This is a genomic window from Nitrospirota bacterium, assembly GCA_040757595.1.
In the GTDB taxonomy this organism is placed as follows: domain Bacteria; phylum Nitrospirota; class Nitrospiria; order Nitrospirales; family Nitrospiraceae; genus JBFLWP01.
The window spans coordinates 7,501-65,171 of the sequence record JBFLWP010000013.1; the positions used below are offsets into that span (position 1 = coordinate 7,501).

Consider the following 57,671-nt stretch of genomic DNA (forward strand, 5'->3'; position numbering starts at 1 on the left):
GAATGTCATTCCTTTCTTTGAGCGTTTCGGGTTCCTCTCTGCAAAGAAGCGACGCGATTTTTCCAAGTTCAAAGAGCTGGCCGAGTTGATGCGCGAGGGGAAGCACCTCACGCAGCAAGGGGTCGAACAGATCCTTCGGATTCGGGAAGCGATGAACGACGGAGGAAAGCGCCGATACAACGATGCGGAGATCCTGAGCCGGTTCCAGAATCCTCAGAGACCATATGCCAGACCCGGGGGATAACCTTCCGGGAAGAGATGGCCCGATCTGCATGGCGACATGCAGAGCGCGACAGAAATGATCGCGCCCTTACCGCCACGGTGAGTGGTAACAGAATGAACGGTCCTAAGGTAGCGAAATTCCTTGTCGGGTAAGTTCCGACCTGCATGAATGGCGTAACGACTGGAGCGCTGTCTCGGGGAGTGACTCAGCGAATTTGTTGTTCCGGTGAAGAAGCCGGGTGCCCGCAACTAGACGGAAAGACCCTGTGCACCTTTACTACAACTTGACATTGGGTGTTGGACGAGTCTGTGTAGGATAGGTGGGAGGCTGTGAAGCGGGGCTGCTAGGTCCCGTGGAGCCGACGTTGAAATACCACCCTGACTTTTCTGATATTCTAACCCGGCCCTGTCAACCAGGGCGGAGACAGTGTCTGGTGGGTAGTTTGACTGGGGCGGTCGCCTCCCAAAAAGTAACGGAGGCGCCCAAAGGTTCCCTCAGGCTGGTCGGTAATCAGCCGTCGAGTGTAAAGGCAGAAGGGAGCTTGACTGCGAGAGCGACAGCTCGAGCAGAGACGAAAGTCGGGCTTAGTGATCCGGTGGTTCTGTGTGGAAGGGCCATCGCTCAACGGATAAAAGGTACGCCGGGGATAACAGGCTGATCTCCCCCAAGAGTTCACATCGACGGGGAGGTTTGGCACCTCGATGTCGACTCATCGCATCCTGGGGCTGAAGCTGGTCCCAAGGGTCGGGCTGTTCGCCCGTTAAAGCGGTACGAGAGTTGGGTTCAGAACGTCGTGAGACAGTTCGGTCCCTATCTGTTGTGGGCGGAGGAGATTTGAGAGGGGCTTTCTCTAGTACGAGAGGACTGAGAAGGACGGACCTCTAGTGTGCCGGTTGTCGCGCCAGCGGCAGTGCCGGGTAGCTATGTCCGGTAGGGATAACCGCTGAAAGCATCTAAGCGGGAAGCCTGCCTCGAGATGAGATCTCCCGGAGGGTAACCTCCCTAAAGGCCACTCGTAGACGACGAGTTTGATAGGCTGGGTGTGGAAGGGCTGAGAGGCCTGAAGCTAACCAGTACTAATCGGCCGTGCGGCTTAACTTACTACTGTGCTCCTGACAGACATGGTCTTCATATACAAGAGCAAATGGCATATGGCCTGTGGCGTATGGCCGGAATAATCGGGCCATCAGCTATAAGCCATCAGCCATAAGCTCTTGAACGAGATTCCCGGTGGCCTTGCCGGAGGGGTCACACCCGTTCCCATCCCGAACACGGAAGTTAAGCCCTCCAGGGCCCATGATACTGCAGCTGTGAGGCTGTGGGAAAGTAGGACGCTGCCGGGATATTTTAGAAAGGCCCGCTGATCGCAAGGTCAGCGGGCTTTTTGTTTTTCGGCAGAACGCGGGCTGGCGGCCCCTGTCTGCTGCTCGCTAACTCCCGGTGCCCTCGCCTCCGCGATTCGCGACCACGGGCCCGCCATCCCGCTTCAAGCCCTATACAGAACAAAGCATCGCCCTTGCCCCTTGCGGGAGAGGCGGGGTGAGGGGTGATCTGCACGGCAGCATTGGAGGAGAGAGTAGCCGGTCGCGATTTGCTGTCGCATGGTGACCGGCTTTCGGAGTGAGCACGGGCACTTACTAGGTTCAGAAGTTATTAATCCGAGCATAAATGTTTGACATGGTCAGTTCTTTCCGCTATCCATTCCGCCATGAAGAGCCGGGACATGCGCGCGCTTGCTGTTTCGGCCCAGGAGACTCTCCGTCTGAGGGTCGTCCGGGTTGTGCAGGCGGGGATGTCCCAGGCCGAAGCGGCGCGAGTCTTTGGGGTCTCCCGCCAGTCGGTCAACGCCTGGGAGCACCGGCGGCGCGAGGGGGCCTGCGGGCGGTAAGGTCGCGGCCGCGGGGCCGGCCACGAATCTTGGAACTGAAGCCGTACCAGGCGGCGATCACGGTTCGGCTGATCACCGACCGTTGCCCAGACCAGCTCAAGTTGCCGTTTGTGTTGTGGACCCGCGAGGCGGTACAGGACTTGATCGCTCGCCGGTTCGGCGTCCGCCCTTCTGTGTGGACCGTGGGGAGGTATCTGCGGCGGTGGGGCTTCACCCCCCAGAAACCCTTGCGCCGAGCCTACGAGCAGAACCCAGCGGCCGTGTGCCGCTGGCTCAAGAAGCCGTATCCAGCCATCCGAGCACTGGCACAACGGGAGCGCGCGACGATCTTCTGGGGCGACGAGACGGGGATGCGTTCCGACCACCAGGCCGGCCGCTCCTGGGGCCGACGCGGGCAGACGCCCGTGATCCCCGGAACGGGCCAGCGCTTTCGGTGCAACATGATCTCGGCGATTACCAGCCGAGGGAAACTGGCCTTCATGGTCTTCAAGGGCCGCTTCACGGCCGCGGGGTGTGTGACGTTTCTGCGGCGGTTGATCCGTCATGCCAGGCGGAAGGTATTCGTGATCGTCGACGCGCATCCAGTCCATCAGGCGGCTGCCGTGGACGGGTGGGTGGCGCGGCACCGGCGGCAGATTCGCCTGTTCTTCCTGCCCGGGTACAGCCCCGAGCTCAACCCGGACGAGTACCTCAACCACGACGTCAAGACCAATGCGGTGGGACGGACCCGTCCTCGGCACCCGGGAGAGCTGATGGCCAACGTCCGGCGCTTCATGTGGAGTACCCAGCGGCAACCGGAGAAGGTCCGCCGCTACTTTCGGCATCCGCACGTTCGCTACGCGGCGACCGGAACTGTCAAACATTTCTGCTCCCGGTAATAAATGGTTCGCCCGCCTCACGGAATATGGCCGGGCCGCCAGCGCAGGCCCATGTCGAGGATGCGCTGCAGGATGGTCTGGTAGGAAATGCCGGCCCGCGCCGCCGACTCGGCAAAGTCCTCGTCGTGCGCGATCTGGGCGTTGGGGTTGGCTTCCAGGACGTAGAGCTTTCCGGTCGGATCGAGCCGCAGATCAATGCGCGCGTAGCCGCTCAGCCCCAGGATGCGGTAGATGCGCTTCGCGAGCCGCTGGATCTCCCCCGTCAGGCCGTTGGGCAGGTCCTTCGCCGGCCCGGAGGTGATCCCGTACTTGGTCTGGTACTTGTGGCTCCACTTGACCCGCTCGGTGGCGATGCGCCGGCACTCCTCGGGCATCCTGTCCATGTTCAGCTCCCAGACCGGCAAGACCTGCAACTGCCGGTTCCCCAGGACGCCCACGTAGAGCTCGCGGCCTTCGATGTACCGTTCCACGAGCGCGCCGGTCCCCACGCTGTTGTGGATGAAGCTGACCCGCTCCTTGAGCTTCTCGTCGTCCTCCACGATCGAGGCCTGGGAGATGCCCAATGACGCTTCCTCGGAGACCGACTTTACGATCAGGGGAAAGCCCAGGCGCTTGGGCCGCTTGACCGTCTCGCCTAGGGGACACAGGAAGAAATCAGGGCTGGGGATGCGGTGATAGGAGAGGATCTTCTTCGTCAGGCTCTTGTCGCGGGACAGCATGAGGCCGCGGGGATTGCAGCCGGTGTAGGGGATCTTCAGGAGCTCGAGGTACGAGATGACGTTCTGATCGTAGATCGCCACCCCGTCGAACTCCTCCAGGAGGTTGAAGGCGATGTCCGGCTTCCACTCGTCCACGGCCTGCCGGACCACGCGGAGGTCGCTGCGCAGACCCAGGGGCCGCACCTCGTGCCCCATGTCACGGAGCGTGGTCACGACGTCATACTCCGTCTTCCACTCGGCGGTCTTGAGGTCCACGCCCTCCCCGGGCTTCTCCGGCGGGATCAGGTCTTCGTGCATGAGCACCAGGACGCGGAGCGGCTTCATAGGGCGACCCGGTGGCGACCGCTGTGCAGGTAGTTCATCGTTTGCACGGTGAGGAGGATCGTGAAGTCCAGCTTCGCTTGATCTTCCGGCACGGCCAGCCGCAAGTTCAGCTCCCGGCAGCGGGAGATCATGGCTTCCAGGACTTGGTCGATCGTGTACTGGTACTCGCCGGTCCAGTCCGCCACCTTCCGGCGGACTTCCCTCCGGAAGCGGCTCAGAAAGCTCGCCGCCGTCTTGTTGGCCTTGAACTCTGGCGCGTCCGAGAACAGCCGCCGGAGGTCCAGGTCGTAAAAGGTCGGATGCGCCAGCCCGTAATGCTCCCGCTTGGCCTTGTAATGCTGCCGGAGCGTCTTCTGCAGGCTGGGGAGGGGATCCACGGGCGGCTGCGGGGGAACCAGCGGGGGGCGGCCGGCGATCTCGCGCATCAGCGCGTCCACATACTCCAGCTTCTTGAGCGCCGGCCAGCCCGCGTACCGCTCCCGCCAGGTGGACCCGGGGGTGAGCCAGACCGCGAAGGTCTCGGCGAAGTCTTCGTCCGGGTGGCTCTGGGCGTACCACAGGTCGAGGTGGAGGACGAAGCTCTTGCTGTAAGGCTTCGGGGCATAATAGTCGGGGTAGGGTTTGGAGGACTTCCCGAAGAGCTGCTGCCGCCCCCGTCGCCGCCGCAGGCGGTAGGCGTTCTCGATCGCATGGCCGGTCTCGTGCCGGAGGATTTGCAGGCACCATTCGGGCGTGCCCCCCTCCACTTCCAGCATCTGGTTGAGCTCCAGCTTGGCCAGGCGAGGGTGGACCAGGTAGAAGGGGATGGCGATCCCCGGCACCCCGTCCGGGGTGAACCATTCATCCGCCAGCCAGAAGTGCGGGCGAAATTGCAGGTGCTGAGCCTCCAGCTCCTGGGCGAGCTGCCGGAGGTGTGGCTCGACGGGGCTGTCCTCGATGGCAAGCGGCAGGTCGCACAGGCGCACGTCCAGGAGCCGCTCGTCCGGCCAGGTCGCCCAGTCCTCGGGCAGGCCGGAACTGGCCGCAGCCGGTGGCTCGCCCCCGCTCGGGACGCTCTTTTCGGTCGGCTTGTCCGCCAACGTGGTCCCCTTCTCCAGACGCTACACGTGTAGCACTCTAAGTATAGCACCGTCCAACGATTTCGCGTGACGTTGACATGGCTTCCCGCGCACAGTAGCCTGTCATGTACTCTTTCCGGGTGGAACGAGGCGGGACGCAGTGATGGGGGCTCTGGCCATGGCTGACAAAAAGATCATCGCGGTGGTGGGGGCAACGGGGATGCAGGGCGGCGGGTTGGTCCGCGCGATCCTGGGTGACAAGGGCGGACCGTTCGCCGCGCGGGCGCTGACGCGGAGCGTCGGCTCAGACAAGGCCAAAGCCCTGGCCGAATTGGGCGCCGAGGTGGCCGCTGCCGATCTGGACGACGTCGAGAGTCTCAAACGGGCCTTCGCCGGGGGCTCCGGCGCGTTCTGCGTCACCAACTTCTGGGAGCACTTCTCGCCGGAGAAGGAAATCGCCCAGGCCAAAAACATGGCCCTTGCGGCCAAGGCCGCCGGGCTCTCGCACGTCGTCTGGTCCACGCTGGAGGACACGCGGAAGTGGGTCCCGCTGAGCGACACCCGCATGCCGACCCTCATGGGCAAGTACAAAGTCCCGCACTTCGACGGCAAGGGCGAGGCCGACCAGGCGTTCCGGGACCTCGGCGTGCCGACGACCTTCCTGCTCACCTCGTTCTACTGGGACAACCTGATCATGTTCGGCATGGGGCCCAAGAAGGGGCCGGACGGCGTCCTGGCCATCACCATGCCCATGGGCGACAAGAAGCTCCCGGGAATCGCCGCCGAGGACATCGGGAAGTGTGCGCTGACCGTCTTCAAGCGGGGCCAGGAGTTCGTCGGCAAGACGGTCGGCCTTGCCGCCGAGCACGTGACCGGCGCCCAGATGGCCGCGTCGCTCAGCAGGGCGCTCGGGAAAGAGGTTCGGTACACCGACGTGCCGCCGGAGGTCTATCGCTCGTTCGAGTTCCCCGGGGCCGAGGACATCGGCAACATGTTCCAGTTCAAGCGCGACTTCAACGACGCCTTCTGCGGGGCGCGCAATCCCGCCGTCGCCCGGTCCCTCTATCCTGCCATCCAGACCTTTGACGCATGGCTCGCCCGGAACAAGTCCCGCATCCCGCTCGGGTAAAATGGTGAAAGGCGAGGGCTCCCGCGAGTCGGGCAGGGAAAGCCCGTACAGCCCTGGGCTTGTCCGCCGGAGACCTCTCTGCTAGCATAGGCCCGTTGGCCGCTCGGACTCCTCTCGGAAGGTGCCAATGGCCCAAGCCCCTGCCTCCGCCTCCCGTTTCCTGTTCCGGCTTGCGATCCTCAGCCTGCCGGTGCTCTGGACCGTCTTCTCGCTTCAGCCTGTCCCGGCCGTTCTCTCCGAGGAGAAGGCTCGTTCGCTGCCGGTGGATCGGGGGGTTCGGCCCCCGCCGACGCCCGTGGACTGGACGACGGGCACCAGCAAATGGCAGGGACAGTGGGGGCGCCGAGAAACGCTCTTGTGTCCGGCCGGAGGCAGGCTCCAGTCCGTGTGGGGCACGGACGTTTACACGGACGATTCCTCCGTCTGCACCGCGGCGGTGCACGCGGGCCTGATCTCGGCGGCGGCGGGCGGCCCCGTAACCATCGAGGTCCGGCCCGACCAGTCCCGGTACGTGAGCAGCACCCGCAACGGCGTCACGACGCAGGATTGGCTCGACGTCTGGCCCAGCAGCTTCCTGTTCATCTGGGGACCAGCCCTGTCCGAGCCCGAGCCGGCCGTCCAGGCCACGGGGAGGATGAGCGCCGACTCGTGGCCGGGTCAGGTGGGCCGGGTCATGACGTTCCTCTGCCCGCCCAGATTCGAGCTCCACTCGGTCTACGGGACTGACACCTACGCCGACGATTCCTACATCTGCTCCGCCGGGATCCACGCCGGCGTGATCACGCAGGCGGCTGGGGGAATGGTGACGATCAAGCTGCTCCCAGGCCAGTCCTCCTACACCGGCAGCACGCGCCACGGCCTCACCAGCTTCAGCATCGGGTCGGGAAGACCCCAAAGCTTCATGTTCGTGGCGACTCCGTCCGGAACGCCGCCGCCGCCCGCGGCCGATTCCCCGTTCCTGGCGCCTCCGGGAAGTCCGCCCGGAGTCGCGGGCGGCGGCAGGCGGGTTCCTTCCCTTTTCTGACGACCGGGGGCCCGTCAGTGCCCCCGCTTTGGGTCTTCCCGGACGGCTCTGTCCGCCACCGGTCACGGCCGGGGCAACCACGTAGAGCCTGCCTCCGTACCTGCCGTGGAACGTCGCGGTTTCATTGCATTCGCTAGGGCTTTCCCCTAGAATTTGGGCTGGAATGGTCCTCCGAGGCGGTGTGCGTCGCCCCTCGGCGCTTGGAGCAGGACTTGATAGAGCAGGACCGGACAAGCGCGGCACAGGAGCCGGGCCACGGGGGCGGGCTCGTGTGGCTGGGGCAGAAGGCGATCGACGGGTACGAATACCTGACCGACCTGGCGGCCCTCGTCTTTCTCTCCGTCCGAGAGCTCGTCCTGCCGAGCCGGCAGGGGCGCGGGGAGGCCCTCCGCGTCATCACCCGCCAGGTCCTCTTCACCGGCGTGGACGCGCTGCCGATCGTCGGCGCGATCGCGCTCATGTTGGGCTTCATCATCATCACCCAGGCCGGCACCCAGTTGCCGAAGGTGGGTGCGGGCAACCTCGTGGGCACGATCATCGTCGTGGTAGTGATCCGGGAGTTGGGGCCGCTCGTGACGGCCGTGATCGTCGTGGGGCGCTCGGGAACGGCCATCACCACCGAGCTCGGCTACATGCGTGTCGGGCAGGAAGTGACCGCGTTGGAGCTGATGGGCATCCGGGTCATGCGGTTTCTCGTCATGCCTCGGCTGGTGGGGATGGTCCTCGCGATGATCTGCCTGACCGTCTATTTCGACGTGCTGGCCGTGCTGGGCGGGTTCGTGATGGCCAAGGTCAAGCTCACCGTGCCGTTCACCGTCTACGCCGAGGCCGTCACCCACGCGTTGACGCTGACGGATCTGGCCGTGACCCTCGCCAAAGGCGCGCTCTTCGGCACCGCGGTGGCGGCGATCTGCTGCCACCACGGCCTCTCGGTCCGGGCCTCCTACACTGAGGTTCCCCAGCAGACGACCAAGGCCATGATCAACTCCGTCACGCTCTGTCTGATCCTCGACATTCTGGTCACCGTGACCGCCTATTTCTGATGACGACCGCGATCGAACTGTCGGACGTGTCCGTGGGCTTGGCGGACCAGGAAGGCCAGGCCTCCTTGACCCTGGCCGTCGAGCCGGGGGAGTTCCTGGCCGTCGTGGGGCCGAACCGCTCCGGCAAGAGCTTGATCCTCAAGCTCTGCGCCGGCCTCGTCGAGCCGGAGGCGGGCACGGTCCGGATCCTCGGGTTGGACCTGGCCGGCCTCGACGAGGAGGCGCTGGCCGATCTGCGCCGCAGGGTGGGCGTCGTCCTGCAGCAGCCGGGCCTGCTCAGCAACATGACGGTCTATAACAACGTGGCGCTGCCACTCCGCTACCACCGGGGGCTGAAGGATCATGAGCTGGAGCCGCTCGTGATGGAGAAGCTCGACTGGCTGGGCCTGTCGGCCCTCCGGAACCGGTTCCCGGCCGAGTTGAACCAGGGAGAGGCCCGCTGCGCCGCCATCGCCCGGGCCCTGGTGTTGGACCCGGAGTTGTTGCTGCTCGACAGCCCCACGGACGGGCTGGACGCCGCCGAGCTCGGGGCCCTCGCCGGCTTCCTGACGGAGGCCAGGCGGGCGCGGTCGCTGACGGTCCTGGCGACGTTGCACGTGTTTTCGTCCCTCCTGCAGATCACGGACCGGGTCGCCCTGGTGCGCCACGGACGGGTCGAGTCGATCGGCCGCCACGGGGAGGTGCTGGCGCAGGCGGCCCCGGAGATGCGGGCCTATTTGGAAGCTGCACGGTCGCCTGACCGGGATTCACTAGCCGAAATGAGAGGTGTCCAATGAAGATGCACTATTCGCACCGGCTGTCGTCCGGACGCGTCGCCCAGATCGTCGGGGCGTTCCTCCTGGTTCCGTTGGCCGGGATCATCGTCGTCGGAATATTTATGGCCAAGGCCGAGCATCTGTTCGAGGACAAGTATCGGCTGCACGCGAGCCTCGGCAAATCCTACGGGCTCGAGCCGGGCGTGTCGGTCCTGATGAACGGCGTCCCGATCGGCAAGGTCCTGGCCGTGGAGTTCACCGGCGGGGGACAGATTGACGTGACGTTGCAGCTTCTGGGCCGGTACCGTGACCTGGTCCGGGAGGACTCCGTCGCTCAGGTCGGCAAGAGCGGCGTGATCATGGGGTCCACGGAGGTGGAGATCTCCATGGGCAGCCGGACCGCGAGGGTGCTGGCCGACGGGGACGTCATCAAGGCGCAGGCGCCGCAGGATTACCTGGCGATGCTCCAGGACGTGAAGGGGGAGTTCAGCCGGGAGGTCAAGCCGGTGCTGGAGTCGGTCCAACGCACCGTCCTGCGGGTGGAGGAGATTACCAAGGACGTGCAGCAGGTGGTCCAGACCGGGGGGCGGACGTTGACGACCGTCGAGCAGGCGACCAAGGAGCTGCCGGCGATCGTCGCGTCGGTGCGGCGGAGCGCGGCGACTGTCGAGCGGACGACGGCGACCCTGCCTGAAATCACGGGATCTGTCAAGAAGACGTTGGCCACGGCCGACGCAGCGGCGGCGGACGTCAAAGCCGCCACGGCCAAGCTGCCGGCCGTGATGGCGACGGCGCAGGAGGCGGTCAACAACATCAAGGTCACGACCGAAGCGATCAAGGGCGTCGGGAAGGACATGGCTCCGATGGTCCGGACCGCCCAAAAAACTTTGGAAGACGTCAATCTGATCGTGAGCGGCGCCAAGCGGACGTTTCCGGTCAGCACGATGGTCAAGAACGCGCCGCCCGAAGCGACGGGGCCACAGGGGAACGGCCTCCGCAGCCTCAGGGGAGATCAACTGAGCAAGTGAAGCCGTACGCGGGCAACCCCGGTCTTGGCTGGCTTCTGACCCTGCTGCTCGCCGCCGGCTGCGCCTCCGACGCCCAACCGGAGGCCGTGCCGCCGCTCGCGGCCAAGGCCCAGGCTCTGCACCGTCAGGGGCAGCGGGCACTGGAGCGCGACGAGCGCGAGCGGGCCAAGGCCCTGTTCGAGGAGGCCAGGCAGTTGGCCGAGAGCCTGGATGACCTGGCCGGGCTGGCCCACGCCCTCAACGACCTGGGCAGCGTCGCGGCGCTCGAAGGGAAGCCGACCGAGGCCATCGAGCTGCACAAACGGGCGCTGGTGCTGGCCGAGCAACTGCGGCGAGCCGACCTCCGCGTCGAATCGCTCACGCATCTGGGCACGGCCCGGCAGTTGGCCGGCCAACCGGACCAGGCCGCGGCGCTGTACGGCCAGGCGTTGGAGGCGGCCGGGCAGGCTGGCGATCGGCACAGCCAGGCGGTCTTGCTCAACAACCTGGGGTTGATCCAGCAACGGGCCGGAGACTTGGCGAAGGCCGAGGCCTCGTTCAAGCTGGCGCTGGAGATCAACCGCTCGATCAAGGATCAGCGGGCGGAATCCGCGAATCTGGCCAACCTGGCGTTGATCGCCGAAGAAACGAACCGCCTGGACGAGGCCAAGGCCCACTTCGAGCGGGCTTTGGAGTTGGACAAGGCGACGGAAAATCCTTCCGCGATCGCCGCCGATCTGGCCGGGCTGGCGCGGGTCGCGCAGCGGCAAGACCGGAAGGAAGCCGCGCTCGCCTACGCTCAGCGAGCCTATTGGAGCTTCCGCGCGATCGGGGACACCACGCGCGCAGTGGAGGAACTGATGCGGGCCCTGACACTGTCCCGTGAGCAGGGCCTTCGGGGTGACACGGCGCAGCTTGAGACCGAGCTCAAATCCCTTCGCGAAATGTCCAGCCAAGGCCGGCCTGGGTCGCAGCCGTAAGGGCCGTTCCGCTCTTTTTCCCAGTTCGCGATCTTTGCCCCCAGCACACCTCCGGGCCGCGCGGCACATGGCCTTGCAGGAAGAAGCATTGCTGCAGACTATTTCCCCAGTCATAGGCCAGGACTCTGACGCGGAAGGCTACAAGGCGCAACGTCGCAAGGCTGCCGGTTGGAGGGACTTTTGGCGGACCGGCCTCAATTTACCGGAAAGGGGAGGGGGCAAGTTGGATGGCGGCCGTAAGGCACACGGCATGCCGAGTGACTGCGGTTCCCAAATCTTGGCGAGGCAATTCTGGTCTTTTTGGATAGAAGACGCCTATCTTTTTGGATAGGAGACAGAATTGGGCCTCATCGTGGCTTCCGGTCTCCGGGGATCCCGTTTCAGAAATCCCCTGGGTGGATGAGCATTTCGAGGCGCTCGCCCTAGAGCTTCCGGAGGAATGAAAGCCGGTACTCCTTTTGCTGATTGGCATTGGCGTGTCGGTACGGCGGTCAAAGCAGTACACGCCGGTCTGCCTGGAAACATGGAACGGAAGGATGGTGTGCATTGCCCCTTCGCTTCTAAGTCCTTGTTTGATTGACTTTTTTCGGGGCAGAAACTATCCTGGGTTTCCCTTACACGGCGTGGAGCCCATGCATCCGATTTTCCCTGGCGTGATTCGCCATGATTTTCCCGGGACGAAAGTCTTCATTGCAACGTGCAGTTGGGCGTGGATTGCGGTCCTGGCCGGCGGGCCGGCCCTGGCCGAGCCGTTGAAGCCGGTCTCCGTCGTGGCGGAGGGACTGGCCCCGTTTGCGCGGGACATGTCGCTCGAAGAGGTGCGGAACCGCGCCAGGGATGACGCCCGCCGCAACGCGATCGAACAGGCCGTGGGGGTGTTCGTGAGAGGGACCACGGTGCTCCACAACTCGCAGATCACGGACGAGCTGATCGCTTCGGTGGCCCGCGGCGTCATCGAGGACGAACAGTGGCTGGATGAGCGGATCGAGGAGATCAAGCAGGACAGCAAGGACAAGAAAGACCGGAAGATCGGCCCGAGCATGGCGGTCTACCACACCAGGATCAAGGCGATGGTCCGGCCGGTTCGCGTCGAGCGGCGGGCTGGATTCGAGCTGCGCGCCTCTTTGAACAAGCAGGTGTTTCAAGAGGGTGAAGAGGCCCTCATCAAAGTCCGGTCCAGCCAGCCGGCCCACCTGCACCTGTTCAGCGTGACGCAGGATGGCGCGGTCACCCTGCTCCTGCCCAATCGTTTCTTGCCCCAGAACCAGATCGCGGCCGAACAGGAGGTCGTGTTCCCCAGCGAGGCCCTGCGGTCGCTCGGCATCCGGCTGCGCGTGATGCTGCCCAAGGGGTCGAGGAAGGTGGTTGAGTACATCAAGGTCATCGCGACCCGCAAGCCGATCGGGCTGGTGAAGGAGCAGTCTCCGGAGGGAGTCTTCCAGACCTTCGACGGGACGGAAGCCGCGATGATTCAGGACGTGGTGAAGCGTCTGGCTCTGCTGGAGGACGAGGATTGGACGGAAGCGACCTTGCCCTATGAGGTGCGGCAGTAGAAGGGGTGTCATGGCGTCGGTTATGCGGGCCCCGGTCGCGATCCTGGCGCTCGCCGGTGTGTTGCAGGCCGGCGTGCCTGCTTCGGCCCTGGCTCAAACCAGTGATCCCTTCGAGGAGATCAACCAGCGGTTCCAGCAACGGAAGCAGGCCGCCGGTGACGCTCTCCAGGCCCTTCACGACCAGTACCGGGACAAGCGCGCGGCCACTGAGGCGCAATGGCAGAGAAAGGAAGAGGAGATCGAAGCCCGTTGGCAGCAGATGAAGCGGGAGATCGAGCAGAAATGGGACCGTGCGGTCCGATCGACCAGGAAGGAATGGGTGGACTATTCGCCTGGCTACGATGCGCGCAGCATCGTAGATTTCGAGAAGGGAGTCGTGGAAGTGGCCGCGCTCGTGCCGGTGCCCAAGGGACAGGCCCTCAAGCCGGGGGAAGCCGCCGCGGCGGCCGGGGCGGAGATCGCCAAGCAGTTTGCGCGCGTCCTGTCCGAGCAGGGTCAGGCGGGCAGGCCGGTCATGGCCGGCCAGGTCGCGACCAAGGCCGGCAGGCCGGTCGGCCGGCAGAACGCGGAGGCCTTCATCCGGAAGGAAGTGCTGCCTTCCGCCATCGTGGACGGGAGCCCGGCGGAATCGCGTGACGGGCTGACGCGAGTCAAGGTCACGGCGACCGTGAAGATGACGCCGGACCACCTCAAGAAGCGGGCTCAGCAGTACCTGGACGTAGTCCGGGCCAACGCCAAGCGTCAGCGGCTCGATCCGAGGCTGGTCCTCGCCGTGATCCACACGGAGTCCTACTTCAACCCCAAGGCCCAGTCGCCGGTGCCGGCCTACGGGCTCATGCAGTTGGTGCCGCGGGCCGCGGCGCGAGACGCCTACAATTACCTGTATCAGGACGATCGGGTTCTCGATCCGGAATATCTGACCGATCCGGCGCACAACGTGGAGTTGGGTGCGGCCTATCTGCGGATTCTGATGAGCCAGATCTTTTCGGAGATTCCGGAGGGGGAGAAGCGGAACTACCTCGTCATTTGCGCCTACAACTGGGGGCCCGGCAACATCCGCAACAAGGTCGTCAGCCGTCACCGGGTCAGGGACCTCTCGGAAGCCCAACTGTTTTCGTTGCTGACGGAAAGCACGCCGGAGGAGACTCGGAATTATCTCAAGAGGGTCACGGAACGACGCGCGCTCTACGAGGAGCTGGTCGGACGCTGAGTCCGTGGCGCGGTGGTCGGGACAGACAGGGGAAGAAAGGGGGAGGGAACATGAAACGACGCCTGACGGGACAAGGGATCGTCATGCTAGGCCTCGGGCTGTTGCTGTGCGCGAGCGCGGCCTCGGCCCAATTGGCCGGTAGGGTGGGGGACGTGATCGAGTCGATGGGGACGACCGGCAGCATCGACTGGACCAAGGGGGTCGTGACGGCGACCGGCCTGGGGGCCCCTCCGGAGAACGCGGTCAACCGGGCCCAGGCCAGGGCCATGGCGGAGCGCGCCGCATTTCTGGTCGCCACCAGGAACCTGCTGGAGGTCGTCAAGGGCATCCGGGTGGACTCGGCCACGCTGGTGGAGAACTTCATCGTCACCAGCGACGTGATCAAGAGCGAGGTGAGCGGCTTCGTGCAGGGGGCCCAGATCATGAAGAAGCAGGTCAATCCGGACGGGTCGGTGGAGGTGCTGGTCGGCGTGAGGCTGACCGGAGATCTCCTCAACACGCTCATGCCCAGGGAGACCGGCGGGGGCGAGCCGATCCCGGTGCCGCCGACCATGGCGGTCCCGTCGGCCGCCTTCACGGGGCTTATCGTGGACGCCAGGGGAACCGGCGTCCGGCCCGCGATGGCGCCGAAGATCCGGAACGAGGAGGGGCGGGAGGTCTACGGGTCCGCCTTCGTGAACCGGCAGTATGCGGTCGAGCAGGGCATGGTGGGCTATCTCAAGGACGTCGGCGCGGCCCAGGGCAATCCGCGCGTGACCGACCGGCCGCTGCTCGTCAAGGCCGTCCGGACGGACGGCCCCAACAAGACGGATCTGGTCATCAGCAACAGCGACGCGCAGGTGCTGCACAGTATGAAGGAGCACCTCACCTTCCTGGAGAAGGCCCGCGTGATGGTGGTCTTGGACTGAGGTGAGCGCTCAGCAGCCAGCACTCAGCGGGAAGCTGATGGCTGAAAGCCGATCGCTGAAAGCGGTCACAGAAGGGAGATCAGCGATGAACAGGACGCACAAGAGTTGGCATGGGCTGGCGGCGGTGGTGGCGGCCGTGGCGTTCCTCGGACTCGCGGCTTGTGCCGAGGAGCGGGCCAAGCCCGAGGCGGCGCTGGACACCCCCGAGCACCATTATTCGACCGGGATCAGGCTGTTCGACAAGGACGACCACGACGGGGCGATGAAGGAGTTCGAGCGGGCGGTGGCGCTGGATCCGGACTTCGCTCCGGGCCACGCGGGCATCGGGCTCGTGCACGGCGCGAGGGGGAACTACGAGATCGCCTACGAGGAAATCGGCAAGGCCAGGGGCTTGCAGAAGGACGAGGAGATCGTGGCCCAGGTCATGAAGATCCGGGTGCTCGCGATGGAGCGGAAGGAAGGCTGGATCGAGGACGCCGAATCCGAGTTCAAGAGCGCGAGCAACCGGAACCCGAACAGCGCCGAGCTGCACTACTACATGGGCAAAGCCTACAGGGCCGCGTTCGAATTCGACAAGGCCGCCGACCGGTTCAAGACGGTCCTGGACCTGAACAAGGAATTCACGGGTGAGGCGAACAAGGAGTGGAAGCTGGTGCAGAAGATCCAGCGGGCCGCCCCCGGAACCAGGATCGGCAAGGAGATCGCCCTGATCGACCGGATCAGCCGGGCCGACGTGGCGGCCCTGTTCATCGAGGAGCTCGGGCTGGAGCGCCTGTACGAGAAGCGCGGCAAGACCTTCGACCCGTCGTTCAAGGCGCCTGGGCAAAAATTCGAGGCGGACAAGATCGTGGCGATGGAGCCGGCGACGGACATTGCGACCCATCCGCTCAAGGCTGACATCGACACCGTGGTCAAGCTGGGCGTGCGCGGGCTGGAGCCCTCGCCGGAACACAAGTTCGAGCCGAGCAAACCCATCACCAAGGCCGAGTACGCGATCATGCTGGAGGACATCATGATCCGCATCACGGGTGACGAGAAGCTGGCGACCCAGTACTTCGGCCAGAAGTCGCTCTTCCCGGACGTGCGGCCGGACGTCTACTACTTCAACGCGGCGATGATCCTGGCGAGCCGCGGCATCCTGGAGGCGGACAAGACGACCGGGGAGTTCGGTGCGGTCCAGCCCGTCTCCGGCGCCGACGCGCTGCTGGCGATCCGGATGTTCAAGGAAGCGCTGAAAATCTAGCAAAGGGGGAGAACGTGAGCAGGCCAAGATCAGGGCGGTGGCTCCGAATCCTGCTGGCGGGGTGGGCCCTCGTGGCCGTCGGCGGCGCACAGGCATTCGCTCAGGTGGTGCCGCTCGGCGACGCGGTTGAGCCGGCCGGCAACGGACGCATCAACTGGACGACCGGCTGGGTCTTCGCGACCGGCTTGGGGGCGCCGCCGGCCCACGCGGGGCCCGGGCAGGGGCGGGCCATGGCGGAGCGGGCGGCAAAGACGGTGGCGGTGCGGAATCTCCTGGAAGTCGTCAACGGCGTCCGCATCGACTCCGCCACGCTCGTGGAGAACTTCGTCGTCACCAACGACGTGATCAAGAGCCAGGTCAACGGGTTCGTCAGGGGCGCCCAGGTGGTCAAGACGGAGGTGCAGCCGGAGGGTGGGGTCGAGGTGACCGTGAAGGTCCCCCTCTGGGGGGTCGGCTCCTTGATCAGCTCTTTCATGGATGAGAAGAAGGTCGTTCCACAGGAGCTGCCGCCCGAATCGGCGACCGAAGAGGGGCCGACGGGGCTGGTCATCGACGCCCGAGGGTTGGGGCTCAAACCTGCCTGTTTCCCGGAGATCACGGACGACAAGGGGGCCCTGGTCTACGGTCCGGCGACCATCGATCGGCCCACGGCCGAGAAGGATGGGATGGTGCAGTACAAGACGCTGCCCAAAGGCGCGGACCTCTCGGCGATCTTCGGAGAGGGCACCTATGTCATCAGGCCGGTCCAGATGGGTGCGGGGCCGCGAGAAGGCCGTCGGCCGCTGAAGATCAAAGGGGTCGACAAGGCCGGGGCCTTGAAGGCGAACCTGTTGATCAGCAGCGACGACGCCAAGCGGATTCGCGAAGACCCGCAGTTGAAGTCCGCATTGGCCCGATCCAAGGTCGTCGTGGTGACCGATCCGTTGATCGGGGGGATGGAGGGGCGGGCGCCGACGCCGGATGGCTGGCTGGTGGCCGGTTTTTCCGCCCCGGTTGACTGAACGGACGAAGCGGAGAGGGGATCATGCGAAGCAGGGTTCTCTCATTTCTGGTGGTCATGTGCCTGGCGGTGGGACCGTCCGCGACCGGAGCGGGTCTCAGCGACGCCGTCGAGACCGTGGGGCCTGGCACCGTGAACTGGACGTCCGGCGTGGTGACCGCGACCGGCCTGGGGGCGCCGCCTGAGAGCGCCGTCAACCGGGCTCAGGCTCGGGCCATGGCGGAGCGCGCCGCCTACTCGGTGGCGGTTCGGAACCTCCTCGAGGCGGTGAAGGGCATCCAGGTGGACTCCATCTCGCTCGTCGAGAACTATATGGTCAAGAGCGAGGCGGTCAGGACCCGCGTGTCCGGTCTGGTCAAGGGCGCCCAAAAGATCAAGACCGAGCATCAGCCGGACGGGGGCGTGGAGGTGACCGTCGGAATTTCGCTCTCCGGCGAGCTGCTGGACGCGGTCATTCCCAAGGAGTTCGGCCGGCGCGGGACGACGGCGGTCCCTGCCCCCCAGGCACCGGTCGCGCCTCGACCGGCGCCGCCGGCCTCGTCCTCGACTCCGCCGCCGGCGCCCGCCGCTGTTCCTCCGGCTGCTCAACCGGAGCCGGCCCCTTCGACGGGCACAGGGCAGGCTCCTCCGGGCGAAACATACACGGGCCTGCTCGTGGATGCTCGCGGGCTGGGGCTCAAGCCGGCGCTGGCCCCGCGGCTCCTGGACGAGCAGGGGAAGGAACTCTATGCGGGGGAGGCCCTGGCCCGCGACCAGGCGGTGCAGGCCGGCGTGGCTGGCTATGCCAAGGACATGATCGCCGGCAGCCGGCAACAGCGGGTGACCGACAAGCCGCTCATCGTCAAGGGCGTGCGGGCGAGCGGGAACAAGGCGACGGACATCGTGCTTGACGGCGAGGGCGTCAAGGCCATCCAGCAGAGCGAGCCGAGCGCCCATTACCTCCGTCAGGCCCGCGTGGTGGTGGTCTATGACTAGCCAGCAGGTGAGGGGCGAGAAGCGAGGGGTGAGGGGTTCGAGGTTCTGGCCGCTTGCCTCGCGCCTCGTGCCCCTGGCCCTGTTTGCGTTAATCGGTTGCGCCGCGGGCGGAGGCGAAGGGGGGGGCGCGGTGATCGGCGCCAAGGAGCCGGCGTCGGTCAAGTATCGGGTCACCAGCACGCTCACGGACAGGCCCCCCAAGCTCGTCGCGATTCTTCCCTTCGAGAACCTCACCGACAAGACCGCCGAGGTGGAGGAGGAGACGCCCACGTACGTCATCCGGACGGCCTTCCTGAACCGCTTCGTGGTCAAGCAGTATCCCACCCAGCGGACGGCGGTGACGGACCGGCTGCTCCAGGAGAAGGGTTTCGTCAAGGCGGAGGAGATCGTCAAGCTTCCGCTGGCGAAGCTCGGAGAGATCACCAAGGCGGACACGGTGATCTACGGCCAGATCACGCACTTCAACCGGATCTATGCGGGCCTCTACGCCCAGATCGCGGTGGGGGCCAAGCTCAAGATGGTGGACGTCGCCTCCGGCGAAGTCCTGTGGGAGACGGGAGACGTGCAGCGCGTGCACTCGGGCGGCTTCGCGACCGATCCCTTGGGGATCGTCGTCACGCTGGCCGCCAACGCCATCGCCTTGCGCCACATCGAGGTGGTCCGGGCGTCGGAAGAGCTCTTCCGGGACCTGCTCGAGACCCTGCCCCGCATGAGCACCGGCGAGGCCGTCAAGCCACCGATCATCACGCTGTTGGTCAACGACTCTTCGACCCAGACCAAGAAGGCCGGCGATCAGATCAAAGTGGGCCTCCAGGGAGACCCCAACATGCTGGCGACGTTCGACATCGGCCAGTATCGGACCGGGATCGTCATGCAGGAGGAAAAGCCCGGCATCTACGTCGGGAGCTACACGGTCAAGCCCGGCGACAACGTGGACAACGCCATCGTGATGGGGCACCTGGCCGACCGGCAGGGGCTCCAGTCCGACTGGGAGGACGTGGTCGGGCCCGTGACGCTGGACACCATGCCCCCGGCCACGCCGCTGGGCCTGGCCACCCTGGGGCGGGACAAGACCGTGAGTCTCCGCTGGAAGGCCAACGTCGAGAAGGACCTGGCCGGGTACAAGCTCTACCGAAGCGCAACGGCGCTGACCGGGTTCGCGCCCCTGGCGACCGTGGAATCCCCCTCCTACCTGGACAGCAAGGAGCTCACGAACAAGCGGCAGTATTTTTACAAGATTTCCGCCTTCGACCGGGTCGGCAACGAAAGCCCGTTGTCGGACGCCACGGTCGGAGTGCCGGTCCCGCCAGGCCCCACGCCGGTCAGCGGGGTGATCGGCCTCAACACGACCTGGTTCGCCGGGGCGAGCCCTTACGTCCTGGAGGGGGACGTCACAGTCGCCCAGGGCGCCAAGCTGACGGTCGAGCCGGGCACGGTCGTCAAGTCCAAGGGGGGCGGCCTGATCGTACGGGGCAGCCTGGCGGCGGTCGGGACGGCCGAGCAGATGATCGTTTTCACCGCCGAGCAGGAGACGCCCGAGCGGGCCTGGCAGGGCATCCGGTTCGACCAGACCGGGGAGCAGGAGAGCGTCCTCGATCGGGTGCGGGTCGCCTGGGCCAAAGTGGGTGTCACCTGCATTGCCGCCTCGCCCAAGATCCGCGCCAGCGAGTTGACCGAGAACGGGACCGGCATCGTGACCCGGCATGCGTCGGCTCGCCCGGTGATCGAGGGAAGCCAGATCGTGCTGAATCGGGAGGACGGGATCTCGGTGCAGGACGCGTCGGCGCCGGTGATGGCGGCGAACCGCATCGCGCAGAACCGGCGGTATGGCGTCGCGATCACGAAGGCGCCAGGCCTGTCCATCCGGTCGAACGAGCTTCTGGACAATGGGGCCGTCCAGGTGTGGAACGCCAGCTCGACCGAGGCGGTCGAGGCGAGCGGCAACTGGTGGGGCACGGCGGACGGGGCGGCGGTCCTCGCCAAGGTGGACGGGGCCGTGCTGGTGAAGGATTACCTGGACGGGCCGCTCCCCGGCGGCAAGACGGTGGTGCTGGCCGCGTTGGAGTCGGAGCTCGGCGGGACGATTACATCGTCCGCCTTTCTCCTGGCGGCCAAGAGCCCCTACCTGGTCGTCAAGCCCCTGATCGTTGACAAGGGTGCGACCCTGTCCATCCAGGCCGGCGTGGTGGTCCGGTTCAAGGCCGGGGACACCAGCTTGGTCGTGCGGGATGGCGCGATCCAGGCCCTGGGCACGGAGAAGCGGCCCATCGTCCTGACCTCCGCCAACGCGTCCCCGCGCCCAGGGGACTATGCCAGCGCCATCCGGTTCGAAGGGAGCGGCCAGCAACCGAGTCTCCTCCGGCACGTGCGCATCGAGTATGCCCAGACCGCCCTGCAGGTCAAAGAGGGCAACCCGGAGATTTCCCACGCCTTCATCGCGCACAATCTTCAGAGCGCGCTGGAATGCAGCGGCAAGTCGGCGCCCAAGGTGACCCACTCCACGCTGACCGAGCACCCCAACAACGCCGCCGTGATTTGCAGCGGACGGGCGCAGCCGACCCTCTATCGCAACAACATCGTGAAGAACGCCTGGGCCGTGATCAACCACTCGTCGCTCCCACTGGAGGCGCGCGAAAACTGGTGGGGCGTGGCGCAGCCGGACGAGGGGTTGTTCCTCGGGTCGGTCGAGTTCAAGCCCAGTCTGAAGGAGCCGGACCCGGAGGCGGTCGTCCGGTAGTCCGCTCAGCTTCGGGCCGGTATAACAACCGAGCGGCCAAGCGCCGGACGGTGGAGGCGCTCCTCGCCCGTCGGCGCACGGCGCCCCCGCTCGTTCTCTCCTGCGGGCTGGTGACACGATGTCGGCCAGGTTGAAGGCAGCGCTCCATGAATGGCTCAAGCGGGAGCCCGTCGTTCGGGTCGTGCTTGGCGGGGGCCTGACGGTCCTCTTCATCGGGCTGTATGCCCTCAACACGTTCGAGTGGCTGGAGCTCCGGTCCTACGACCTTCGCTTCGCTCTCCTGCCGAGCCCGCCCCTCCAGACCCCCATCCTCCTCGTACGGATCGACGAGGAGACCGAGGCTCAGCTCAACGTCCGGTCCGCGGACGTCTCCCGCGCCATGTACGCCCAAGCGGTCCGGAATCTGGCCCAAGCCGGGGCGGCGATCATCGCCTTCGACGTGATCTTCTCGCGCCCGCGGAACCAGGAAGAGGACGCCGACTTCGCCCGGGCCATCGCCGAAGCGGGCAACGTGATCCTGGCCCGCTACATCGGGGAAAAGGGGCACAAGACGCCGCTCCCGATCCTTCGGGAGGCGGAGCGGGGAGAGGCGTTGATCAACGTGGAGTTGGACCGGGACGGGGTGCTGCGGAACATGCCGCTGGTGGGCCTGGACTATTCGGGCGAGGGGCCCGAGCCGGAGCCGGTGCTGGCGATGAGCCTGGAGGTCGCCCGCCAATACCTCGATCCCGGCGGCGAGCAGGAGCTCGAGCTGGGCGATCCCCTGGGCATCGGATCCCTGCGCATCCCGAACCCAGACGGGCGGATGCGGATCAACTACTACGGCCCTCCCGCGACCTTCCCCCGCATCTCGTTTTGGCGGGCGGTGAAGGGGGTGCTTGCGCCGGACGAAGTCAGGGGCAAGCTCGTCCTGATCGGGGCCTCGGCCCCTTCGCTGCACGACTATTACAAGACTCCCTTCGGCGAGCGCAAACAGATGACGCTGTCGGGGAAGTCCGAGGCCACGCAGGGCGTCCGCATGGACGGATTCGAGATCCACGCCAACGCCATCCAGACCATCCTGGACCGGAGCTTCATCTACCGGAGCAGGGACCAGTGGGGGCTGGTCCCCGGGTTGATGATCGGGATGGGGATCATCGGGACGATGCTGCTCATGAAGACCTGGAGCAAGTCCCTGCTGATTGAGGTGTTCCGGGTCGTGATCCTGGTCGGGATCGGCGCCGTGGCCTTCGGGCTGTTCTGGTGGTCCCGCTACTGGCTGGACATCGTGCCGCTCTATTCGCTGGTCGCGGCCCAGTACAGCGGCGCGGTCTCCTACCAGCGGTACATGGAGGGGCGGAAGCGCCGGGAGGTCCAGGCCATGTTCGGCCGGTACGTCTCCCAGCGGGTCGTGGAGCAACTGGTCAAGAACCCGGACATGGCCAACCCCAGCGGCCGCAAGGAGCGCCTGACGGTCTTCTTCTCGGACGTCCGCGGGTTTACCAGCATGTCGGAGAAGATGGAGCCGCAGGAGGTCCAGCAGTTGCTCAGCGAATACTTCACCGAGATGACCCGCATCCTTTTCAAGCACGGGGGCACGCTGGACAAGTTCATGGGCGATGCCGTGATGGCCTTCTTCGGCAACCCGGAGCCGCAGCCGGACCATGCCCTGCGGGCGGTCCTCATGGCCCTGGAGATGCAGGAAGCCATCGGCCGGCTCAACGAGAAGTGGGCGGCCGAGGGGAGGCGGACCATCGGGGTCGGGATGGGGATCAACTCGGGGGACGTCACGGTCGGGAACCTGGGCTCCAAGGACTTTCTGGACTATACCGTCATCGGCGACAACGTCAACCTGGCCTGCCGCCTAGAGCAGAACGCCAAGGCCGGCGAGATCATCATCACACAGGCGACCTACGACGAGGTCAAGCACGCGGTCGAGGTGGAGCCGATGGAGCCGGTGCGGGTCAAGGGCAAGAGCGAGCCGATTCCGATCTACCGGGTCGTCGGGCGGCAGAATGTGAACGCATGACTTGGTTTGAAAATAGGGAGTCTGGCAGGAAGGCCCGGCCTGCCAGCAAGTTCTGGCCAATGTTCATCCCTGTGCGGGTTCGCCACCGGCTCATGGGCAACTGCCCAGAAGCGGCTATTGTCACAACAGGAGGAACAAGCCATGCTGAAGAAGAGAACGACAATCGCGGTGTTAGCACTGCTGGCGCTGTTCGCGCTGGAAGGTGCTTCGGCATGGGCGGCTGCCGATCCGGAAGAAGGGGTCAAAGATTTGGCAGACAAGATCACGAAGAGCATGATCGAGAAGGGGACGCACAAGATTGCGATCGTGGAAGGAAAAGAAGAAGGTCCCATCTCATGACAGCGAAGGAAAAGGCTACCTTTCTCTCGTTCCCGTTGCAAGCGCAAGAGACAGGTAACGTTTGCGTGGAGCCTTCCAGTGCCCTGAGATCAGTTACTCGAAGAGGTCGCCGAGTGGCAAACGGAACTCCGGCAGGAGGGGTGTGGTAAGCGCGTCGTGGGCTTCCGTCGAGATCTCGGCGGTGCGGACGTACTGGTGGTCGGTGAGCCGAAACACTTTGACAGTCTCCAGTTCGGGGTCCACGATCCAGTATTCTGTGACGCCAAAGCGCTCGTACAGTTTGCGTTTGGTCACTTCGTCCTTCTTGCGGGTGGCGTCAGAGAGAATTTCGACCACGAGGTCCGGTGCTCCCTTAATGTTGGGTTCGGTAATGATGGAAGACCGTTCCGTAGAGATAAAGAGGACATCCGGCTGGACCACATCTTCATCGGAAAAAATAATGTCGCAGGGAGCATCGAACACCTCCCCGCATCGGTGTTCACGCACGAACGTGCCCAATGCGATGACGAGATTGCGAGAAATTCTTTGATGCTTGGTGCTCGGCGCAGGGGTCATGTAGTGATCTCCCTGGATCAGTTCGTGCCGTTTCCCGTCGTCGGAGAATAGGAGGTAGTCCTCGTAAGTCAGCTTCGTGGAGCGGGGTTGTGTGGACATAAGGACCTCAGCAGCTTATGTTACTGGGTGAGGGTTTCTTGCTCAACATGGGTATGACTGTAGTCGGCTCGGCTGGTCGTGTCAAGCTGCGAAACTGAGCCCTCCCCGGTATCGAGCAAGGAGTGGGGGAAACAGTGCATCGAACTGTCGCTCGAAGGTCGTCGGGCGGCTGGGCGGCACGGCCTGATCCGCCGGAGAGTGAGCGACAAACTGCTTGCCAGTGCGACGGGTGTATGGCAAAGTTTTCGTTGCTACTCATTGCGACGTAAGGGATAACGGAGGAACGGATGAGACGCATGGGCGTGAGTCGGACGATCGTCCTGGGGTGGTGTCTGTGTCTGGGCATGGCGGTCGCGGGTCCGGTCTGGGCCCAGAGCCAGACCGTCACGGCCGAGGGAGTGGCCGGCATCCAGGGAGGGAACAAGGGGGTCGCGCGGGACAACGCCATCCAGGACGCACTGCGGAAGGCGGTGGAGCAGGCGGTCGGGACCATGGTGGCGTCGGAGACCCTGGTCGAGAACTTCCAGGTCGTGCGGGACAACATCCTGAACAAGAGCCAGGGGTACGTCCAGAACTACAAGGTGGTCAAGGAGGATGCCGGCAAGGACCTCTACAGCGTCACGATCGCCGCGACGGTGTCGGTCGGCAACCTGAAGAACGACCTGGGGGCGCTAGGGCTCCTGATGGCCCGGGTCGGGAAACCGCGGACGCTGTTCATGATCGCCGAGCAGAACATCGGGCAGGAGGTGTACGTCTTCTGGTGGAGCTGGTTTGGAAGCGGCGGGGCGGCGTTCGCGGGCCAGACGGTGGACCAGGCGGTCTCCGAGACCGCGCTCAAGGAGGAGTTTCTCAACAAGGGCTTCAACGTCGTGGACATCTCCTCGGCTACCGGGAAGTTTCAGATTTCCAATGCCTACCGGGTCGCGGACTTGACCAACGACGGAGCCCGCGAGTTCGGCAAGAAGCTCAACGCGGAGCTCGTCATCAAAGGCAAGGCGCTGGCCAAGGAGGGGCCGCGCACGCCCGGCAGCTCGGTGGGCTCCTACCTGGCGGACATCACGCTCAGCGCAATCCGCGTGGACAACGGACAGGTCGTCGCCTCGGCCCGTGGAAACGCCGCGGCGCGCCACGTCGCCCAGCACGTCGGCGGGAACGAGGCGCTGGACAAGGCCGCCCGCAGCGTCTCCGACAAGCTGATCGAGCAGATCCTGGCCAGGTGGACCGGAGAAACGTCCGGCGGCCAACTCGTGCAGGTGACGATCCGGGGCCTGACGGGCATGAAGGACCTGGTCAAGGTCAAGGACTTCCTCCAGTCCCAGGTGCGAGGGGTCCAGAGCGTCATCCAGCGCAGCTTTGAGGGAGGGGTGGCGGTGCTGGAGGTGGATGCCAGGACCACGGCGCAGCAGATCGGCGACGAGCTGGCAACGAAGGACGTGCCGGGGCTCGATCTGGACGTGACCGGGGCGACGGCCAATACGCTGGACGTGGTGGCCACGCGCAAAGGCGCGGCATCTTCGAAGTAATGCGGGACATCGCCGACACTGCCGTGCGGGCCTAGATTGGAACCGGGCAGGTCTCCGTAAGAGCCGGTCGGCACCGGGTCCCCTGTCTGCACAATGACCGCGAACACGTAGCTTGAAAGGAGGCTGCAATGAAGACTCATGCACGAGTCGGGCTGCTGATGCTGGCGGTCCTGCTGGTCGCAGCCTGCGCCCCGACGCTGCCTCAGATCACCAGGAACCAGGCCAATCCGATCCGGACGGTGGCGGTGCTGCCGCTGGTCAACAACACGAACGACGTGGAGGGGCCGGCCTATGTGCGCGACCTGTTCGTGGCGGAGCTCGGGCAATTCTTTTACGTGGTCAAGCCGGTCAGCGAGGTGGATCAGCTCCTCAAGGACCGGATGGGGGTCACGCTCGGGGCGCAGCTCGACATGACGACCCCCCAGAAGCTCGGCGAGGTCCTGGGGGTGGACGGGGTCTTCTACGGGGCGCTGGAGGACTTCAGCGACAAGACCACCGGCATCTACAACGTGAGGCGGGTCCGCCTCCGGAGCAAGCTGGTCAATTGCAAGACCGGCCAGACGGTCTGGAAGAACGGCATCGGGGTCAAGCAGGGCACGCAGGCCGGCGGATCCGACGTGCTGTCCAGCATTCCGTACGTCGGGCTGGCGTTCCAGGCCGCGGGGGCCGTTTCGTCCCTGGCTTCCTCCATGTCGGACAAGGACGTGGAGCTGCCGCCTCTCTTCGGGGAGCAGGTCGAGGCGCCCTGGGTGGCGTTGCCCGAACAGTCCGGCAGCGTCGAGGCCAACATCATCGGGGGATTGGTGGGGAAGGTCGTCGAGAAGGCCATGAAATCGCCGTTGCACATGGAAGCTCTCACGACGGTGTCCATCGTGCTCAAAGGCTACTATTATCCGGGTGGGGCGGACTACCAGACCTACGGGACGATGCTGGTCGGCGGGCCGGCCGAGCCGCCCGCACCCGTGAAGCCGTGAATCCATCAGGAAGGAGGAGCCACGTCATGAAACAGCGAGTCATCACCGGATTCCTGATCCTGGGTGTCGTGACCCTGACCGGCTGTCAGGCCACGATGACCGGCCAAGTGAAAGAGGACGTCAGCGTGACCGGGCAAACGCAGAGGCTGGAAGCAGCCGGCGCGCAATACTCCGGGCCCCAGTATACGGTGGCCATTATCAAGTTTGCGAACAAGACGCCGTCGAAGGTGCTGGGGATCGGGGAGGCGGCCACGGACATCCTGCGCACGCAATTGAAATCGGCCGGGCTTGAGCCGATCGATGTCAGCCAGGAGGCGATGCAACAGCAGGAAGAACTGATCAAGCTGCAGCAGACCGGAGCCGTCAAGGCCGGGAAGAAGGATGCGGCGAGCGGCTTCGAGTCCATTGACTACCGGATCCAGGGCGCGATCACGGCCTACTCGGAGGTCGAGGAAGGCTCGGACATGGTCGTCTACCAGAAGAAATCCCAGGTGGCCAGGGTTCAGGTGGACTATTCGCTGATCGACGCGGCTTCCGGCAAGAGCCTGCTGGCCGAGTCCGGCATGGGCGAATACCGGAAAGAAACGGGCGGGGCGCTGGGCTTCGGCTCCAGATCCACCGCCGACGTGGGGCTGCGGGACGGGGCGCTGCGCGACGCCCTCTCCAAGGCCATGTCCAAGATGATCGAGAAGCTGAACTCCCAGCCCTTCACCGGCCGAATCCTGGTTATGGAAGGACAGACCGTCATCATCCGGGCTGGGGAGAAGTCCAAGCTGGCGCCGGGCACCAAGCTGGGGGTCTATCGGGCCGGGCAAGACCTGATCGATCCGGAAACCGGCCGGTCGCTCGGGAAGCGGGAGAAGCAGATCGGGGAGATCGTTCTAGCCAGCCACCAGAACGACCGGATCTCGGAGGCCAAGGTCTCGTCCGGGACCGGCTTCCAGGCCGGCGACATCGTCCGGCAGCTCAGATAAACAGCGGGACGTGAAACGTGAAATGTGAGGCGTGAGACGCAGGAAGAAAAAGGGTGAGGCGGAGGGGACACTCCTCACGCCTCACCCTGTACATCCTTACTTGATCGCGACGGCCTTGACTTCCTTGTAGATCGTGTGACCCTGGAGGACCTTCTCGATCCCGTCCTGCACCAGGGTCGTCATCCCTTCCTCGATCGCGACCTTGAGCATCTCCTCGGTCTTGGCCTTGGTCTGGATCAGCCGCTTCATCCGGTCCGTGCCGAGCAGGAGCTCGTGGAGGGCGATCCGGCCCCTGAACCCGCTCTTGTTGCAGGCCTCGCACCCCTTGCCTCGGTGCAGCTTGAACTTGTCGTCGTACTGGAGCTTGACGTTCTTGTCCCACCATTCCTGCCCATAGCCCAGGACCAATTCGTTGTATTCTTCTTTCTCCGGGTGGTACGACTCCTTGCAGTCCTTGCAGAGGCGCCGGCAGAGCCGCTGCGCCAGGACCCCCAGCATCGCGTCGGCGAAGCTGAAGGGGTCGCAGCCCATGTCCAGGAGGCGGGTGACGGTCTCGACCGCGCTGTTGGTGTGCAGGGTGCTCAAGACCAAGTGGCCGGTGAGGGAGGCCTCGATGCCGGTGTCCGCCGTTTCCTTGTCCCGCATCTCGCCGACCATGATCACGTCCGGGTCCGCGCGCAGGAAGGCCCGCATGGCCATGGCGAAGGTGAATCCGATCTTGGGGTGCACCTGCACCTGGCGGAGCCCGTACTGGGTGATCTCGACCGGGTCCTCGGCCGTCCAGATCTTCATGTCCGGGGTGTTGATGTAGCCCATGACGGAGTGGAGGGTGGTAGTCTTGCCGGAACCAGTCGGCCCCACGCAGAGAATGATCCCGTAGGGCTTCTCGGCGATGTCTTTGAGCTCGCGCAGGTTCCGCTCCGAAAAGCCCATTTTGTCGAGCGGCAGCGGCTCGCTGGCCGCCAGGATCCGCATGACCACGTCCTCGTTGCCGGGGCCGGAGGTCGGAATGGTGGCCACGCGGAGCTCGATCTCCTTGGCGTCGCCCATCCGGAACTTGATCTTGCCGTCCTGGGGCTTCCGGCGTTCGGCGATGTCCAGGCTGGACATGATCTTGAGGCGGGACACGATCGCGCGCCGGTAGCTGGGCGGAATCTTCATGTACTCGAAGCAGCTCCCGTCCACGCGGAACCGGACGAGGGTTTCCTTCTTTTCGCCGTAGGGCTCGATGTGGATGTCGGAGGCGCCCTGCCGGTAGGCGTCCGCGATGATCTGATTGGCCAGCCGCACGATCGCGCTGTCGTTCTCGTCGATGCCGCCGGCAGCGGTCTCTTCCTGCTTCTGCTCCGCCTCGGCTTCGCTGAGCAGCTCGCCGAGGATTTCGGAGACGGAGCCCTTCATCGTCGAGTCCTGCTCACCGGTGGCAGCCCGCAGATACTGGGCGATGTCCCGGCGCAGCCCTACCGAGAAGCGGATGCTCTGCCCGGGGAAGATCCGCTTGATGTCCTGGATCTTGTCCAGGTCGTTCGGGTCGTCGATCAGGACTTCCACGACGTTCTTGTCGCGCTTGAGGGGGGTCCAGAAATTCTTCTTGAGATAGTCGACGTTGAGCGTCTTCAGCAGCTCGGGGTCGATCAGGTTCCGCTCGCTGTACTCGACGTACGGGCACTTGTAGAACTGGCTCAGGGACTTCCCGATGTCCTCCTTGGGGACCTTGTACTTCTCGATCAACTGGGTCTCGATGTCGGCCTGTCCCTTGCGCGCCTCCGCGATCGCCGCGTCCAGCTCCGCCTGCGTGACGCGGCCGTTCGTGACGAGATAGTCGAACTTGGTCGGGGTTTTCTTGGCGATTTGGCGCAGGTTCGAGAAGGCGATGCCGAGGCTCTTGGCGATCTCGGCGACCGAGTCCTCGTCCTTCTTGGTGAACCGGCCGCCGCTCTTCTTGTTGAGGAGCTGGATGACTCCCATCAGGTACTTGTTGTCCGCGACGATCGGGTAGGTGAGCACCTGCTTGGTCTTGAAGCCGGTTTTCTTGTCCCATGAGGCGTCGAACGACAGCGACGGATGGATGGCGGTGAGCTCGGCTTTGTTGTAGGCGTCCGCGACGTTGATCGGCCGCAGGTACTTGGCGGTGAATCCGGCCAGGCTCTGTTCGTTGATCGGGATACGGATCTCTTCGATCGTGTCCAGCCGGGGGGCCTTCGAGAAGATTTCCTTCTTCTCCGGGTCGACGGCGTAGAGGGTGAGGCCTTCGGCGTCGAAGATGCTCAGGATGTCCTTGTGGAGATCCAGGAGGATCTGGTCCAGATCCTTCGCGGCATGGATTTGCAGCGTGATGCGCTTGACGTGCTCCGCATAGGCGACCTTCCGCTGAAGTTCCTGCAGATTCTCAGGTAGGACTTTGGCCTCCATGGTCGCCTCTCCGGGGAGCGCTCGGAGCCTTCAAGCTATGCGGGCCGTTCCGGGGTCGGTCGGGCCGATGTGTCTCTGCGCCAGAAAGCCGTGTCTGGAGACGGAGCCTGGAGAGGCCCACGCAGGCTAGAACAATACCATCGGAAAAACGGGGAAAGCAAGCGTTGGAGTGGATTGAGGTACTTACCTGGGCAGGGGGGCGGCTCCGCCCGCAGCCAGGGCCGAAAGCTGCCCCGGCACCTTGTCCGGCGGGAGCTTGGTCGTCTCGCCGGTTTTGCGCCGTTTCAGCTCGACCGTGCCCTGCGCGAGGCCCTTGTCACCGATCACGAGTTGGTAGGGAGAGCCGATCAGGTCCGCGTCATTGAACTTGACGCCGGCCCGCTCGTCCCGGTCGTCCCAGAGCACCTCGACCCCGGTCCCCGTCAGCGCGTCATAGAGCGAAGCGGCCGTGTCCGTCACCGCCGCCGACCGGCTCAGGGGCAGCAGGTGCACGTGGAAAGGGGCGATCGGGACGGGCCAGATGATGCCTTTGGCGTCGTGGTTCTGCTCGATCGCGGCCGCCGCGGTGCGGCCGACGCCGATCCCGTAGCAGCCCATGACGGCCAACTGCTCCTGGCCCTGCGGGTCGAGGAACGTGGCGCCCATCGCCTGACTGTACTTGGTCCCCAGCATGAAGACGTGGCCGACTTCGATGCCCTTGGCCATGTGGAGCCGACCCCCGTCTCTCGGGGAGGGATCTCCGGCCTTGGCGTTCCGAAGGTCCGCGAACCGCTCGACGGGAAAGTCCCGGTCCCAATTGGCGTCCACGTAATGGCTGTGGGCCTTGTTCCCGCCCACGACGACGTTGCGCATGCCCTTCACGGCCTGGTCGGCCACGACCCGGACGCCGCGCAGGCCGACCGGTCCCGCGAAGCCGACCGGGGCTCCCGTGGCAGCCTGGACCTTCTCCGGATCGGCCAGCGCCAAGTCTTCGACCCCGAGCAGCTTCTTGAGCTTGATCTCGTTGACCTCGTGGTCGCCGCGGAGCAGCACCGCGACCAGCCCCTCGGGGATCTGATAGAGGAGCGTCTTGACGAGGCGTTGCGGGGACGTCTTGAGGAAGGCCGTCACCTCCTCGACGGTCCGGACTCCCGGCGTCGGCACCAGGCGCAGCGGCCGCTGCGCCTCCTCCAGCGCCTCCGTCGGAGGCGGGACCTCGGCCCGCTCCACGTTGGCGGCGTAGGTCCCCTGGTCGGAGTAGACGATCGTCTCCTCGCCGGTCTCCGCCAGCACCATGAACTCGTGCGAGGAGGTCCCGCCGATCAGCCCGGTGTCGGCCTCGACGGCGCGGAAGGTCAGGCCGCAGCGGGTGAAGATACGCTGGTAGGCGTCGTACATCTTCTGGTAGCTGAGTTTCGCCCCCTCTTCGTCCCGGTCGAAGCTGTAGGCGTCCTTCATGATGAACTCGCGTCCGCGCATCAGGCCGAAGCGGGGCCGGATCTCGTCCCGGAACTTGGTCTGGATCTGGTAGCAGTTCAGGGGCAGCTGCCGATAGGACCGGACCTCCCGGCGGATCAGGTCCGTGATGACCTCCTCATGGGTGGGGCCGAGGCAGAAATCGCGCTCGTGACGATCCTTGAAGCGGAGCAGCTCCTTTCCATAGAAGTCCCACCGGCCGGTCTCGCGCCACAGCTCGGCCGGGGAGGCGATGGGCATCAGGAGTTCCTGCGCCCCGGCCCGGTTCATCTCCTCCCTGATGATGGACTCAATTTTCCGGATCACCCGTAGGCCCAGCGGCAGGTAGGTGTAGATGCCTGCCGCCACCTTGCGGATCATGCCGGCTCGCAACATGAGGCGGTGGCTGACCGTCTCGGCCTCCCCGGGGTCCTCCCGGAGCGTGGGAATCAAGATCTCGGACGTGCGCATGGTTCCTTGTGAGCTTGCAGCAAATAGCGAGCAGCGAATAGCTCAGAGCTGTTGCTATTGGCTATTTGCTGCTCGCTGTTGGCTCGCTAATGCGAAATCAATCGTTCGATGTCGTTCCAGAAGGCGAAGACCATGATGCCGACGAGCAGGAGCAGGCCGACCTGCTGGGCGATCTCCCGCTGCCGCTCGCCCAGCGGCCTGCGCAGGACGGCTTCGATGGCGAAGAACAGCAGGTGGCCGCCGTCCAGGATGGGGATCGGGAGGAGATTCAGCACGCCGAGGTTGATGCTCAGGATCGCGATCAGGAACACCACGCTAGACGCGCCCTGCGCGGCGGCTTCGCCGGACATGTTCGCGATCGTCAAGGGCCCTCCGATGTTCTTGCTGGAGATCTCCCCGGCCGCCATCTTGTAGATGCCGACGACCGTCAGCTCGGTCCAGCCCCAGGTGGCTTGCAGCCCCTGTATGGCGGCGGCAGCCGGGTTCGACGCCCGGATGATGGACCGGCCGGGCCCGGAGATGCCGATCTTGCCGATTTCCACCGTCTTGCCGTCCACCTGAGCCTTTTCGGCGCTCGGCGTGACGGTCAGGGCGACGAGCCGGCCGTCGCGCCTGACCGTGAACCGCAGCGGACGGTTCGGGCTTTCCTTCACGAGCCCGGTCATCTCGGACCAGGTGTGGATCTCCTGCCCCTCGATGCTCACGACCCGGTCGCCGTCCTTGAACCCGGCCGCCATGGCGGGAGAGCCGGTCATCACGGCCGTGATCACGGGCGCGGTCTCCTCGATGCCGATCCGGTAGGCCGTCACGTCCTTGCCGTTGTCCTGAACGGTGAGGGGGGTCGGCGTGACCACGACCGTCTTGACCTGGTTCCCGCGCCGGACGTCCAGCGTCAGGGTCTTGCCCTCGGACTTCTGGACCGCGTCCTGCAGCTCGCTCCTCGTGGAGATGTCCTTGTCGTTGACCCGCAGGATGCGGTCCCCGACTTTGAGCCCGGCCTGGTCGGCCGGCGAGCCGGGCTTCAAGGCTTCGACGTCCGGGGTCAGGTCGTGGAAGGTCGGGACGAAGAGCGGGGCGCCGGTCGAAAGCCACCCGGCGAAGATGACGTAGGCCAGCAGGAAATTGAAGCCCGGGCCGGCCGCCACGATCAACATCTTGCGGAGAAGGGGCTGGTGGATGAACGAGCGGCGCCGCTCCTCCGCGGTGATGGCTTCGGTGTCTTCCTCGCCGAACAGCTTGACGTACCCGCCCAACGGGACCGCCGAGACCAGATATTCCGTTTCCCCGATCTGGCGGCCGATCAGCTTGGGGCCGAACCCGAGCGAGAACTTCAAGACTTTTACGCCGACCCAGCGGGCCACCAGGAAGTGGCCCAACTCATGGAAGGACACGAGCACTCCCAGCACGAGCAGAAACCACCAGACCTTCTGGGTCATCGCCCAGGCCGCCTCGGGCGACCATGCCCATAGACTCAACACGAGAGACTCCTTCGAATCCTAGAAGTTTTGAGTGGTGAGTTTTAAGTTGTTAATTGAAACTCAAAATTAAAAATCGAGAACTCACCCGTCTACTCGACCGCTATCGCGCGCGCACGAGCGAATCGGCTTTTTTCCTGGCCCAGCGGTCGGCCTCCAGCGCGTCGTCCAGGGAGCGGACCTCGCGCGGCGCGTGGGCGTCCATCGTGCCCCGGATGACCGCGGCGATATCCAGGAACCCGATCCGCTCCCGCAGGTAGGCGGCCACCGCCACCTCGTTGGCCGCGTTCAGCGTCGCCGGCATGGTGCCGCCGACCCGCAGCGCCTCGTAGCCGAATCCCAGACAGGGGAAGCGCTCGTGATCCGGCCGATAAAACGTGAGCTTGCCGACGGCGGCCAGATCCAGCGGGGGCGGATCCAGGGGGAGCCGCTCCGGATACTTCATCGCGTACGAGATCGGCGTCCTCATGTCGGGCAGCCCCAACTGCGCGAGCACGGACCCGTCCCGGTATTCTACCAGGGAATGGATGATGCTTTCCCGGTGGACCAGGACCTCGATCTGGGAGGGCGGGACGTCGAACAGCCACCGGGCTTCGACGACCTCCAGCCCCTTGTTCATCAGCGTGGCGGAATCAATGGTGATCTTGGCGCCCATTTTCCAGTTGGGGTGCTGGAGGGCCTGCGCCGGCTTCACGCGCCGCATCTGCTCGAGCGAGAGATCCCAGAGCGGGCCGCCCGAGGCCGTCAGGATCAGGCGGCGGATGTCCTCCCGGCGGTGCCCCTCCATCGACTGGAAGATCGCGCTGTGCTCGCTGTCCACGGGGAAGATGCGCACGCCGTGCCGGCGGGCTTCTTCCTGCATGAGCTGGCCGGCCATGACCATGGGCTCCTTGTTGGCCAGGGCCACCTGCTTGCCGGCCGTGATGGCCGCCAGGGTCGGCACCAGGCCGGCTCCGCCCACGATCGCCGAAATCACCAGGTCCGCGTTTGGCAGCTGCGCGACCCGTACCAGCCCCTCCACGCCGGCCCAGACCTGGACCGACCGGTCACCGCAGCGGGTGCGGAGCCGGGCGGCGGCCCCTTCGTCGGACAGGGCGACGGCCTCCGGCTTGAACACGCGGAGTTGCTCGTCGAGCTTCTCGTCGTTGGTGCCGGCCGTGAGGCCGACGACCCGGAACTCGTCGGGGAACTTGGCGACGATGTCCAGCGTGTTGGTCCCGATGGAACCGGTTGAGCCCAGGATGACGATGCGCTTCATAGGAAACTCGTGATGGGTGATGCGTGATGGGTGATGGGTCTGAGCATGGTTTTGTCAGGGATTCTTCCGAACCGATCACCGATCACTGGTCACCCCTCACCCTTTTACGAGCGTCGCATAATAGTAGAAAACCGGGGCGGTGAACAGCAGACTGTCCAGCCGGTCCAGCATCCCGCCGTGTGCGGGAATCACCGAACCGGAATCCTTGACTCCCGCGCTGCGCTTGAGCGTGGATTCGGCCAGGTCTCCCAGCACGCCGGCGACCGTCAGGAGCAGGCCGGTGGCCAGGCAGTCTCCCAGGCTGAAGGACGGCAGAAACCAGGCCCGGGCGAGCAGGGCGCCGCCGAGCGCGAAGACGAACGCGCCGGCCAGCCCCTCCACGGTCTTGTTGGGGCTGATCGTCGGAGCCAGCCGATGCCGTCCCAGGTACAGGCCGCTGTAATAGGCGCCGGTGTCGCCGGCCCAGGTGACGAGAAAGACGAAGAAGATCAAGAACTCTCCGTCCGGGAGCGACCGGGTCAGCAACAGCGTCCCCAATGTCAGCCCGATGTACAGGGTGCCGAAGACGAGCACGGCCGAGTCGGCGAGCCCGCTTCGGAGCTCGCGCCGCGAGCCCATGCGCCAGATCAGGACGCTGAGCAGGACGAGCAGGAAGACCGATCGCTCGGACAGCACCCCCGGCCACTGCAAGCTGGCCAGCAGGAGGCCCAGCAGGCTCAGCCCCAATCCCCTGGCGCCCAGGCTCGGTTTTTCCTTGAAGTGCAGGCGGAAAAATTCCAGCAGCGCCACGGCGGCCGCTGCGGCCACGAGTCCGAAGAAGGCGGAGGGAGGCGCATAACGCACCAGGAGGTAGAAGAGCGGAACGAAGACGAGAGCCGGATAGACGCGGCGAATGTCCGCGCATCTGCCGGCGACCGGCGCCTCGCTCGGCCGGTCGGTGGTCTGCTCGGCGCCCAAAACCCCACGAATCACGTCTGGCTCTGCGGATAGGTGGCAGCGGGAACCTGGCCGAATCGGCGCTCGCGCTTCTGGTATTCGAGCAGGGCGAGGAGCGCTTCGCGACGGCGGAAGTCTGGCCAGAGGGTCGGAGTGAAGTACATTTCCGTGTAGGCCAGTTGCCAGAGGAGAAAGTTGCTGATCCGCGCTTCCCCGCTGGTGCGGATCAGGAGGTCCGGGTCCGGCAGGCCGTGGGTGGAGAGATAGCCCTCCAGAAACGCCTCATCGATCATCTCCGGCTGCACCCGCCCTTCCTTGCAGTCCTCGGCGAGGCGCCGGACGGCGTCCACGATCTCCGACCGGCCGCCGTAGCTCAGGGCCACGTTCAGCATGAGCTTGTCCAGGTGGGCGGTGGCGCGCTCGACTTTCCGGACCCAGTTGAGCGCGGACGAGGGGAGGGAATCCACCCGGCCGATGGCCCGGAAGCGCGCGCCCTTCCGGATCAGCTCCTCCATCTCGTTTTGGAGGTACTGCTCCAGCAGGAGCATCAGCGCGTTGATCTCGTTGGCGGGCCGTTTCCAGTTCTCCTGAGAAAACGCATAGATCGTCAGCGCGCCGATGCCCAGATCCCGGCACAGGGTGATGATCTCGCGGACCGATTTGATCCCTTCGGCGTGGCCGGCGATCCGGGGCAAGCCGCGCAGCTCGGCCCACCGGCCGTTCCCGTCCATGATGATCGCAATGTGCCGGGGGAGAAGCTCGGGATCGAGCAAGGCCGTCAGTTCGTCTTCCGAGAGGTGCTCGAGGCCGGTCACAGTCCCTTTCGTCATGTCCGTCGCGCGATCCTTCTCCGGCTCGTTGGTCGTTCTGATGAAGTCGAGTTGGAGGGATGGGCTAGTCTATGGCAGAGCGCGTGAAAAGTCAAACCCTTCCGTGCGGCGGGCGCGGCGTTCCGGGGCCGGAGTCCGCCGCGTCCTCGCGGGTCTCCATACGTAGAACATCCGTGTTTTCCGTCACGTTGCGAGTCCGAAAACGAATCGGCTATACTGCGCCATCGTCGTCGGGAGTGGAGTTGCCGCGCATGGGATCACACGAATCGGTCGACCTCGCCCACTTCGGCCTGAGCGAACCGGACGTCGGCCGGGCCCTGGGCAAGGTCAAGGTGCGGGACGTGGACTACGCCGACCTTTACTTCGAGTCGCGGGTGTCGGAGTCCGTCTCGATGGAGGAAGGGATCGTCAAGCGGGCGGTCAAGAGCGTGTCCCAGGGCGCGGGGGTCCGGGCGACCGCAGGGGAGAAGACGGGCTTCGCCTATTCGGACGAGTTGACCCGGCGTGACCTGGAGATCGCGGCCGATGCGGCCCGCTACATCGCCAACTCGCCACAGGGGGACCGGGCCCTGCCGGTCACGCACCGGGAGCGGCCGGCCAGGGATCTCTATCCGGTCGGGACCTCGGTGGCCGAGGTCGCGACGGGCGAGCGGGTGGCGCTGCTGAACCTGATCGACGCGGAGGCGCGCCGGTACGACCCCCGCATCACGAACGTCATGGCCTCCTTCAACACGGAGCTCAAACGGGTCGTGGTCGCCACGTCGGAAGGGTTGCTGGTGGGAGACGTGCAGCCGCTCACGCGCCTCCAGGTGACCTGCATCGCGGAGGAGAACGGCAACCGCCAGGTCGGCTCCTTCGGCGGCGGCGGACGGGTCGGGTTTGAGTTCTACCGGGAGGGGAACCGGTGCCTCCACTACGCCCGGGAGGCGGCGAGACAGGCCATCCTGAACCTGAGCGCGGTGGACGCGCCGGCCGGCGTCATGGCGGTCGTCCTGGGGGGCGGCTGGCCCGGCATCCTGCTGCACGAAGCGATCGGCCACGGGCTGGAAGCGGACTTCATCCGCCGCAAGACCTCGGCCTTCACCGCGCTGCTGGGGAAACGGGTGGCCTCGGACGTCTGCACGATCGTGGACGACGGCACGATCCCGCTCCGGCGCGGCTCGCTCAACATGGATGACGAGGGAACGCCGACCAGCCGGACCGTCCTGATCGAACGGGGCGTCCTGCGCGGCTTCATCACGGACCGTTTGAACGCCCGCCTGCTCGGGATTCCCCTGACCGGGAACGGCCGGCGCGAGGACTTTCAGAGCGTGCCCCTGCCGCGGATGACCAACACCTTCATGCTGGCCGGGGAATCCGACCCACAGGACATCCTCCGGTCGGTCAAGCGGGGTCTCTACGCCGTCTCCTTCGGGGGCGGCCAGGTGGACATCACCAACGGCAAGTTCGTCTTTTCGGCCAGCGAAGCCTACCTCATCGAGGACGGAAAGGTGACGCGGCCGGTGAAGGGGGCCACGCTCATCGGGAGCGGGCCGGAGATCCTCACCCGGGTTTCGATGGTCGGGCACGACCTCAAGCTGGACGAAGGGATCGGCACCTGCGGCAAGGACGGCCAGTCGGTGCCGGTCGGGGTCGGGCTGCCCACGATCCGGATCGATGAGATCACGGTCGGCGGCACGAGAGGATGACGACAGTGATTCGTCATCCGTTGTTCGTCATTCGTGTCGGAATGGGAGAGTCGAACAGGGTTCGGGTTTTCTCTTTTTTGCGAGTGACGAGTGACCAATGACGAGTGACGCGAAAGAGTTGGCGGCCGACATGCTGGAGCGGGCCAAGCGGCGGGGCGCCACGGCGGCGGACGTGATGGTCGCCGACGGCCAGACCTTTTCCGTCCAGGTGCGCCTGTCCGCGGTGGACCGGCTGACCAGGGCGAGGGAGAAGCGTCTGGGGCTCCGGGTCTTCTTCGGGAACCGATCCGCGACCGCCTCCACCTCGGACTTCTCGCCCGAATCCCTGGACCGGCTCGTCTCCGACACCTGCGCGCTGGCCGCCGCCGTCGCGGAAGACGACCTGTCCGGCCTCCCGGAGGCCGGCCTCATGGCCGCCGACCGGCCCGACCTCGACCTGTTCGATCCGACCGAGCTGACCACGGAGGCCCAGATCGAGCTGGCCCGGCGCGCGGAAGCGGCGGCTCTGGCCGAGGACCGGCGGATCACCAATTCGGAAGGGGCCGACTTCAACTCCTCCTCGGGACGGGTCGTCCTCGGCAACACGCACGGGTTCCTGGGGGAATACCGCAGCTCCAGCTTCTCCATGTCCGTGACGCCGGTCGCCACGGAACCGGACTCGGGCGGCATGCAGCAGGACTCCTGGTACACGGTCCAGCGCAAGTTCGCGCGGCTGGACAGTCCCGAATCGGTCGGGCGGGAAGCGGCCAGACGGGCCTTGCGCCGGCTGGGGGCCCGCAAGGTGGGAACCAGGAAGGCGCCGGTGATCTTCGATCAGGAGACCGCGGGGAGCCTCCTGGGCAACCTGTGCAGCGCGGCCTCCGGCTATGCGCTCTACAAGGGCGCCTCCTTCCTGGTCGGCCAGTTGGGCAAGCGGCTCGCGTCGGATCTGGTGACCGTCTGTGACGACGGCCGGATGTCCGGCGGGCTCGGCTCCCGCCCCTTCGACGGCGAAGGGCTGGCGACGATGAGGACCCTCGTGGTCGAGAAGGGGGTGCTGACCAGCTACCTGCTGGACAGTTACTCGGGCCGGAAGCTGGGCCTGGCCTCCACCGGCAACGCCTCCCGCGGCGTGGGGGAGAACCCCACGGTCGGGCCGACCAACTTTTTCCTGGCGCCCGGCGAGGAGGATCCCCGGGCCATCATCCGGTCGGTCCGCGACGGGCTCTACGTGACCGAGCTGATCGGTTTCGGGGTGAACCTGGTGACCGGGGACTATTCGCGGGGCGCGGCGGGCTTCTGGATCGAGAACGGCGAGCTGGCCTACCCGGTCGAGGAGATCACCATCGCCGGCAACCTCAAGCAGATGTTCGCCTCGATCGAGATGGTGGGCAACGACCTGGTCTTCCGCGGCCGGATCGCCAGCCCCACGGTCAAGATCGGCGAGATGACGATCGCGGGCAACTGAAGAGCAGAGCGTATGGCTGATGGCTTATAGCCGACAGCAAGAGTTTTTCGGGTTCCCGCCATCAGCCATACGCCATATGCGATAAGCTCTTGGCTTCTTGCGAGGAGGGCAACATGCGCATCAGCTCAACGGCGTTCAGCAATCAGGGCGCGATTCCGGCATTGTATACCTGCGAGGGCAAGGACGTTTCGCCGCCGCTGGTGTGGTCGGACATCCCGGAAGGCGCCAAGAGCCTGGCGCTGATCGTTGATGACCCGGACGCCCCGGACCCGGCCGCGCCGAAAATGACCTGGGTGCACTGGGTGCTCTACAACCTGTCGGCCGCGAACGGCGGGCTGCCGGAAGGCGTGAAGACGCTGCCCGCGGGAACGAAGGAAGGCTTGAACGACTGGAAGCGGACCGGCTACGGCGGGCCGTGTCCGCCGATCGGCCGCCACCGCTACTTCCATAAGCTCTATGCACTCGATATCATGCTGCCGGATCTGAAGCAGCCGACCAAGGCCAAGCTCGAAGAGGCCATGAAGGGCCACGTCATCGGCGAGGCGCAGTTGATGGGGACGTATCAGAAGCGCGGGTGAATTCGATCGCGATCGCGAGGCGACGGTCGCGGGGAACCAAGACGACAAGGAGCGGACAGGCGATGCGACATGCATGGAGCTGGGTTCTTCTGGCGACGCTGGGGCTGCCCGGCGCGGGCGTCGCCGCCGATTTTCGGCTGATCAGTCCCACGGTCAAGGATCAGGGCGTCATCGGCAACGAGCACGTCTACAACGGCTTCGGGTGCAGCGGCCGCAACGTGTCGCCGGAGCTGCGGTGGGAGCGGGCGCCCAAGGAGGCCAAAAGCTTTGCCGTGACGGTCTACGATCCCGATGCGCCGACCGGAAGCGGCTGGTGGCACTGGGTCGTCTTTAACATTCCTCCAAACGTCACCTTGCTGCCAGCGGGCGCCGGCAAGCCGGACGGGGGAGGCTCGCCTCCGGGCAGCATTCAGAGCATGACCGATTTCGGCCAGCCTGGCTACGGCGGTCCTTGCCCGCCGGCGGGCGACAAGCCGCACCGGTATGTCTTCACCGTCTACGCGCTGAAAGTGGATCGGCTGCCCCTGGAGAAGGAGGCGTCCGGCGCGATGGTCGCCTTCTATCTGAATCAGAATGCGTTGGGGAAGGCGTCCTTCACGGCGAAATACGGTCGGTGAGCCTGGGCAAGCCGAAGGCGAGACGGTGAAGTGATCAGCGATGGGTGATCGGTAAAAAGTCAGAATGTCGCTGAGAGCGGAACTGTCGCTTGCTCATCACGCATCACTCATCACCGGTCACTGCTCGAAGGAGAGATCATGCCCTTAGACCATGAAACGGGCAAGCTCATGCTGCAGCTCGTCACCTCGCGCTACGACGACCGGCGTTGGCGGAAGAAAATCGAGAAGACGCTCAGCCTGCCGCAATCCGGCGTCGAGGACGAGGTGCAGCGGCAGCTCTTCATGTACCTCAAGCTGGGCTTGAAGGCCTACAAGTCCCGTCGGGCCGACCCGGACTCCTGGATCGTCGGGGGCTATGCGACCCGGGAAGTCATCGAGCGCGCCAAGTTCAACCCCGCCGCCGTGGGGCCTTCGATCACCAAGGACGACGTGGCCTGTCTCGGCGTGGATCCGGGGCCCGAGGTGGACGAGGCCTGGTGGGACGACATGTTGGTGGCCTGGTTCGAGGAGCCGGAAGCAGAGAAGGCGGAGGATCGAGAGCCGGCGGGGGAATCCGGTCAGCCTTCGGAAGCAGCGGACACGAACAAGGCCGAAGCCTGAGAGGCTTCGGCCCGGAGCTTCAGCCTCCCCGCCCGGTTAACGTTTCAAGTCGATCATGTGCGCCTTCCCCCGGTCTCCCAGGAGGTCGGGGCCGGGCAATAGCTGCGGCGACTGCTCCGCGTTCATCCGGCGCGCGTCCGTCTCCACGTGGGGCTTGACGTACGAGTAGAGCTCGCCCACGTCCACCGCCCCGTCCTTGTTCGCATCCGCCGCCCCCTGCAAGCCCTTCAGGAAGTGATAGGTGAAGAGCCCGTGCCGCTTCTCCGGGAAAGCGGAGCTGATCTGGTTCCCCGCCGCGGCCGAGATCACCACCATGTTCTGAGTGGACATCAGGGGGTTCTCTACCTGGATCAGCATGGGCCGCGCCCCCTTGGCGATGACGGACCGGCCGCCGGCTCCGGAGAAGCAGGAGTCCATCACCACGGTGATCTGTTTGGCTGGGAGCTTGCCGAGGGACTCGTAGAGCCGCTTGAGCGGATAGGCGGTCCGGCTCAGGAAGGCCGGATCCCCGTCGTAGGGCACCAGGAAGGCCTGGTTCGTCTTGGGGTCCGGCGCTCCGTGGCCGCCGTAATAGACGAAGACCTCGGCGCCCGCGTTCTGGCCCACCTGGTTCGGCAGCCACTCCTCGAAGCGGGCTTCCAGCGCGCTGCGCGTCACCCGGTCGTTGAGCAGCAGGACGATGTTCTGCTCCCGATAGCCCAGCGCCCGCACCAGATACTGCTTGATCGTCTCGGCGTCGCGCCTGGCGTAATCCACCCGGGGCAGGTCCCGATAGTCCTCGATGCCGATCACGACCGCGTAGGCGGCCTCCTTGGGCGGCACGGCGCTGGCCGGAGGAGCCAGCTCGGCGTCGATCCGGGCCAGCTCGGCGGCGCCGAAGACCTCCGAGCCCTCGGCCACGGCCTGGCCCTTGCCGGGAGCCTTCAGGCTGGCCAGATACTCGGTCTGGACATATTCCACGAGCGGGGGCAGGACGCCGGCCGCCGCGGGGGGCACGGCCACGTAGCGGACGATCGCGTCCAGTGATTCCTGGCGCTTGACGCCGGAGCCGTCCTTCCGGACGCTCACGTTCTCGGTGCGCTTCCACACCTGCCCGCCCGTGTGCACGTTGAAGAGCTTAGCCTGCAGCCTGAGGTTGACCTCGTACTGGGAGCCGAAGAGGAAGGTCGGCAGGTCGTAGGAGAACTCCTTGACCTCCGCCACCAGCAGCAGGTCCGCGTTCTGGGCGCGGGCGGCCGCCAGGATCTGCTCCGGGTCCAGCTTCTGTCCGGGGAGCTTGAGGATCACCACGTCTTTCAACACCTGGGTGCGGGCGAGCGAGTCCTTCAGGATGCCCTGGATCGTGGTCTCCACGGCGTCGCTCAAGGGGGCGCCCTCGTACGTGACCTTGCCGACGTCGATCGGGCCGATCGCCACCACGGCGGGCACTTCCTGCTCCTTCACCGGAAAGGACAGGGCCGGGGGCGGGATGTCGGGCGCGCAGGCGGTCAGCAGGAGGCCGGGGACGATGAACCCAGACAGAAGGGCGAGCCGGAGCAGGCGTGGTGTACCCATGGAACAACCTCTTGGTGACTCCACGACATTATCGGCGATCAGCGCGAGAACTTGACGACCTTGCCCCTGACTTCGACGCAGGTGTGGGTGAAGAGCAGGAACGTCGAGAAGTACGACTGGGAAGACACCTCGATCAGGGCGTCCCCGCCCTTGTTCTTGATCATGTCGTCAATGAGGTCGGCGACGGGCTGGGGTCGCTTGACCGGGACGACGAGCAGCATCAGCCCGCAGGAAGACGCCTCCTCCGCGCCGCCCAACTGCACGTACTTTCCGGGGACCGGGATGGTGGAGGGGGCGATCGCCCCGGGCGTGCTGCAGGCCGCAAGGGACAGGGCGAGCAGGGCGCAGACCCCGAGCGTCCCGACGCGTCTCGCCCGACTGCCCCATTGTCGCGAACCGGATGGCCGTGTCATTGTTTCGAGTTTTTGACGGCGGTGCCCTTGACCACCGTACAGTGCGAGCCGAACAGCGGCAGCGGGAACGCCCAGACCCGCTCTTCCACGGTCACGCCGACCAGGGCGTCGGCGCCCCTTTCCTTCACCAGGTTTTCGATGATCTCGTGGGACGGGGCCTTGCCGCCGAGCGGGACGATCAGAATCCAGTATCCGCAATCGGAATCTTCAACGGGTCCCAGAACCGTGTAGGTCGGGGTGACGGGACCGGAGGCGCTGGCGATACCGGAGGGGTGGCGGCTCACGCAGGCGGCGAGCAGGAACGGGCAGCAAGCCAGAGCACCGAGCTGAAGCAGCAGCCGCCAGTCGCGCATGGGAAGGTCAGCCCAAATGAACCGCCCCGCGGGTTTCCCTTACGTGAGGCGCGCTACCCTAGCAAACGGCGAGGGGGCTGTCAAGAATACCGAAAGGGGTCAGCCGAAGAGGTCCATTTGAGCCGGCTGCGGCTCGGGGGCGGGCTGGGGCGCGGCGGCTGGGGTCGGCGCGTTGAGCTGATGCAGATAGGCCTTGAGCTTCCGGAAGTCCTCGATCAGGGGCTCGCGGAGATTGCCCTGGTGCAGGGCCGCGGCCGGATGCAGGAGCGGGAAGACCGTGAACTCCGGCAGGCGGATCGCGTGTCCGCGGACCTTGGTGATCCCCACCCTCTTGCCCAGGATTGTCTGGGTCGCCCAGTTGCCGAGCGTGCAGACCAGCTTGGGCCCGATGAAGCGAATCTGCTCCATGAGGAACGGCTTGCACGTCTCGACCTCGTCCGGCTCCGGATCCCGGTTGTTGGGCGGCCGGCACTTGATCACGTTCGCGATGTAGATCTCGGAGCGGGACAGGCCGGCTGACTGGAGCAGCTCGTTCAAGAGCTTGCCCGCGGCGCCCACGAACGGCTCCCCCTGCTGGTCCTCGTAGAAGCCCGGTCCCTCGCCCACGAACATGATCCCCGCCTGCGGGTTGCCGACCCCGAAGACCACCTGGGTCCGCCCCAGTTTGGCGAGCTTGCAGCGCTGGCAGTTGTGCAGGAAGTCGCGGAGCTCCTGGAGGGTGGCGGGCTGGCTCATGACACGCAAGTCACGCTCGAACCGGCCCGCATCTTAGGAGGCGGCCAAGAACTTGTCAACGATGATTCTTTCTGGTCCATTTTTGTGCACGGTGTACAAACTGGGTTCATCGAGCGGAGCATGCTCAAACCGCCTGAGGAGAAAGGCAATTTGGGAAAAAATTTGGTCGAGCGAGTAGGGGATCCCCTTTACACGGGCTGACGACGGCGAAACGGATACTCGTGGTATCCGTCTCGATACAGGTCATCTTCCTGGGCTTGATTCTCCAAGTTCGCGGTTCGTTGGCAGATTTCCACGATATCTCAGGAAAGATCCTAAGTAGAGCTACGCCTTGAAATCGGCATGTCATTTGCTGGGACTTACGATCGCCCGGGGAGACCCTGTGTCCAGACTTTGTTTGGATTAGGAGGTGGCCATGCAAGAGCAAATCGAGCGTGATGAAAAGCGAATCGGCCTGAACGTGTGGCTCACGCCGGCTGGAGAGTCGGCCCAGCCGGTCTTAGCCAATTACACCGCCGTTGGCGTCGTCCAGGGACTGGCCTACTTGGACTTCGGCTTCATCGAGCCGGGCGCCCTGGCACTTGTGGCCCGGGCAGCTCAGCAGGGAAAGCCGATGCCAACGAAGAACTTGGAGGGAAAGCTGAGCGTACGTGTTGCCGTCGGGCTCGACGTCCTACAACGCCTGCACCAGCAACTTGGACAGGTGGTCGCAGGGCTGCAGGGACAGCGAAGGGCCGTCAGGGAGAAGAAGTAAAAGCCTGTATCTAAACGTAGATAACGGAAAGGATACAGCATGAGGAAGAAGATGGGTTTCCTTCTGAACACCATCATAGTTTTGGCCGTGGTGTTGCCTGCGGTTGCCCCGGCAGGGTTGCAGAGTGCCATACAACCGCTGGGGCGTTCCCGCAAGGCATGCCGTGAAAGCGGTTCCTGACATCCTTCTATTTCAGCATGGCCGGCAATCTGTTACCTGAGTACATGATGGATCGTTAACGTTCCTAAACTTTGGGGGCCAAGAAGATGTCTGCTCTAGGGTTACTGCTCGCGTTGCTTCTGTATGTAGGGCTGGGATGGGGGACAGTCAGGTTAATTCGTAGATTCACGGACTGGAAGCTCGCGAGATATCTCACGGTTGCTGTCTTTGTGCTGATTCCAACGTGGGACATTGTTCCGGGGCAACTGTATTTTCAGCACCTGTGCAAGGAAGATGCAGGGATCAAGGTGTTGAAGGCAGTAGAGGTCGAGAAATCGTATTTCAAGTCAAATGCTCAACCAGATGAGGAAAAACTGTCTGAGCGATTTGTCATAGTGCACAAGGATGACAGACGGTATTCGTCTAGTTTTCACATTGCGAAGTTCGAAAGTGTGTTGCATGACAAGCAAACTGGTGAGGTGCTAGGAGTCGATGTACGACTTGTGCATTATGGTGGCTGGCTCAATTCGTATCTGTTTCCTCAAGGTCCACCAACGAGGTGTGCCGGATATAGTCCATCCCGAGACGTGTGGACAGAAGTGATAAAGCCAAAATCGACTGACTCAGAAAGGGGGGAGTAGCATGCCAAGCTCAATGCAAACCTATTTTGAGAATGCGCAGCTATCGTTGGCCTCCTATGCGGACCTAACTATAGGCATGACACATGACCAGTATATAACTGCATTAAAAGAGGTTGGGTTCACCGAATTACTTGCTGTCCAATTTGTTAAGACCTACTCCATCGCTGCCGATACGTTCGCCAATAACCAGAATGGGTTTGCAGCCACCTTGTTTCAAAGGATTGGCGGAACCGAAAAGATTCTCGCAATTCGTGGGACGGATAGTTTGCTCGACCTCGTCATTGACGGCACGATTGCATCAGGTGATGCGGACACATTAAATCCTCAATATACATCCCTAAAGGCCTACTATCAGCAGCTCATCGCGCAGGGGAAACTAAGTCAGGATGATGCGATCACAGTAACTGGGCATTCAAGCGGTGGTTTTTTGGCTCAGGCATTCACTGTCGATTTTCCGACAAATGTCACCCATACATTTACCTATAATGCGCCAGGGTTCGGCGGCATTGTCGCCGATGTTTTAGACCGGCTGGGTATCTCTGACACGACGATACCATCCGATCTCATTACAAACGTAATCAGCCAGAACGGTCTTTCAGGAACATCTGGTTTTGGAACACTCATAGGTTCCGTCGAGAACATTTTCATCGAAGCGACGTTTGATCCGCTTCACAATCATTCCATTGTGACAGCCACAAATGCTCTGGCCCTGTACGATCTATATGCAACCCTCAACGACTCGCTCGATATTCCGACCGTGACCGGCATTCTGGAGGCGACGGCGCGAAGTGACGGGGAGACTCTCGAGCGCAGCCTCGATGCCCTGCGCAAGCTGTTCCAAGGTGGGCAGCCGACCGCTACGCCGGTCGGAGACCGCGAACGGTACTACAGCAATCTGCTCACCCTGAGGAGCGAGCTCTCCCCGACGGGGCAATCGTTAGGCCTTCCGGTCCTCAGCCTGAAGGACGTGAATGCCCCAACGCTGAAGAACCTGGCCGTCAGCGACATCGCGTTCCGCTACGCGCTCAAGGAACTCAATCCGTTTGTGGTGCTGAACGTGGACTACGGTGCCCACAACGGGAACGGCGAATTGGCCCTGTCCGATCCGACGGCCGGGCCGGGCGAGCTGACGGCCGAGTACCTGACCGACCGGGCCGCGTTCCTGGCCAAGAAGATTGAGGTCAATACAAGCCTGTCTGCGACGGTGGCGAGTGCGGCCTCCACCGTGCATTTCCAAGATACGCAGTTGCAGGAGGAGATCGGACCGGCGTCCGCGCCCCTGCCGCAAGTGATCTTTGGGAGTGATGCGAGTGAAGTCCTCACCGGGAGCCAGTTGTTCGCGGATCGGCTGTATGGCGGGGCGGGGAACGATCAGTTGTTCGGCCAAGGCGGCAAGGATTACGCGGAGGGCAATCGGGGGGATGACGTGCTGAACGGGGGCAGCGGCGTGGATCACCTGGTTGGCGGGGCGGACAATGACACCTACTATGTGGATGATGTGCGCGACCAGGTGGTGGAGTTCGAGACCGGGGGAAACGACACCGTGATCAGCAGCGCGGCGACCCTCAAGTTGGCGGATCAGGTGGAGAACCTGAGGCTGACCACGGGCGCGGTGCTCGGGCGCGGGAATGAGCTGGACAATAATCTGGCGACCGAGACTGCGGGGAGTATTTTGAGTGGGGGGCGAGGCGACGACATCTATGTGCTGCACGCTGGCGGCAGGGTGGTCGAGGCCGTGGGGGAAGGTACGGATCGGGTCGAGAGCGCGGTCAGCGTGACCCTCGGGGCCAACATTGAGGACCTGCTCCTCACCGGCACAGCCGCCGTTGATGGGACCGGCAATGAGCAGGACAACACGATCACGGGGAACAAGGCGGCGAATCGGCTGGTGGGAGGTGGGGGGCAGGATCATCTGCTCGGGGGCGAGGGCAACGACACCCTGGCCGGTGGGGCGGGCGACGATCTGCTGGAGGGGGGCGCGGGCGACGACGTCTACTTCTACAGAAGTGGGGAGGGGCTGGATCGCATCGAGGATACGGAGGGGCGAAATCTCATTTGCTACGATGGGCATCTCTTGCAGGGCGGGCGGCGAGGGGCCGACGCTGCGCCCGACACGTATACGAGCCTGGATGGCCGGTTCACCTTTGTGCGAGCCGGGGGCGACGTGATCGTCAACGGCACGTTGATTCTCAACCAGGACTTTCAGGATGGCCAGTTCGGCATCCGGCTCATTGACGAACCGTCCTATGACAACGGCATGCCGACGCGCACGGAATTCACACAGGAAGTGCCGGACCCAAATAATCCTGGGCAGACACTCACGGTGCCGATCTTTGACGAGAACGACAACGGTTACACAATCACCGGCGACACGAACAATATCGTTCATGCCTTGGGGGGGAGCGACACCGTTGCCAGCGGGGTTGGCAATGACCAGCTCTACGGAGATGAGGGCAACGACACGCTACTTGCCGGAGATGGTCATGACCGATTGTATGGCGGCGCAGGTGCCGATCATTTGGAAGGGGGCGAGGGGCAAGACACGCTGGCAGGTGACAGTGAGAACGATCAACTCATCGGCGGTGCGCAGGACGACGTTCTGGTGGGAGGAAACGGAGACGACGTGTTGAAGGGGGACAACTTTGACAATCCGACTATCTCTGTGGATGCGTCCCAAGATGGTCGAGACTGGTTGGATGGTGGGAAGGGGAACGACAATCTCGCCGGTGGGGGAAACGACGATATCCTCATCGGCGGTGCCGGGGATGATTCTCTCTGGGGTGATTACAGTTTCGTGGAATTCGATCAGATCGGGGGAAATGACACGCTGGATGGGGGCGAGGGCCATGACGGTTTGGCGGGAGGCCTGGGAGATGACGTGCTCTTCGGTGGGTCCGGGAGCGATACCTTGTTCGGAGACTCCCCCGAGGCCGATTCCACGATCGACGGGGGCGATGATTTTCTGGATGGCGGCGACGACCTGGACAATCTTTTTGGTGGCGGCGGAAATGATGTGCTCTTCGGCGGCGAGGGCAATGATTGGTTGCTGGGCGACAGCCCGATCAATCCCTCGACCGTTTCCGGCAACGACTTTCTGGATGGCGGCGCCGGCAATGACCTTCTGGAAGGCGAAGGCGGAGACGATGTGCTGGCGGGAGGAGCCGACGACGACTGGCTCTACGGGGGCTCGGAAGTTGATGCTGATTCCCCGGGAAACGATGTGTTGGATGGCGGTGCCGGGAATGACGAGGTGCATGGCGGTGGAGGCAACGACGTGTTGGTGGGAGGAGTAGGGAATGATCGGTTGTCGGGAGATGATGTGGTGAACAGGCTCGGCGGCCTGAGCGTTTCTTCCACGCCGGGTTCCGACGATCTTGATGGTGGCAAAGGTGATGACCTGCTCTACGGCAGTGGTGGAAGCGATGTGCTGGTCGGTGGGGCGGGGAACGATCTCCTGGTCGGTGACGACTTTATTTTTGGTCCTCCGCCTATGCCCGGCCTCTCTTCACAGGATTTCTTCCGTTACTCGGCTTCCAGTGGGAACGATCAGCTCGACGGCGGCGAAGGGGATGACCAACTGTACGGAGGGGCGGGAGACGACACTCTCACTGGCGGAGCGGGAAAGGATCTGCTCTACGGGGATCGCTGTGCCTTACGTGGCATAGATGTTGGTGACACTTTCGTTGGCGGCAATGACACCCTGGATGGCGGGGATGGAGACGATTACCTCGATGGCGGCGTCGGCCACGACGTACTCACGGGCGGCGAGGGCTCGGATCAGCTCTATGGCGGAGATGGGAGTGATCAGCTCGACGGGGGAGCGGGAGACGATCTATTGCAGGGCGATGGTGGCTCAGTGTTCGGAGTGGGGGACGACACGCTGCTGGGCGGAGCGGGCAACGATCAACTGTTCGGCGGTGAAGGGAACAATCTGCTGGATGGTGGGACGGGCAACGATTTCCTTGCCGGCGGCGAAGGCAACAACACCTATGTGTTCGGTCGGGGCTATGGCCAGGACAGGGTGGGGTACGGGCTGTTCTCCGACAACGGCGCCAGCAACGTGGTCCAGATGGGGGCCGACGTGGGGCCGGACGACGTCCAGATGGTGCGCTCCGGGGCGGACCTGATCTTCCGTCTGGCCGGCACGACCGACCAGCTCACCTTTCAGGCCTTCTTTGGCCCGGACTATACCCGGCAGGCCACGGTGCAGTTTGCCAACGGAACGGTCTGGGATAACGAGACGATCAAGGATCGACTGCTCACCGGAGACGGGGAGAAACGGCGGTTGGAAGGATTCACGGACCGAGATGATGTGATCCAGGGGACAGGTACGAACGAGGTCCTTGCCGGGCTGGGCGGGAATGACACCTTGGCTGGTAGCGCCGGGAATGACCGCCTCTATGGAGGCTCCGGCAGCGACATCTATCGGTTCGGCCGTGGCTCTGGGCGCGATACGGTCCTCGACCTGCTCCGTGCTGGTGGCGGCTCGGGAGGACCTCCCCCTTCGTTCGCCTTTGGCGGGGAAGGCGCGGCCACGTTCGCCGCGAGCAGCAACGACCTCGACACGATCCGCATGGATGCCGACATTGCACCGGGCGATGTGACCGTCTTGCGGAACGGGCATCATCTGGTGCTCCAGCTCGATGGCACTCCCGATCGGTTGACGCTCGCCTACTTCTTCGCTGATCCGGCGCTACAGGCCAAGCAGGTGGAGTTTGCCGACGGCACGGTGTGGGACGCTGCCACGCTTAGCGCACAGGTGAGCGGGGGTACGACCGATGGAGACGACGGAGGTGTGCCGCCGGACCCCTCGGGCGGCGGAGGCACTCCCTTGCAGAATGAGGATGACGTGCTGGAGGGGACGGTGGGAGCCGACCTGTTGGCCGGCGGCATCGGCAATGACACATACGTGGTGAATGACCCAGGAGATGTCGTGGTGGAATTGCCGGACGAAGGGATTGATACGGTTCGCAGCTCGGTGAGTTACACATTGGGCGCCAACGTCGAAAACCTGACGCTAACAGGCGGCGAGGAAATCACCGGGACCGGCAACGAATTGGACAACGGTTTAAGCGGTAACAGCGGTGACAATGTCCTGAGGGGGGGAGCCGGGAACGACACCTACCTGTTCGGGCGAGGAAGCGGACGGGACATCCTTATGGACGATGATGCCACAGTCGGGAATCTGGATACGGTTCAAATGGCTGACGATGTCTCGCCTGGCGATGTGACAATCACACGCAGTAGCGATGATCTGGTGTTGAGCCTCACTGGGACGACCGATCAACTGACGGTCCTGGGCTTCTTCTCGGACTCCGCCCACCAGGTCGAGCAGGTGTCTTTCGCCGATGGGACCGTCTGGGATGTGGCGGCGCTTATGGATCGGCTTCCCCAGACCCTTGTTGGGACCAGCGGGGCAGACACGCTCTACGGGGGAGCCGGGGCGGACATGCTGGATGGAGGCGCGGGGGATGACCAGCTCTATGGCTATGAGGGCCACGACACCTACCTCTTCGGCAGCGGAGCTGGGCAAGACACGGTGCTGGACTATGACCCTGGGGTAGGGAATACCGATGCCGTCCGTCTGGGGATCGATGTCACGTCCTCCGACCTGACCGTCACGCGGAGCGGCGACGACCTGGTGCTCGGCATCAATGGAACCAACGATCAGCTCACAGTCCAGTCCTTCTTCCTCGGTTCGGCCTATCGCGTGGAGGAAGTGCAATTTACGGACGGGACGGTTTGGGACGCGGAGACCCTGACGGACAAGACTCGGTTGCTTCAACAGGGCGGAACGGGGAATGACTTCCTCCCTGGCGTATCGCCGGGGGGCCTCGGGGCCGACGACCTGCTGATCGGCGGGGCCGGTAACGACACACTCGTAGGCGACAATCTGAGCGGGGCTGGCTTTGGGGGCCGCGACAAACTGCTGGGAGGAGATGGCAACGATCTCCTGTTTGGCCGCGGCGGCGATGATGTTGTGGACAGCGGGGCGGGCGATGATCTGCTCCAAGGAGATGGCGGGTTCACGGAGGGGTTCAGCGGGCAGCCGGTCGGGGACGCGGACGTGCCGGGGAATGATGTCCTCCTTGGCGGAGATGGGTATGACAGCCTGTATGGGGCTGGAGGTGACGACTATCTCGATGGTGGGGCGGGGGATGACTTCCTGTCCGGCGACGGTGGATATGGGTTCCCGGCCTTCGTCGGCACCGCCTTTCCGGGCAATGATGCGCTGCTGGGCGGGGAGGGGAACGACCAACTCAACGGCGGGACCGGCGATGATCTGCTGGACGGCGGGACCGGACTGGACACGCTGATCGGCGGCGCGGGCAACGACACCTTCGTGTTCGGCCGAGGGTACGGTCAGGACACGATTGAGGGCTTCGGCCTTGACGGAGACTTCTCGCCCACTTCGGTCAATACGGTTCGGTTTGGGGAGGGCATCGTGGCCTCCGAGGTGTCTGTCCTCCGCACCGGCGAGTGGGTCCAGAACGATCTCATTTTGCGGATCAACGGGACAGGCGATCAGGTCACCGTGCGAGAGTTTTTGGGCGGTGCGTATACCCCGATCCAGCGAGTCCAGTTTGCGGACGGCATCGTCTGGGACTTGGACACCTTGAAGGGTCTGGCGACAACGATCGTGGGCACCATGGACGCCGATATCCTCACAGGAGCGGATCTCAACGAAACACTGAGCGGCCTGGATGGCGATGACACGCTGGACGGCGGCCTTGGAGTGGATACGCTCGCCGGCGGAGCCGGAGACGACACCTATCTCATTGACAACGAGTTTGACATAATCGTGGAAGTAGTCAACGAAGGGCTCGATTCGGTCATGAGTTCTGTCAATTACACCCTGCCGGACCATGTGGAGAATCAGACGTTGCGGGATACCTTTGATGACTTCGGCTCTCTGGATCAGGAGCGGAGCGCGATCGTGGGGATCGGTAACGACGGCGACAACGTGCTGACCGGGAACAGCGTCGGGAACATTCTCGACGGTGGAGCAGGGAATGATGTGCTGACCGGAAGACCGGGAGGGTCGAGCGGCGGAGGGGCGGGCGGACCGGCGGCGATGGTCGCTTCGTTCAGCGAAGGGGGTGAAGGCGGGGAAGGCAGCTTCGGCGGGTCCGGAACCGATGACGACATCCTGATCGGAGGCGCGGGCGACGATACGTATCTGTTCAACCTGGGCGACGGCGTGGACACGATTGTAGACACGGCCTTGCCCGGTGAGGGCAATCGTATCCGGTTCGGCGAGGGCATTACGGCGGACGATCTCGCTTTTACCCAGGATCAAGACACGTTGGCCATTGCCGTCGGTCCCGATGGCGACACGGTTCTGCTCTCTCACTTCGACCCCAGGGGGCTGCAAGGGTCCTTTGTCGTGGACACCTTGGAATTTGCCGATGGGACGCAACTCCAGTTGGTCGGGTTGTTCACTCCCGTGCCGACGATCACTGGCACGGCGGATGGCGACACGATCTATGCTGGCGACGACGCCGACGTGATTGATGCCCTTGAGGGGAACGATGTCGTACTGGCCGGCGGGGGCAACGACATCGTCTGGGGCGGGGATGGGAACGACTGGCTGGAAGGGGGCGTCGGCGGGGATCAGCTCGCCGGAGGGTTTGGCGATGACCGCCTGGACGGGAATGAAGGCGACGATGTTCTGCAGGGCGATGCGGGCAACGACATTCTGATCGGCCGCGAAGGGGCGGATCAGCTCTTCGGCGGGGAGGGGGACGACTCGCTCTATGCCGATGCGGACGACGTGGTGGTTCAGGGCGGAGCCGGGTTCGACATGGTGTTCGTGCAAGGTGCAGCGGGTCTAACGTCGGATTTGAGTCAGGCCCAGGTGGAGCAGATTTTCGGCGGCGCGGGCAACGATGTGTTCTCGACGAGCGGCACGGGCGCGATCATGGCTTGGGGGAACGGGGGGGACGATGCCCTGACCGGAGGGGCCAATCATGACCAACTCTTCGGTGGAACTGGCACCGATCAGGTCAGTGGCGGAGACGGGAACGACTGGCTCGAGGGTGGGGCCGGGAATGACCAGTTGGTCGGCGGCGCGGGCGATGATCGGCTTGATGGGAACGAGGGCAGCGACTTCCTGGATGGCGGCGCTGGCAACGACGTGCTCATTGGCCGTGAGGGAGTGGATCAGCTCTTTGGCGGGGACGGGGACGATCAGCTCCACGTTGACAGTGACGACACGGTGGTACAGGGCGGGGCCGGGGTGGATACGGTGTTCGTGCAGGGCACGGGGGGCGTGACGCTGGACCTGGGCCAGGCGCAGGTGGAGCAGGCCTTCGGCGGGGCCGGCAACGACGTGTTTACGACGAGCGGCACGAGCGCCATCACGATCTGGGGGGACGGGGGCGACGACACTCTCAACGGCGGGATCGGCAATGATGCGCTATTCGGGGGGACAGGGAGTGATCAACTCGCTGGCGGGGACGGCAGTGACTATCTGGAGGGGGGCGCTGACCACGATGTCCTGACCGGTGGAGATGGCAACGACCGTCTGGATGGGAACGAAGGGGATGACATTTCGAATGGTGGTGCGGGCGACGACGTGCTATTGGGCGGGGAAGGAGCCGACAGCCTGTCTGGCGGGGAGGGCGATGACCAACTGTACGTGGATGCGGACGACGCGAGCGTGGACGGGGGCGCTGGCTCCGACACGGTGTTTGTGCAAGGGACGGGGGGCTTAACGTTGGATCTAGGGCAGGCCAGCGTGGAGCAGGCCTTCGGTGGGGAAGGGGATGACTCGTTCACGACTACAGGAAGTGCAGCGATCACGGCCTTCGGGAACGGCGGGAGCGATACCCTGACCGGCGGGATGGGCAACGACTATCTGTTCGGGGGCGCGGGCAACGATCAGCTCACTGGTAGTGCGGGGAACGACTACCTGGAAGGCGGGAGCGGCGACGATACCTATCATGTTGATCCAGAGTTTGGCCAAGATTCAGTCTATGATCGTGACATCGTGGCTGGGAACAGTGACCTCCTGAGCTTCGGGTCCGGAATCGATCCGCTGGATCTGATCCTGGAGCAGAGCGGGAATAACCTGCAGATCTCACGGTATGGGTCAACTGACAGGGTCACGATTCAGAACTGGTATGGGGATTCCGCGGATCAGATCGAGACCATCCAAGCGGGTGATGGCAGCCTTCTGCTCAACGATCAAGTGAGCCAGTTGATCCAGGCGATGGCCCAGTTCACTATCAGCAATGGGATGACTTGGGCCCAAGCCATTCAGCAGCGGCCCAATGATGTCCAGGCGATCCTGGCTGCGTCCTGGCAGCCAGCGAGCCAGCCTTAATCCCAGCCATCCGGTTTTGTGGTAATGTTTGTGGGTGTCTGAAGCGAGGCCTCCCGTGTCCTGGCTCATTCGCGTCTCGCTGCTCGTGCTGGGAGCCCTCCCGACCGTCTCCATTGAAGGAGAGCCATGACGCACCGGATGACGGTGGTATTCATGCTCGGTCTGGTTGGGACGCTGGGCGTCGCGGTGGCTCCGTCCTGGGCCCAGAACCTGCCCGCTCCTTCGAGCCCGCAGAGCCAACTGGCGCAGAGCCCGGCGGAGGGGTCTCAGCTTCCCGCACTCCCCGGCACCACGACGGTGCCCACCACCCAACCGAGCACCGCGCCCGGGCTCAACCAAACCCCCAGTTCGGGACGGCCGGCGCCCTCGGCGGGCCGCGGGCTGCCCGGGATGCCCGGCGGATCTTCCTTGAATGCCCCGATGGGGGCTGGCGATCCGGCCGCCCGATTCAGCCGGCCTCCGGTGATCGGTCCGGTGACCTGCGACCTGGTCCTCGATCCTGCTTGCTTGTGAACGTCCGCGCCAGCCTCTCCCGCGCTAGCCTCTCCCCTGTGGGTTTCGGTCCTCGGCCGCCGTCCCTTTGCGTTCCTGCCGGCGGGCGATCCAGTCACACACCAGGACCCACCCGAGGAGGAGGATCGGGAACAGGAACGCGAAGTAGAGAAGGAACGGTTCCATCGCGCGCCTCTGCGGCTCCGCTGGCCGGCCGGCGTTGGGGCCTTTCAGGCCGCCTTCCGCGTGCTCGGCTGGCCTTCCTGCTTCTCCGGCTCCTCTTCGGGCATGTGGACGGCGCTCTCCACGATCGAGTCCACCACGAACAGGAACAACATCGCCGCCAGCGTCAGCACCGTCATGATGATTCCCCAAGCCATGGTCGGTCCCTCCCGTGGTGGTGTGTGACCGAGTCTCTGTGCCGCCTCTCGACTAATGTGACTTCGAGCGCTTGTGCACTCCCTCAGTTGCCCGGTTCGCCCGTCCGCGCCGCCGGTAGCGCAAGAGCGGTGCCAAGGGGGATCGGGGTTGGGCCCAGATTGGGCAATGTCCATAACTCATTGATATATATTGGTTTACAGTTCTTTCTTGAGCCGCATGTGCCTGGACTGCCACGCGAGCGAAACCCAACCAAAAGGATAGATCGCTTGCCGGCTTGGATACGTAGTTCGTCGTGGGAAAGGCGCTGGGCCCAGCCGCCGGCGTGCTCGGGCTCCATGACGAATCCGCGTAGTACTGGATTTCGCCTAGCATCCGGTTGACTCGGGCCAAGGGCTCAGGGTACTGTTATCCAGTCTTTCCAGCCCTTGCCGACGGACCCGGGTTCCGCCTCCACGCGTTTTCAGAAAGGACGATCCCCATGGCTACGATCACCGGCACTGAGGGCAACGACAACATCTTCGCTGGCGACGGCGACGACGTGATAGATGCTCTCGGAGGCAACGACACCGTCCTGGCCGGCGGCGGGAACGACGTCGTCTCTGGCGGGGATGGCGACGATTGGCTGGAGGGAGGCAGCGGCAATGATCAACTCTCCGGCGGGTTAGGCGACGACCGGCTGGACGGCGGCGACGGCAGCGACGTGCTGGACGGGGGAATGGGCAACGACATCTTGATCGGCGGACAGGGGGCGGACCAACTGGTCGGCGGGGACGGGGACGATCAGCTCCACATTGACAGTGACGACACGGTGGTACAGGGCGGGGCCGGGGTGGATACGGTGTTCGTGCAGGGCACGGGGGGCGTGACGCTGGACCTGGGCCAGGCGCAGGTGGAGCAGGCCTTCGGCGGGGCGGGGAACGACGTGTTCACGACCAGCGGGACCAGCCCGATCCTGGCGTCCGGCGGCGGGGGCGACGACGTCCTCACGGGCGGAGGGGGGAACGACCAGCTCTTCGGCGGCGCCGACAACGATGTCCTGACCGGCGGCGGCGGCGACGACCTGATGGAAGGTGGGACCGGCGACGACCAGTTGACCGGCGGGCTGGGCGACGACCGGTTGGACGGGAACGAGGGCAACGACGTCCTAGACGGCGGGGCCGGAAACGACATTCTCATCGGCCGCGAGGGGGCGGACCAACTGGTTGGCGGGGACGGGGACGATCAGCTCCACATTGACAGTGACGACACGGTGGTACAGGGCGGGGCCGGGGTGGATACGGTGTTCGTGCAGGGCACGGGGGGCGTGACGCTGGACCTGGGCCAGGCGCAGGTGGAGCAGGCCTTCGGCGGGGCGGGGAACGACGTGTTCACGACCAGCGGGACCAGCCCGATCCTGGCATCCGGCGGCGGGGGCGACGACGTCCTCACGGGCGGAGGGGGGAACGACCAGCTCTTCGGCGGCGCCGACAACGATGTCCTGACCGGCGGCGGCGGGAACGACGAGATGGAGGGCGGCACCGGCGCGGATGTGCTGACCGGCGGGGACGGCAACGATCGCATGAGCGGCAACGAAGGCGACGACACCCTCATCGGCGGGGCGGGCGACGACATCCTGGTCGGCCACGAGGGGGCCGACTACCTGGACGGCGGGGCCGGGGACGACTCGCTCTACGTGGACAACGACGATGTCTTCTTCGACGGCGGGGCCGGTTTCGATACGTTGAACGTGCTGGACGCCGGGGGCATGACGGTGGATCTCCAGCAGCACAACGTGGAGAAGGCCGTCGGCGACGTCGGGGACGACACCTTCTTCACGAGCGGGGCCGGCCCCGTCCAACTGATCGGCGGGGGCGGCAACGACACCCTGACCGGCAGCGTCGGGAACGACTCGCTGCTCGGCGGAACGGGGAACGACGTGCTGCTCGGCGGGACGGGGAACGACATCCTCGACGGGGGCGCGGGCGACGACACGTTCCGCTATCAGGCCGG

At 64.6% G+C, this 57,671-nt stretch carries 44 protein-coding genes and 2 rRNA genes (2 of these 46 only partly in view); 31 read left to right on the forward strand and 15 right to left on the reverse strand.

The window, feature by feature from the left end:
• From AB1411_12165 to AB1411_12180, 4 genes are all read left to right on the forward strand, one after another.
• Positions 1-1,324, forward strand: a 23S ribosomal RNA gene (locus tag AB1411_12165); it begins 2,421 nt to the left of the window's first position.
• A 125-nt stretch (positions 1,325-1,449) separates the two neighbouring features.
• Positions 1,450-1,566 (forward strand): 5S ribosomal RNA (gene rrf, locus AB1411_12170).
• A gap of 380 nt (positions 1,567-1,946) precedes the next feature.
• Positions 1,947-2,111 (forward strand): helix-turn-helix domain-containing protein, encoded by a 165-nt coding sequence (locus tag AB1411_12175; protein MEW6544350.1) that lies wholly within the window; start codon positions 1,947-1,949, stop codon positions 2,109-2,111.
• A gap of 29 nt (positions 2,112-2,140) precedes the next feature.
• Positions 2,141-2,989, forward strand: coding sequence for an IS630 family transposase (locus tag AB1411_12180; GenBank protein ID MEW6544351.1), 849 nt, complete (start codon positions 2,141-2,143; stop codon positions 2,987-2,989).
• A 17-nt stretch (positions 2,990-3,006) separates the two neighbouring features.
• Here the strand turns inward: AB1411_12180 and AB1411_12185 are convergent, their stop codons facing one another.
• Complete coding sequence (locus tag AB1411_12185) at positions 3,007-4,032, reverse strand: ATP-grasp domain-containing protein (GenBank protein MEW6544352.1); 1,026 nt, start codon at positions 4,030-4,032, stop codon at positions 3,007-3,009.
• Entirely contained in the window at positions 4,029-5,042 is a 1,014-nt protein-coding gene (locus AB1411_12190) for a putative zinc-binding metallopeptidase (protein ID MEW6544353.1), read from the reverse strand. Before AB1411_12190 ends, AB1411_12185 begins: the two co-directional genes overlap by 4 nt.
• A gap of 226 nt (positions 5,043-5,268) precedes the next feature.
• Between AB1411_12190 and AB1411_12195 the strand changes: the two genes are divergently transcribed.
• From AB1411_12195 to AB1411_12265, 15 genes are all read left to right on the forward strand, one after another.
• Positions 5,269-6,219 carry an NmrA/HSCARG family protein gene (locus AB1411_12195; protein MEW6544354.1) on the forward strand — a complete coding sequence of 317 codons (951 nt, stop codon included), beginning with the start codon at positions 5,269-5,271 and terminating at the stop codon, positions 6,217-6,219.
• Positions 6,220-6,346: 127 nt separating this feature from the next.
• Positions 6,347-7,243: an LCCL domain-containing protein gene (locus AB1411_12200; protein MEW6544355.1), complete on the forward strand. Its 897-nt coding sequence runs from the start codon at positions 6,347-6,349 to the stop codon at positions 7,241-7,243.
• 212 nt (positions 7,244-7,455) lie between these two features.
• Complete coding sequence (locus AB1411_12205; GenBank protein ID MEW6544356.1) at positions 7,456-8,286, forward strand: ABC transporter permease; 831 nt, start codon at positions 7,456-7,458, stop codon at positions 8,284-8,286.
• Positions 8,286-9,062, forward strand: coding sequence for an ATP-binding cassette domain-containing protein (locus tag AB1411_12210; protein MEW6544357.1), 777 nt, complete (start codon positions 8,286-8,288; stop codon positions 9,060-9,062). Before AB1411_12205 ends, AB1411_12210 begins: the two co-directional genes overlap by 1 nt.
• Positions 9,059-10,069: an MlaD family protein gene (locus AB1411_12215; GenBank protein ID MEW6544358.1), complete on the forward strand. Its 1,011-nt coding sequence runs from the start codon at positions 9,059-9,061 to the stop codon at positions 10,067-10,069. Before AB1411_12210 ends, AB1411_12215 begins: the two co-directional genes overlap by 4 nt.
• Positions 10,066-11,028: a tetratricopeptide repeat protein gene (locus AB1411_12220; GenBank protein ID MEW6544359.1), complete on the forward strand. Its 963-nt coding sequence runs from the start codon at positions 10,066-10,068 to the stop codon at positions 11,026-11,028. The genes AB1411_12215 and AB1411_12220 overlap by 4 nt, the downstream gene beginning before the upstream one ends.
• 632 nt (positions 11,029-11,660) lie before the next feature.
• Positions 11,661-12,581, forward strand: a complete 921-nt coding sequence (locus AB1411_12225; GenBank protein ID MEW6544360.1) for a DUF4384 domain-containing protein — start codon at positions 11,661-11,663, stop codon at positions 12,579-12,581.
• Positions 12,582-12,591: 10 nt separating this feature from the next.
• A complete protein-coding gene (locus AB1411_12230; GenBank protein MEW6544361.1) occupies positions 12,592-13,791 on the forward strand; it encodes a murein transglycosylase domain-containing protein in 1,200 nt (399 codons plus the stop codon).
• Positions 13,792-13,841: 50 nt separating this feature from the next.
• On the forward strand, positions 13,842-14,699 hold the full coding sequence (locus tag AB1411_12235) for a hypothetical protein (protein ID MEW6544362.1): 858 nt from the start codon (positions 13,842-13,844) through the stop codon (positions 14,697-14,699).
• 85 nt (positions 14,700-14,784) lie between these two features.
• A complete protein-coding gene (locus AB1411_12240; protein ID MEW6544363.1) occupies positions 14,785-15,942 on the forward strand; it encodes a hypothetical protein in 1,158 nt (385 codons plus the stop codon).
• A 14-nt stretch (positions 15,943-15,956) separates the two neighbouring features.
• The gene (locus AB1411_12245; protein ID MEW6544364.1) at positions 15,957-16,943 is read left to right on the forward strand and encodes a hypothetical protein; all 987 of its coding nucleotides are present in this window, start codon (positions 15,957-15,959) and stop codon (positions 16,941-16,943) included.
• 23 nt (positions 16,944-16,966) lie between these two features.
• A complete protein-coding gene (locus AB1411_12250; GenBank protein MEW6544365.1) occupies positions 16,967-17,917 on the forward strand; it encodes a hypothetical protein in 951 nt (316 codons plus the stop codon).
• Between the two features lie 28 nt (positions 17,918-17,945).
• On the forward strand, positions 17,946-20,654 hold the full coding sequence (locus AB1411_12255) for a GNA1162 family protein (GenBank protein ID MEW6544366.1): 2,709 nt from the start codon (positions 17,946-17,948) through the stop codon (positions 20,652-20,654).
• Between the two features lie 118 nt (positions 20,655-20,772).
• Positions 20,773-22,662 (forward strand): adenylate/guanylate cyclase domain-containing protein, encoded by a 1,890-nt coding sequence (locus AB1411_12260; GenBank protein MEW6544367.1) that lies wholly within the window; start codon positions 20,773-20,775, stop codon positions 22,660-22,662.
• Positions 22,663-22,803: 141 nt separating this feature from the next.
• Positions 22,804-23,001, forward strand: a complete 198-nt coding sequence (locus AB1411_12265) for a hypothetical protein (protein ID MEW6544368.1) — start codon at positions 22,804-22,806, stop codon at positions 22,999-23,001.
• A gap of 93 nt (positions 23,002-23,094) precedes the next feature.
• Here the strand turns inward: AB1411_12265 and AB1411_12270 are convergent, their stop codons facing one another.
• The gene (locus tag AB1411_12270) at positions 23,095-23,655 is read right to left on the reverse strand and encodes a Uma2 family endonuclease (GenBank protein MEW6544369.1); all 561 of its coding nucleotides are present in this window, start codon (positions 23,653-23,655) and stop codon (positions 23,095-23,097) included.
• Positions 23,656-23,942: 287 nt separating this feature from the next.
• Between AB1411_12270 and AB1411_12275 the strand changes: the two genes are divergently transcribed.
• From AB1411_12275 to AB1411_12285, 3 genes are all read left to right on the forward strand, one after another.
• Positions 23,943-25,178 carry a flagellar assembly protein T N-terminal domain-containing protein gene (locus AB1411_12275; GenBank protein ID MEW6544370.1) on the forward strand — a complete coding sequence of 412 codons (1,236 nt, stop codon included), beginning with the start codon at positions 23,943-23,945 and terminating at the stop codon, positions 25,176-25,178.
• A 128-nt stretch (positions 25,179-25,306) separates the two neighbouring features.
• Positions 25,307-26,152 (forward strand): GNA1162 family protein, encoded by an 846-nt coding sequence (locus AB1411_12280; protein ID MEW6544371.1) that lies wholly within the window; start codon positions 25,307-25,309, stop codon positions 26,150-26,152.
• Positions 26,153-26,178: 26 nt separating this feature from the next.
• A complete protein-coding gene (locus AB1411_12285) occupies positions 26,179-27,126 on the forward strand; it encodes a hypothetical protein (protein ID MEW6544372.1) in 948 nt (315 codons plus the stop codon).
• Positions 27,127-27,222: 96 nt separating this feature from the next.
• On the opposite strand, the gene AB1411_12290 is transcribed toward AB1411_12285, so the two are convergent.
• The 6 genes from AB1411_12290 to AB1411_12315 all read right to left on the reverse strand — a co-directional run bounded on the left by AB1411_12290 (position 27,223) and on the right by AB1411_12315 (position 35,942).
• Positions 27,223-29,538: a GspE/PulE family protein gene (locus AB1411_12290; GenBank protein MEW6544373.1), complete on the reverse strand. Its 2,316-nt coding sequence runs from the start codon at positions 29,536-29,538 to the stop codon at positions 27,223-27,225.
• A 183-nt stretch (positions 29,539-29,721) separates the two neighbouring features.
• Positions 29,722-31,443 carry a proline--tRNA ligase gene (locus tag AB1411_12295; protein MEW6544374.1) on the reverse strand — a complete coding sequence of 574 codons (1,722 nt, stop codon included), beginning with the start codon at positions 31,441-31,443 and terminating at the stop codon, positions 29,722-29,724.
• An 86-nt stretch (positions 31,444-31,529) separates the two neighbouring features.
• A complete protein-coding gene (rseP, locus tag AB1411_12300) occupies positions 31,530-32,921 on the reverse strand; it encodes an RIP metalloprotease RseP (GenBank protein MEW6544375.1) in 1,392 nt (463 codons plus the stop codon).
• A 100-nt stretch (positions 32,922-33,021) separates the two neighbouring features.
• A complete protein-coding gene (locus AB1411_12305) occupies positions 33,022-34,176 on the reverse strand; it encodes a 1-deoxy-D-xylulose-5-phosphate reductoisomerase (protein ID MEW6544376.1) in 1,155 nt (384 codons plus the stop codon).
• Positions 34,177-34,272: 96 nt separating this feature from the next.
• Positions 34,273-35,148, reverse strand: a complete 876-nt coding sequence (locus AB1411_12310; GenBank protein MEW6544377.1) for a phosphatidate cytidylyltransferase — start codon at positions 35,146-35,148, stop codon at positions 34,273-34,275.
• Entirely contained in the window at positions 35,145-35,942 is a 798-nt protein-coding gene (locus AB1411_12315) for an isoprenyl transferase (protein MEW6544378.1), read from the reverse strand. Before AB1411_12315 ends, AB1411_12310 begins: the two co-directional genes overlap by 4 nt.
• Positions 35,943-36,193: 251 nt before the next feature.
• On the opposite strand from AB1411_12315, the gene tldD reads away from it, so the two are divergent.
• The 5 genes from tldD to AB1411_12340 all read left to right on the forward strand — a co-directional run bounded on the left by tldD (position 36,194) and on the right by AB1411_12340 (position 40,872).
• Entirely contained in the window at positions 36,194-37,630 is a 1,437-nt protein-coding gene (tldD, locus tag AB1411_12320; GenBank protein MEW6544379.1) for a metalloprotease TldD, read from the forward strand.
• 97 nt (positions 37,631-37,727) lie between these two features.
• Positions 37,728-39,077 (forward strand): metallopeptidase TldD-related protein, encoded by a 1,350-nt coding sequence (locus AB1411_12325; protein ID MEW6544380.1) that lies wholly within the window; start codon positions 37,728-37,730, stop codon positions 39,075-39,077.
• A 113-nt stretch (positions 39,078-39,190) separates the two neighbouring features.
• Positions 39,191-39,655, forward strand: coding sequence for a YbhB/YbcL family Raf kinase inhibitor-like protein (locus AB1411_12330; GenBank protein ID MEW6544381.1), 465 nt, complete (start codon positions 39,191-39,193; stop codon positions 39,653-39,655).
• Between the two features lie 62 nt (positions 39,656-39,717).
• Complete coding sequence (locus AB1411_12335; protein MEW6544382.1) at positions 39,718-40,272, forward strand: YbhB/YbcL family Raf kinase inhibitor-like protein; 555 nt, start codon at positions 39,718-39,720, stop codon at positions 40,270-40,272.
• Positions 40,273-40,410: 138 nt separating this feature from the next.
• Positions 40,411-40,872 (forward strand): hypothetical protein, encoded by a 462-nt coding sequence (locus AB1411_12340; GenBank protein ID MEW6544383.1) that lies wholly within the window; start codon positions 40,411-40,413, stop codon positions 40,870-40,872.
• 36 nt (positions 40,873-40,908) lie between these two features.
• Here the strand turns inward: AB1411_12340 and AB1411_12345 are convergent, their stop codons facing one another.
• The 4 genes from AB1411_12345 to AB1411_12360 all read right to left on the reverse strand — a co-directional run bounded on the left by AB1411_12345 (position 40,909) and on the right by AB1411_12360 (position 43,927).
• Positions 40,909-42,426, reverse strand: coding sequence for a caspase family protein (locus tag AB1411_12345; protein ID MEW6544384.1), 1,518 nt, complete (start codon positions 42,424-42,426; stop codon positions 40,909-40,911).
• 38 nt (positions 42,427-42,464) lie between these two features.
• On the reverse strand, positions 42,465-42,839 hold the full coding sequence (locus tag AB1411_12350; GenBank protein ID MEW6544385.1) for a hypothetical protein: 375 nt from the start codon (positions 42,837-42,839) through the stop codon (positions 42,465-42,467).
• The gene (locus tag AB1411_12355; GenBank protein MEW6544386.1) at positions 42,836-43,192 is read right to left on the reverse strand and encodes a hypothetical protein; all 357 of its coding nucleotides are present in this window, start codon (positions 43,190-43,192) and stop codon (positions 42,836-42,838) included. Before AB1411_12355 ends, AB1411_12350 begins: the two co-directional genes overlap by 4 nt.
• 99 nt (positions 43,193-43,291) lie before the next feature.
• Positions 43,292-43,927 carry a uracil-DNA glycosylase gene (locus tag AB1411_12360; GenBank protein MEW6544387.1) on the reverse strand — a complete coding sequence of 212 codons (636 nt, stop codon included), beginning with the start codon at positions 43,925-43,927 and terminating at the stop codon, positions 43,292-43,294.
• A 415-nt stretch (positions 43,928-44,342) separates the two neighbouring features.
• Here AB1411_12360 and AB1411_12365 point away from each other — a divergent pair, with 415 nt between their 5' ends.
• From AB1411_12365 to AB1411_12375, 3 genes are all read left to right on the forward strand, one after another.
• Positions 44,343-44,681 carry a hypothetical protein gene (locus AB1411_12365; GenBank protein ID MEW6544388.1) on the forward strand — a complete coding sequence of 113 codons (339 nt, stop codon included), beginning with the start codon at positions 44,343-44,345 and terminating at the stop codon, positions 44,679-44,681.
• 876 nt (positions 44,682-45,557) lie between these two features.
• Positions 45,558-54,809 (forward strand): calcium-binding protein, encoded by a 9,252-nt coding sequence (locus tag AB1411_12370; protein MEW6544389.1) that lies wholly within the window; start codon positions 45,558-45,560, stop codon positions 54,807-54,809.
• A 126-nt stretch (positions 54,810-54,935) separates the two neighbouring features.
• Positions 54,936-55,322 carry a hypothetical protein gene (locus AB1411_12375; GenBank protein MEW6544390.1) on the forward strand — a complete coding sequence of 129 codons (387 nt, stop codon included), beginning with the start codon at positions 54,936-54,938 and terminating at the stop codon, positions 55,320-55,322.
• A 24-nt stretch (positions 55,323-55,346) separates the two neighbouring features.
• Here AB1411_12375 and AB1411_12380 read toward each other — a convergent pair whose 3' ends face one another.
• Positions 55,347-55,487: a hypothetical protein gene (locus AB1411_12380; GenBank protein ID MEW6544391.1), complete on the reverse strand. Its 141-nt coding sequence runs from the start codon at positions 55,485-55,487 to the stop codon at positions 55,347-55,349.
• Positions 55,488-55,531: 44 nt separating this feature from the next.
• Positions 55,532-55,681 (reverse strand): hypothetical protein, encoded by a 150-nt coding sequence (locus AB1411_12385; protein ID MEW6544392.1) that lies wholly within the window; start codon positions 55,679-55,681, stop codon positions 55,532-55,534.
• A 479-nt stretch (positions 55,682-56,160) separates the two neighbouring features.
• Between AB1411_12385 and AB1411_12390 the strand changes: the two genes are divergently transcribed.
• Positions 56,161-57,671: the 5' portion of a calcium-binding protein gene (locus AB1411_12390; GenBank protein MEW6544393.1), read on the forward strand. It continues 1,114 nt past the right edge of the window; the window shows 1,511 of its 2,625 coding nt (coding positions 1-1,511); its start codon is at positions 56,161-56,163; the stop codon falls past the right edge of the window.

Excerpts from the sequence above, each read along its gene's own strand:
- AB1411_12210 (MEW6544357.1), top strand. The coding sequence starts at position 8,286 with ATGACGACCGCGATCGAACTGTCGGACGTGTCCGTGGGCTTGGCGGAC.
- AB1411_12280 (MEW6544371.1), top strand. The coding sequence starts at position 25,307 with ATGAAGACTCATGCACGAGTCGGGCTGCTGATGCTGGCGGTCCTGCTG.
- AB1411_12195 (MEW6544354.1), top strand. The coding sequence starts at position 5,269 with ATGGCTGACAAAAAGATCATCGCGGTGGTGGGGGCAACGGGGATGCAG.
- AB1411_12350 (MEW6544385.1), bottom strand. The coding sequence starts at position 42,839 with ATGACACGGCCATCCGGTTCGCGACAATGGGGCAGTCGGGCGAGACGC.
- AB1411_12275 (MEW6544370.1), top strand. The coding sequence starts at position 23,943 with ATGAGACGCATGGGCGTGAGTCGGACGATCGTCCTGGGGTGGTGTCTG.
- AB1411_12225 (MEW6544360.1), top strand. The coding sequence starts at position 11,661 with ATGCATCCGATTTTCCCTGGCGTGATTCGCCATGATTTTCCCGGGACG.
- AB1411_12185 (MEW6544352.1), bottom strand. The coding sequence starts at position 4,032 with ATGAAGCCGCTCCGCGTCCTGGTGCTCATGCACGAAGACCTGATCCCG.
- AB1411_12325 (MEW6544380.1), top strand. The coding sequence starts at position 37,728 with ATGACGAGTGACGCGAAAGAGTTGGCGGCCGACATGCTGGAGCGGGCC.
- AB1411_12360 (MEW6544387.1), bottom strand. The coding sequence starts at position 43,927 with ATGAGCCAGCCCGCCACCCTCCAGGAGCTCCGCGACTTCCTGCACAAC.
- AB1411_12380 (MEW6544391.1), bottom strand. The coding sequence starts at position 55,487 with ATGGAACCGTTCCTTCTCTACTTCGCGTTCCTGTTCCCGATCCTCCTC.
- AB1411_12385 (MEW6544392.1), bottom strand. The coding sequence starts at position 55,681 with ATGGCTTGGGGAATCATCATGACGGTGCTGACGCTGGCGGCGATGTTG.
- AB1411_12315 (MEW6544378.1), bottom strand. The coding sequence starts at position 35,942 with ATGACGAAAGGGACTGTGACCGGCCTCGAGCACCTCTCGGAAGACGAA.
- AB1411_12235 (MEW6544362.1), top strand. The coding sequence starts at position 13,842 with ATGAAACGACGCCTGACGGGACAAGGGATCGTCATGCTAGGCCTCGGG.
- AB1411_12260 (MEW6544367.1), top strand. The coding sequence starts at position 20,773 with ATGTCGGCCAGGTTGAAGGCAGCGCTCCATGAATGGCTCAAGCGGGAG.
- AB1411_12330 (MEW6544381.1), top strand. The coding sequence starts at position 39,191 with ATGCGCATCAGCTCAACGGCGTTCAGCAATCAGGGCGCGATTCCGGCA.
- AB1411_12175 (MEW6544350.1), top strand. The coding sequence starts at position 1,947 with ATGCGCGCGCTTGCTGTTTCGGCCCAGGAGACTCTCCGTCTGAGGGTC.
- AB1411_12290 (MEW6544373.1), bottom strand. The coding sequence starts at position 29,538 with ATGGAGGCCAAAGTCCTACCTGAGAATCTGCAGGAACTTCAGCGGAAG.
- AB1411_12335 (MEW6544382.1), top strand. The coding sequence starts at position 39,718 with ATGCGACATGCATGGAGCTGGGTTCTTCTGGCGACGCTGGGGCTGCCC.
- tldD (MEW6544379.1), top strand. The coding sequence starts at position 36,194 with ATGGGATCACACGAATCGGTCGACCTCGCCCACTTCGGCCTGAGCGAA.
- AB1411_12270 (MEW6544369.1), bottom strand. The coding sequence starts at position 23,655 with ATGTCCACACAACCCCGCTCCACGAAGCTGACTTACGAGGACTACCTC.
- AB1411_12230 (MEW6544361.1), top strand. The coding sequence starts at position 12,592 with ATGGCGTCGGTTATGCGGGCCCCGGTCGCGATCCTGGCGCTCGCCGGT.
- AB1411_12215 (MEW6544358.1), top strand. The coding sequence starts at position 9,059 with ATGAAGATGCACTATTCGCACCGGCTGTCGTCCGGACGCGTCGCCCAG.
- AB1411_12240 (MEW6544363.1), top strand. The coding sequence starts at position 14,785 with ATGAACAGGACGCACAAGAGTTGGCATGGGCTGGCGGCGGTGGTGGCG.
- AB1411_12250 (MEW6544365.1), top strand. The coding sequence starts at position 16,967 with ATGCGAAGCAGGGTTCTCTCATTTCTGGTGGTCATGTGCCTGGCGGTG.
- AB1411_12200 (MEW6544355.1), top strand. The coding sequence starts at position 6,347 with ATGGCCCAAGCCCCTGCCTCCGCCTCCCGTTTCCTGTTCCGGCTTGCG.
- AB1411_12365 (MEW6544388.1), top strand. The coding sequence starts at position 44,343 with ATGCAAGAGCAAATCGAGCGTGATGAAAAGCGAATCGGCCTGAACGTG.
- AB1411_12295 (MEW6544374.1), bottom strand. The coding sequence starts at position 31,443 with ATGCGCACGTCCGAGATCTTGATTCCCACGCTCCGGGAGGACCCCGGG.
- AB1411_12305 (MEW6544376.1), bottom strand. The coding sequence starts at position 34,176 with ATGAAGCGCATCGTCATCCTGGGCTCAACCGGTTCCATCGGGACCAAC.
- AB1411_12265 (MEW6544368.1), top strand. The coding sequence starts at position 22,804 with ATGCTGAAGAAGAGAACGACAATCGCGGTGTTAGCACTGCTGGCGCTG.
- AB1411_12375 (MEW6544390.1), top strand. The coding sequence starts at position 54,936 with ATGACGCACCGGATGACGGTGGTATTCATGCTCGGTCTGGTTGGGACG.
- AB1411_12345 (MEW6544384.1), bottom strand. The coding sequence starts at position 42,426 with ATGGGTACACCACGCCTGCTCCGGCTCGCCCTTCTGTCTGGGTTCATC.
- AB1411_12370 (MEW6544389.1), top strand. The coding sequence starts at position 45,558 with ATGACACATGACCAGTATATAACTGCATTAAAAGAGGTTGGGTTCACC.
- AB1411_12340 (MEW6544383.1), top strand. The coding sequence starts at position 40,411 with ATGCCCTTAGACCATGAAACGGGCAAGCTCATGCTGCAGCTCGTCACC.
- AB1411_12285 (MEW6544372.1), top strand. The coding sequence starts at position 26,179 with ATGAAACAGCGAGTCATCACCGGATTCCTGATCCTGGGTGTCGTGACC.
- AB1411_12355 (MEW6544386.1), bottom strand. The coding sequence starts at position 43,192 with ATGCGCGACTGGCGGCTGCTGCTTCAGCTCGGTGCTCTGGCTTGCTGC.